Source organism: Stenotrophomonas sp. YJH_SMC_69, assembly GCF_059370495.1.
This window is the reverse complement of record NZ_JCAFTS010000002.1, coordinates 110,249-167,079: the sequence shown is the minus strand read 5'-3', so window position 1 is coordinate 167,079 and position 56,831 is coordinate 110,249. Positions and strand designations below refer to the sequence as shown.

General features: G+C 67.1%; 52 protein-coding genes and 2 tRNA genes (2 of these 54 running past the window's edge). 21 read left to right on the top strand and 33 right to left on the bottom strand.

Annotated elements, in window-relative coordinates:
- The 6 genes from rpoH to rhlB form a co-directional block, all read right to left on the bottom strand.
- Positions 1-298: the start of an RNA polymerase sigma factor RpoH gene (gene rpoH, locus AC5P8F_RS03865; RefSeq protein WP_005411269.1), read on the bottom strand. The gene continues 578 nt to the left of window position 1, outside the view; the window shows 298 of its 876 coding nt (coding positions 1-298); it begins with the start codon at positions 296-298; its stop codon lies beyond the left edge, outside the window.
- A 278-nt stretch (positions 299-576) separates the two neighbouring features.
- On the bottom strand, positions 577-1,290 hold the full coding sequence (ung, locus tag AC5P8F_RS03860; RefSeq protein ID WP_005419723.1) for a uracil-DNA glycosylase: 714 nt from the start codon (positions 1,288-1,290) through the stop codon (positions 577-579).
- Complete coding sequence (locus AC5P8F_RS03855) at positions 1,287-2,129, bottom strand: response regulator (protein ID WP_019660837.1); 843 nt, start codon at positions 2,127-2,129, stop codon at positions 1,287-1,289. Before AC5P8F_RS03855 ends, ung begins: the two co-directional genes overlap by 4 nt.
- A 7-nt stretch (positions 2,130-2,136) precedes the next feature.
- A complete protein-coding gene (gene ftsX / locus AC5P8F_RS03850) occupies positions 2,137-3,084 on the bottom strand; it encodes a permease-like cell division protein FtsX (RefSeq protein WP_032961674.1) in 948 nt (315 codons plus the stop codon).
- Positions 3,085-3,087: 3 nt separating this feature from the next.
- Positions 3,088-3,774 (bottom strand): cell division ATP-binding protein FtsE, encoded by a 687-nt coding sequence (gene ftsE, locus AC5P8F_RS03845; RefSeq protein WP_014648630.1) that lies wholly within the window; start codon positions 3,772-3,774, stop codon positions 3,088-3,090.
- A gap of 178 nt (positions 3,775-3,952) precedes the next feature.
- Positions 3,953-5,674, bottom strand: coding sequence for an ATP-dependent RNA helicase RhlB (gene rhlB / locus AC5P8F_RS03840; RefSeq protein WP_049439326.1), 1,722 nt, complete (start codon positions 5,672-5,674; stop codon positions 3,953-3,955).
- Between the two features lie 508 nt (positions 5,675-6,182).
- On the opposite strand from rhlB, the gene trxA reads away from it, so the two are divergent.
- Positions 6,183-6,512: a thioredoxin gene (gene trxA, locus AC5P8F_RS03835; RefSeq protein ID WP_005411275.1), complete on the top strand. Its 330-nt coding sequence runs from the start codon at positions 6,183-6,185 to the stop codon at positions 6,510-6,512.
- Between the two features lie 227 nt (positions 6,513-6,739).
- Positions 6,740-8,485, top strand: a complete 1,746-nt coding sequence (rho, locus tag AC5P8F_RS03830; RefSeq protein WP_046429862.1) for a transcription termination factor Rho — start codon at positions 6,740-6,742, stop codon at positions 8,483-8,485.
- Positions 8,486-8,572: 87 nt separating this feature from the next.
- Here rho and AC5P8F_RS03825 read toward each other — a convergent pair whose 3' ends face one another.
- Complete coding sequence (locus tag AC5P8F_RS03825) at positions 8,573-9,640, bottom strand: hypothetical protein (protein ID WP_495227613.1); 1,068 nt, start codon at positions 9,638-9,640, stop codon at positions 8,573-8,575.
- 296 nt (positions 9,641-9,936) lie between these two features.
- Here AC5P8F_RS03825 and AC5P8F_RS03820 point away from each other — a divergent pair, with 296 nt between their 5' ends.
- Entirely contained in the window at positions 9,937-11,511 is a 1,575-nt protein-coding gene (locus AC5P8F_RS03820) for a sensor domain-containing diguanylate cyclase (RefSeq protein WP_032961682.1), read from the top strand.
- A 39-nt stretch (positions 11,512-11,550) separates the two neighbouring features.
- Here the strand turns inward: AC5P8F_RS03820 and AC5P8F_RS03815 are convergent, their stop codons facing one another.
- On the bottom strand, positions 11,551-12,441 hold the full coding sequence (locus tag AC5P8F_RS03815; protein ID WP_111205608.1) for an energy transducer TonB: 891 nt from the start codon (positions 12,439-12,441) through the stop codon (positions 11,551-11,553).
- 80 nt (positions 12,442-12,521) lie between these two features.
- Entirely contained in the window at positions 12,522-14,252 is a 1,731-nt protein-coding gene (aceK, locus tag AC5P8F_RS03810; protein ID WP_049439331.1) for a bifunctional isocitrate dehydrogenase kinase/phosphatase, read from the bottom strand.
- Positions 14,253-14,407: 155 nt separating this feature from the next.
- On the opposite strand from aceK, the gene AC5P8F_RS03805 reads away from it, so the two are divergent.
- Positions 14,408-15,154, top strand: coding sequence for a KilA-N domain-containing protein (locus tag AC5P8F_RS03805; protein WP_014648638.1), 747 nt, complete (start codon positions 14,408-14,410; stop codon positions 15,152-15,154).
- A 74-nt stretch (positions 15,155-15,228) separates the two neighbouring features.
- Here AC5P8F_RS03805 and AC5P8F_RS03800 read toward each other — a convergent pair whose 3' ends face one another.
- From AC5P8F_RS03800 to AC5P8F_RS03760, 9 genes are all read right to left on the bottom strand, one after another.
- Positions 15,229-15,588 carry a hypothetical protein gene (locus AC5P8F_RS03800; protein ID WP_014648639.1) on the bottom strand — a complete coding sequence of 120 codons (360 nt, stop codon included), beginning with the start codon at positions 15,586-15,588 and terminating at the stop codon, positions 15,229-15,231.
- 53 nt (positions 15,589-15,641) lie between these two features.
- Positions 15,642-16,058, bottom strand: coding sequence for a roadblock/LC7 domain-containing protein (locus tag AC5P8F_RS03795; RefSeq protein ID WP_014648640.1), 417 nt, complete (start codon positions 16,056-16,058; stop codon positions 15,642-15,644).
- Positions 16,051-16,599, bottom strand: coding sequence for a GTP-binding protein (locus AC5P8F_RS03790; RefSeq protein ID WP_014648641.1), 549 nt, complete (start codon positions 16,597-16,599; stop codon positions 16,051-16,053). The genes AC5P8F_RS03795 and AC5P8F_RS03790 overlap by 8 nt, the downstream gene beginning before the upstream one ends.
- Entirely contained in the window at positions 16,592-17,557 is a 966-nt protein-coding gene (locus AC5P8F_RS03785) for a hypothetical protein (protein WP_329768481.1), read from the bottom strand. Before AC5P8F_RS03785 ends, AC5P8F_RS03790 begins: the two co-directional genes overlap by 8 nt.
- Before the next feature lie 323 nt (positions 17,558-17,880).
- Positions 17,881-20,103, bottom strand: a complete 2,223-nt coding sequence (locus AC5P8F_RS03780; protein WP_046432822.1) for an NADP-dependent isocitrate dehydrogenase — start codon at positions 20,101-20,103, stop codon at positions 17,881-17,883.
- 357 nt (positions 20,104-20,460) lie between these two features.
- Positions 20,461-20,973 (bottom strand): hypothetical protein, encoded by a 513-nt coding sequence (locus tag AC5P8F_RS03775; RefSeq protein WP_014648644.1) that lies wholly within the window; start codon positions 20,971-20,973, stop codon positions 20,461-20,463.
- A gap of 45 nt (positions 20,974-21,018) precedes the next feature.
- Positions 21,019-21,312, bottom strand: a complete 294-nt coding sequence (locus tag AC5P8F_RS03770) for a LysM peptidoglycan-binding domain-containing protein (RefSeq protein WP_005419771.1) — start codon at positions 21,310-21,312, stop codon at positions 21,019-21,021.
- A gap of 285 nt (positions 21,313-21,597) precedes the next feature.
- Positions 21,598-22,416, bottom strand: coding sequence for an NADPH-dependent 7-cyano-7-deazaguanine reductase QueF (queF, locus tag AC5P8F_RS03765; protein WP_049439336.1), 819 nt, complete (start codon positions 22,414-22,416; stop codon positions 21,598-21,600).
- A 549-nt stretch (positions 22,417-22,965) separates the two neighbouring features.
- Positions 22,966-24,285 carry a M20 family metallopeptidase gene (locus AC5P8F_RS03760; protein WP_197604946.1) on the bottom strand — a complete coding sequence of 440 codons (1,320 nt, stop codon included), beginning with the start codon at positions 24,283-24,285 and terminating at the stop codon, positions 22,966-22,968.
- Between the two features lie 186 nt (positions 24,286-24,471).
- Here AC5P8F_RS03760 and AC5P8F_RS03755 point away from each other — a divergent pair, with 186 nt between their 5' ends.
- The 9 genes from AC5P8F_RS03755 (at position 24,472) to AC5P8F_RS03715 (ending at position 38,759) form a co-directional block, all read left to right on the top strand.
- Positions 24,472-25,716, top strand: a complete 1,245-nt coding sequence (locus AC5P8F_RS03755; protein WP_014648647.1) for an efflux RND transporter periplasmic adaptor subunit — start codon at positions 24,472-24,474, stop codon at positions 25,714-25,716.
- A 74-nt stretch (positions 25,717-25,790) separates the two neighbouring features.
- A complete protein-coding gene (locus AC5P8F_RS03750) occupies positions 25,791-29,024 on the top strand; it encodes an efflux RND transporter permease subunit (protein WP_049440059.1) in 3,234 nt (1,077 codons plus the stop codon).
- A 31-nt stretch (positions 29,025-29,055) separates the two neighbouring features.
- Entirely contained in the window at positions 29,056-32,178 is a 3,123-nt protein-coding gene (locus AC5P8F_RS03745; RefSeq protein WP_049403847.1) for an efflux RND transporter permease subunit, read from the top strand.
- A gap of 185 nt (positions 32,179-32,363) precedes the next feature.
- The gene (yccS, locus tag AC5P8F_RS03740; RefSeq protein ID WP_495227612.1) at positions 32,364-34,541 is read left to right on the top strand and encodes a YccS family putative transporter; all 2,178 of its coding nucleotides are present in this window, start codon (positions 32,364-32,366) and stop codon (positions 34,539-34,541) included.
- 142 nt (positions 34,542-34,683) lie between these two features.
- On the top strand, positions 34,684-35,478 hold the full coding sequence (locus AC5P8F_RS03735; protein WP_014648651.1) for an SDR family NAD(P)-dependent oxidoreductase: 795 nt from the start codon (positions 34,684-34,686) through the stop codon (positions 35,476-35,478).
- A gap of 98 nt (positions 35,479-35,576) precedes the next feature.
- Positions 35,577-37,466, top strand: coding sequence for an MFS transporter (locus AC5P8F_RS03730; RefSeq protein WP_014648652.1), 1,890 nt, complete (start codon positions 35,577-35,579; stop codon positions 37,464-37,466).
- A 222-nt stretch (positions 37,467-37,688) separates the two neighbouring features.
- The gene (locus AC5P8F_RS03725) at positions 37,689-37,976 is read left to right on the top strand and encodes a CD225/dispanin family protein (RefSeq protein ID WP_005419784.1); all 288 of its coding nucleotides are present in this window, start codon (positions 37,689-37,691) and stop codon (positions 37,974-37,976) included.
- A 34-nt stretch (positions 37,977-38,010) separates the two neighbouring features.
- A complete protein-coding gene (locus AC5P8F_RS03720; protein WP_014648653.1) occupies positions 38,011-38,289 on the top strand; it encodes a CD225/dispanin family protein in 279 nt (92 codons plus the stop codon).
- A gap of 44 nt (positions 38,290-38,333) precedes the next feature.
- Positions 38,334-38,759, top strand: a complete 426-nt coding sequence (locus AC5P8F_RS03715; RefSeq protein WP_014038725.1) for a DUF2752 domain-containing protein — start codon at positions 38,334-38,336, stop codon at positions 38,757-38,759.
- A gap of 522 nt (positions 38,760-39,281) precedes the next feature.
- On the opposite strand, the gene ampE is transcribed toward AC5P8F_RS03715, so the two are convergent.
- The 5 genes from ampE to AC5P8F_RS03690 form a co-directional block, all read right to left on the bottom strand.
- Positions 39,282-40,169, bottom strand: coding sequence for a regulatory signaling modulator protein AmpE (gene ampE, locus AC5P8F_RS03710; RefSeq protein ID WP_046432856.1), 888 nt, complete (start codon positions 40,167-40,169; stop codon positions 39,282-39,284).
- A 134-nt stretch (positions 40,170-40,303) separates the two neighbouring features.
- Complete coding sequence (nudC, locus tag AC5P8F_RS03705) at positions 40,304-41,209, bottom strand: NAD(+) diphosphatase (protein WP_014648655.1); 906 nt, start codon at positions 41,207-41,209, stop codon at positions 40,304-40,306.
- Between the two features lie 153 nt (positions 41,210-41,362).
- A complete protein-coding gene (gene erpA, locus AC5P8F_RS03700; RefSeq protein ID WP_495227611.1) occupies positions 41,363-41,755 on the bottom strand; it encodes an iron-sulfur cluster insertion protein ErpA in 393 nt (130 codons plus the stop codon).
- Positions 41,756-41,786: 31 nt separating this feature from the next.
- Positions 41,787-42,251: a bactofilin family protein gene (locus AC5P8F_RS03695; protein WP_032956754.1), complete on the bottom strand. Its 465-nt coding sequence runs from the start codon at positions 42,249-42,251 to the stop codon at positions 41,787-41,789.
- A gap of 4 nt (positions 42,252-42,255) precedes the next feature.
- Positions 42,256-42,999 (bottom strand): DUF6776 family protein, encoded by a 744-nt coding sequence (locus AC5P8F_RS03690; RefSeq protein ID WP_329768136.1) that lies wholly within the window; start codon positions 42,997-42,999, stop codon positions 42,256-42,258.
- 179 nt (positions 43,000-43,178) lie between these two features.
- Between AC5P8F_RS03690 and AC5P8F_RS03685 the strand changes: the two genes are divergently transcribed.
- Genes AC5P8F_RS03685 through AC5P8F_RS03675 form a run of 3 tightly spaced genes read left to right on the top strand, consistent with a single transcriptional unit; the run spans position 43,179 to position 47,972 of the window.
- Positions 43,179-43,796 carry a DUF4126 domain-containing protein gene (locus tag AC5P8F_RS03685; protein ID WP_014648657.1) on the top strand — a complete coding sequence of 206 codons (618 nt, stop codon included), beginning with the start codon at positions 43,179-43,181 and terminating at the stop codon, positions 43,794-43,796.
- A gap of 44 nt (positions 43,797-43,840) precedes the next feature.
- Positions 43,841-45,730, top strand: coding sequence for an EAL domain-containing protein (locus tag AC5P8F_RS03680; RefSeq protein WP_288496602.1), 1,890 nt, complete (start codon positions 43,841-43,843; stop codon positions 45,728-45,730).
- Between the two features lies 1 nt (position 45,731).
- On the top strand, positions 45,732-47,972 hold the full coding sequence (locus AC5P8F_RS03675) for an ATP-binding protein (RefSeq protein ID WP_495227610.1): 2,241 nt from the start codon (positions 45,732-45,734) through the stop codon (positions 47,970-47,972).
- A 1-nt stretch (position 47,973) separates the two neighbouring features.
- Here the strand turns inward: AC5P8F_RS03675 and bfr are convergent, their stop codons facing one another.
- The 3 genes from bfr to AC5P8F_RS03660 form a co-directional block, all read right to left on the bottom strand.
- Positions 47,974-48,444 carry a bacterioferritin gene (gene bfr, locus AC5P8F_RS03670; protein WP_005419804.1) on the bottom strand — a complete coding sequence of 157 codons (471 nt, stop codon included), beginning with the start codon at positions 48,442-48,444 and terminating at the stop codon, positions 47,974-47,976.
- A gap of 150 nt (positions 48,445-48,594) precedes the next feature.
- Entirely contained in the window at positions 48,595-48,804 is a 210-nt protein-coding gene (locus AC5P8F_RS03665; protein ID WP_005411309.1) for a (2Fe-2S)-binding protein, read from the bottom strand.
- Positions 48,805-48,912: 108 nt separating this feature from the next.
- The gene (locus AC5P8F_RS03660; protein ID WP_014648660.1) at positions 48,913-49,533 is read right to left on the bottom strand and encodes an RNA pyrophosphohydrolase; all 621 of its coding nucleotides are present in this window, start codon (positions 49,531-49,533) and stop codon (positions 48,913-48,915) included.
- A 121-nt stretch (positions 49,534-49,654) separates the two neighbouring features.
- On the opposite strand from AC5P8F_RS03660, the gene AC5P8F_RS03655 reads away from it, so the two are divergent.
- Both AC5P8F_RS03655 and AC5P8F_RS03650 read left to right on the top strand, forming a co-directional pair.
- Positions 49,655-49,731 (top strand) — tRNA-Met (locus tag AC5P8F_RS03655).
- A 55-nt stretch (positions 49,732-49,786) separates the two neighbouring features.
- Positions 49,787-49,861 (top strand) — tRNA-Gln (locus tag AC5P8F_RS03650).
- A gap of 323 nt (positions 49,862-50,184) precedes the next feature.
- Here the strand turns inward: AC5P8F_RS03650 and rpsI are convergent.
- Both rpsI and rplM read right to left on the bottom strand, forming a co-directional pair.
- Positions 50,185-50,577 (bottom strand): 30S ribosomal protein S9, encoded by a 393-nt coding sequence (rpsI, locus tag AC5P8F_RS03645; RefSeq protein ID WP_005411311.1) that lies wholly within the window; start codon positions 50,575-50,577, stop codon positions 50,185-50,187.
- Positions 50,578-50,579: 2 nt separating this feature from the next.
- Positions 50,580-51,008, bottom strand: a complete 429-nt coding sequence (rplM, locus tag AC5P8F_RS03640; RefSeq protein ID WP_005414692.1) for a 50S ribosomal protein L13 — start codon at positions 51,006-51,008, stop codon at positions 50,580-50,582.
- Positions 51,009-51,205: 197 nt separating this feature from the next.
- On the opposite strand from rplM, the gene coq7 reads away from it, so the two are divergent.
- On the top strand, positions 51,206-51,850 hold the full coding sequence (gene coq7, locus AC5P8F_RS03635; RefSeq protein ID WP_014648661.1) for a 2-polyprenyl-3-methyl-6-methoxy-1,4-benzoquinone monooxygenase: 645 nt from the start codon (positions 51,206-51,208) through the stop codon (positions 51,848-51,850).
- Between the two features lie 81 nt (positions 51,851-51,931).
- Here coq7 and AC5P8F_RS03630 read toward each other — a convergent pair whose 3' ends face one another.
- Both AC5P8F_RS03630 and speD read right to left on the bottom strand, forming a co-directional pair.
- Positions 51,932-52,252, bottom strand: coding sequence for a DMT family transporter (locus AC5P8F_RS03630; RefSeq protein ID WP_005419816.1), 321 nt, complete (start codon positions 52,250-52,252; stop codon positions 51,932-51,934).
- A 167-nt stretch (positions 52,253-52,419) separates the two neighbouring features.
- A complete protein-coding gene (gene speD, locus AC5P8F_RS03625) occupies positions 52,420-53,214 on the bottom strand; it encodes an adenosylmethionine decarboxylase (RefSeq protein WP_014648662.1) in 795 nt (264 codons plus the stop codon).
- 149 nt (positions 53,215-53,363) lie between these two features.
- Between speD and crp the strand changes: the two genes are divergently transcribed.
- Both crp and AC5P8F_RS03615 read left to right on the top strand, forming a co-directional pair.
- Positions 53,364-54,053: a cAMP-activated global transcriptional regulator CRP gene (gene crp / locus AC5P8F_RS03620; protein WP_010482649.1), complete on the top strand. Its 690-nt coding sequence runs from the start codon at positions 53,364-53,366 to the stop codon at positions 54,051-54,053.
- 62 nt (positions 54,054-54,115) lie between these two features.
- A complete protein-coding gene (locus tag AC5P8F_RS03615; RefSeq protein WP_010482650.1) occupies positions 54,116-54,877 on the top strand; it encodes a sulfite exporter TauE/SafE family protein in 762 nt (253 codons plus the stop codon).
- Positions 54,878-54,989: 112 nt separating this feature from the next.
- Here the strand turns inward: AC5P8F_RS03615 and AC5P8F_RS03610 are convergent, their stop codons facing one another.
- From AC5P8F_RS03610 to trpD, 3 genes are all read right to left on the bottom strand, one after another.
- Complete coding sequence (locus AC5P8F_RS03610) at positions 54,990-55,706, bottom strand: haloacid dehalogenase-like hydrolase (RefSeq protein ID WP_005419826.1); 717 nt, start codon at positions 55,704-55,706, stop codon at positions 54,990-54,992.
- The gene (trpC, locus tag AC5P8F_RS03605; protein WP_032960709.1) at positions 55,703-56,497 is read right to left on the bottom strand and encodes an indole-3-glycerol phosphate synthase TrpC; all 795 of its coding nucleotides are present in this window, start codon (positions 56,495-56,497) and stop codon (positions 55,703-55,705) included. The genes AC5P8F_RS03610 and trpC overlap by 4 nt, the downstream gene beginning before the upstream one ends.
- Before the next feature lie 74 nt (positions 56,498-56,571).
- Positions 56,572-56,831: the final stretch of an anthranilate phosphoribosyltransferase gene (gene trpD / locus AC5P8F_RS03600; RefSeq protein WP_111205885.1), read on the bottom strand. Its footprint extends 772 nt past the window's final position; the window shows 260 of its 1,032 coding nt (coding positions 773-1,032); its start codon lies off the right edge, out of view; the stop codon is at positions 56,572-56,574.

Sequence of the window (56,831 nt, the reverse complement as noted above, 5' to 3'; positions counted from 1 at the left end):
AGCGCTTGACCGCCTTCATCAGGCCGATGTTGCCTTCCTGGATCAGGTCGCCCAGGGCAAGGCCGTAGCCGTTGTAGCCGCGGGCCACGTGCACCACGAAGCGCAGGTGCGAATGCACCAGCTCGCGGGCAGCGTCCAGATCGTTGCCGTCGCGGAAGCGACGGGCCAGGTCCTGTTCGTCATCGACCGACAGCACCGGGATCTGGTGCACGGCACCGATGTAGGCGTCCAGCGAACCGAGCGCACTGGGAATCGGGAGATTGTTTGCCACAAGGGCAGTAGAGGTGTTCTGGCTCATAGGCACCCATCTTAGCAGTCCGGGATTTGGACTGCTAAAGGAGGAAAAAGTTCCAGCATCCCATTGATGCAACACTGGTCCCAAACAGAGCCCTACCGTAGCGCGATTTGATGACAGTGGCGAGCATGCTTTTTGGGATTCACAATCCCTTGGAATTCAAGCAATTACCTGCCGTAAAGCGGCCGATTCCGGTCAAGCGGAGCTGAACGGGCCGTTCTGAAGGCCCATTCAGGCCCGGGAACGTTGCCCGCTGTTCAGGCCCAGCGGCCCGCCGGCCCTCAGAGTGCCGAGCGCGGCGGCAGCGACCAGTCGATCGGGGCCTGGCCGCGGCGCTGCAGGTACTCGTTGGCCATCGAGAAATGACGACAGCCGAGGAAGCCCCGATGGGCCGAAAGCGGCGACGGATGCGGCGACTTCAGCACGCGATGGCGGCGGGTGTCGATCACCTTGCCCTTCTGCTGCGCATAGGCGCCCCAGAGCATGAACACCAGCCCTTCGCGCTCGCGGTTGAGCACATCCACCACGTGGTCGGTGAAGCCTTCCCAGCCACGACCCTGGTGCGCACCGGCCTTGCCCTCTTCCACCGTCAGTACCGCATTGAGCAGCAGCACGCCACGCTGCGCCCACGGAATCAGGCAGCCGTGGTCCGGACGCGGGATACCGAGATCGCTCTCGATCTCCTTGTAGATGTTCAGCAGCGACGGCGGCACCGGCACGCCCGGCGGCACCGAGAAACTCAGGCCATGTGCCTGGCCGCGACCGTGGTACGGGTCCTGCCCGAGGATCACCACCTTCACCTGCTCGAACGGCGTGGCGTCGAACGCGGCGAAGATCTGCGGGCCGGGCGGGAACACCGCCGCGCCACTGGCCTTGCGCTGGCGCAGGAAGCTGGACAGCTCGCGCATCTGCGGCTGCAACAGATAATCGCCGACATGCTGCTTCCAGCTCGGTTCCAGCTGGATCGTCGGGGTGTCGGCTACTTCATCCATCATCGCAACAGAGGTCCATCGTTCAATCGGGCCAGCCTCAGCTGGAACAGCACCTTGGTGACCAGCAGCCGTTCTTCGATCGGCTTGAGCACCAGGTCGTTGGCACCGGACTGCAGCAGCCCGGTCTGGTTGTGCGGGTTGCCATCGCCGGTCATCACCAGCACCGGCAGGCGGCGCTTGCCGTAGCCGAAATCCACGCGCACGCGCTGCACCACGTCGCGACCGCTCAGTTCGCCCTTCAGGGTGACGTCGGTCAGCACCAGGTCGATGCGGTGGCGACTGCGGCCCAGCGACTCGGCGGTGAGCAGGGTGAACGCTTCTTCGGCGCTGACCACGTGCAGCACGTTCAACTGCTGGCGTTCCAGCATGCGCTTGGTGGCCTCGGCCACCACGCGGCTGTCCTCGATATAGAGGATGGTGGCACCGGGGATGGTCTGCGGCTGCACGTAGCCGCGGATGAAGGTCGCCAGTGCTTCATGGCCGAGCGATTTGTCGAAATAGTCGGTGACGTACTCGGTGAAGCGGCGCTGCTCCAGGTGCTGCTGGGCATCGCCGGAGACCACGATCACCGGCACATAGGCCTGGCCGGCCGCTTCGCGCACCATCCGCGCCAGCGCCAGGCCGTCGCCATCGCGCAGGGTCAGCGAGGTCGTCACCAGGTCCACCGGCCCCTGTGCCAGCGCCTGCTGTGCGTCCTCGATGCTGTCGCAGCCGATCACCTCCACGCCCGGCAGGTCACGCTGCAGGACGTCGGCGATCAGCTTGCGCACCAGCTTCGAGCCATCGACCACCATCACCCGCGTCGCGGGCCCTTCAAGGTGTTTCAGCGCTTGCGGTTGCATGCCGGTCTCAGGTGTCGGTCGGGCGGGTCTGGCGGAGGAAGTGGCCGGTGACCAGCCAGGCGCCCAGCCAACCCAGCAGCAGCGTGCCGAGCAGGACCAGGCCGCCGTGCAGCAGGTCCAGGCCGTGCAGTACGAACGGGCTGCCGTAGCTGCGCGAGAGTTCGGCCAGCGGCATGCGCAGGGCGGCACCCGCAGCGCCGATCAGGGCCAGCGCCACCGCGCCGGCGCCCAGGCCGTACCACGCGCCCAGGTACAGGAACGGGCGGCGGATGAAGCCATCGCTGGCGCCGAGAAGCTGCAGCACGCCGATCTCTTCGCGGCGGGCCTGGATGTCCAGGCGCACCGTGTTGCCGACCACCAGCGCGGCACCTGCGCCGAGCAGGACCGACAGCACCTGCACCAGCCGCGCACCGAAGGCAAGCCAGGCATCCAGGCGCTGGCGCCACAGCGCATCGTGCTGCACCAGATCGGCCTCGGGCAGGCTTTCCAGCGCGCGCGCCAGGCGTGCGTCGTCCTTGCCCTGGCCGGGAGTGATCACCAGCAGCGAAGGCAGCGGATTGTCGTTGAGTGCGTCGATCGCCTCACCCAGGCCGGCATCGCGCAGTTCCTGCAGGCCCTGCTCGGGCGTGCGCACGTTCACTTCGGCCACGTCGTCGCGGTCGCGCAGCTGGCCGGCCAGGCGCAGCGCGCCGGGTGCATCGACGTTGCCCTTCAGGAACACGTTGATGTCGCGCGACTGCTGCACGCTGCCGGCGAACTGCTTGAGGTTGTCCAGCGCGATCGACAGGCCCAGCGGCAGCGCCAGCGCCAGCGCCATGACCATCACCGTCAGCAGGGTCGCCCATGGCTTGCGGCAGGCGCGGCCCAGGCTGAACACCACGCTGTGCACGTGGTGCTGGAACCAGACGCCCACGCGCGAGGGGGCGGCGGCTTCGCTGTTTTCGTTCTTCGCCATCGGTTACTCCGCCAGGTCCTGCGGCGAGATGTCATCCACCAGCCGGCCATGGTCGAGGATCAGCACGCGCTTGCGCATGCGGCGCAGCAGCGGCAGGTCGTGGCTGACCACCAGCACGCTGGTGCCGCGCGAGGGCAGCTCGGCGAACAGGGCCATGATCTCCGCCGCCAGGGTCGGGTCGAGGTTGCCGGTCGGCTCATCGGCCACCAGCAGCTTGGGCTCGCCGACGATGGCGCGGGCGATGCCCACGCGCTGCTGCTCGCCGGCCGACAGCTGCGAGGGCAGCGCCTTCTCGCGATGGCCCAGGCCCATCCGCTCCAGCACCGAGCGCACGCGCTTGCTGATGTCGCCACGGCGGGTGCCGCGCAGGATCAGCGGCAGCGCCACGTTCTCGGCGATCGAGCGGTCCATCAGCAGCCGGTGGTCCTGGTAGACCGCGCCCACCGCGCGTCGGTGGCGGGGCACGTCGCCGCCGCGCACCTTCAGCAGGTTGCGCTCGTCGAACACCACCGCGCCGCGGCTGGGCCGCTCGTCGAGGTGGATCAACTTGAGCAGGGTGCTCTTGCCCGCACCGGAATGGCCGGTGACGAACAGCATCTCGCCCGGCGCGACCTCGAAGCTGACATCGATCAGCGCCTCGTGGCCACCGGCGTACTGTTTGCTGACATTGTCGAAGCGCAGGACACTCATGCCCCGATTATGCAGGAGCGGCGCGACCTCGTGGAGACGGTCGCGCGATAGGTAGTGCCGGCCGCTGGCCGGCAGCTGTGTGGGTTGCCTACCAGGGTGGGTGCCGACCGTTGGTCGGCACACCGGTCAAGGTCACCCGACCAACGGTCGGGGGCTACCTGCTGATCGGCAGCGCCGATCAGCTGCCCGACAGCATCCGGCGGATCTTGCGGCCGATGCGGGTCAGGAACGAATCGCCGCTGTCGGCCGCCGTGCGCACCGGCTTGGCCACCACCTGCACCGGGGTCACCGGGCTGGCGCCGTTGCCGGCGTTGGCCTGCACGCCCTCGCCACCCTCGACCGGACGGCCGTGGCGACGACGACGGCGCTTGCGCGGCTTGCGCTCGCCATCCACGGCACCTTCCGGCGCGCCCTCGGCGCGGGGCGGGCGCGGCGGACGCGGAGCCTGGGCGACAGCGGCTTCAGCACCTTCGGCCGGGGCAGCTGCAACCTGCTCGCCTTCCACGCGCGGCTTGCGCGGGCCACGCGAACGGCGCTCGCCGCTGCGCTCACCGTCGCGACGCTCGCCACGGCCACCGCCGGAGCGGCCCCCACTGCGACCACCACCACGGCGCTCTTCTTCAGCGGCGCGGGCTTCGCGCGCTTCACGGAAGATCTGGCCGACGCTCTCGTTCTCCTCACCTTCCTCGCCAGCAGCCGGGGCCGGGCGTTCCGGGCGCGGCAGCGGCGTCAACAGTTCCTTGGTGACCGGCTCGGACGGGATCTTCTGCTCGATGTAGGCCTCGATGTCCGGCAGGCCCATCGCGTAGCGTTCGCAGGCGAAGCTGATCGCATCACCCTCTTCGCCCAGGCGCGCGGTACGACCGATGCGGTGCACGTAGTCTTCGGCGTCGAACGGCAGGTCGTAGTTGTAGACGTACTTGATGCCGTCGATGTGCAGGCCACGCGCGGCCACGTCGGTGGCCACCAGGATTTCCAGCTGGCCCTTCTGGAAGCGGTTGAGCAGGCTCTCACGCTTCTTCTGCGGCACGTCGCCGGACAGCACGCCGACGCGGTAGCCGGCCTTTTCCAGCGAGCGGGCGACGCGCTCGACGAACACCTTGGTATTGACGAACACCATGGTGCGCGCGCCTTCACTGCGCGACAGCAGGCCCAGCAGCAGCGGGATCTTCTCGTCGTCGGCCGGGAAATAGATGCGCTGGCGCACGCGCGCAGCGGTGATGGTCTCGGCTTCGACCACCAGCTTCTGCGGCTCGTTCATGTGCTCGTAGGCCAGCTCCAGCACGCGATGGCTGAGGGTGGCACTGAACAGCAGGGTCTGGCGGATGGTGCGTTCCGGCATGCGGCGCAGCAGGAAGCGGATGTCCTTGATGAAGCCCAGATCGAACATGCGATCGGCTTCGTCCAGCACGCAGATCTCGCAGGCGTGCAGCGAAACCACCTTGTGCTGCTTGACGTAGTCGATCAGGCGACCCGGGGTGGCGATGATCACGTCCACGCCCTGCTGCAGCAGCTCACGCTGCTTGTCGTAATCCACGCCACCGTAGACCAGCGCGAAACGCAGGCCCAGGTCGGAACCGAACTTCACCGCATCCTTGTGGATCTGGATGGCCAGTTCGCGGGTCGGGGCAAGGATCAGCGCACGCGGATCCTCCGGCTTGCGGTCGGCCAGCGCCGGGCGGGTCAGCAGGCGGTTCACGACAGCGACCAGGAAGGCCAGGGTCTTGCCGGTGCCGGTCTGGGCCTGGCCGGCAACATCACCGCCGGGCAGCGCGACCGGCAGGGTCAGCGCCTGGATCGGGGTGCAGCGGGTGAATCCGGCTCCTTCAAGGCCGGCCTGCAGGGCCGGATGCAGCTCGAAGGAGGAGAAGGTCAAATCGGTCAGCGGTTTGTCGCTCATGAGTCCGTCTTGGTATGGCCGCCGGCCCGTGGGGCGGCTGGCACTTCATCGTCTAGGGGCACCGTCGCAAACTGCGGCCCCTGCGGCGGGTTGGCAGGCTGGGACCACCGGTCCGCGCGCCGCACAATGCCCCAGTTTACCGCACTCGGGCAGGCAAACCGGAATGCGGCGTCTCATGGCGTCCAGAGACGCCACCTTCACCCAGCCACACCGGACTTGAACGGCCTGCCCGGGTTCGCTGGTGTCGCCCACTGCCAGCCCCATGTACAGGAAGACAATGAAATCCGACACATACCGGCCATCGAAGCGATCACGATACGCTGGGTTCCAACCGGCGCCTGTCCCTGCCCTGCGATAGGGGTACACTGCCGGCCGTGAGCGTCCAGGCATCCCGCCGAACGCACCGCGGCAGTGCGCCGCGAGGCAACGACGAGGGTCGCGCCACCGGGCATGGCCCAGTTCACCCACCTCCGGCATGGCCGGGTGCAATCCAAGACGAGAAACCAAGATGAGCGACAAGGTTGTACATGTCGGCGACGCCGACTTCGATAGCGCAGTGCTGAATTCCAAGGAACCGGTGCTGGTCGATTTCTGGGCCGAGTGGTGTGGCCCCTGCAAGATGATCGCCCCGGCGCTGGACGAACTGGCCGATGCCTACCAGGGCCGCGCCAAGATCGCCAAGGTCAACGTCGACCACAACCGCGCACTGGCCGCCAAGTACCACGTGCGTTCGATTCCGTACCTGGTCGTGTTCAAGGACGGCGAGAAGGTCGGCGAGCAGATCGGTGCGGTGGGCAAGGCCCAGCTGGCCGGCCTGCTGGACAAGGCCCTGGCCTGATCCTGCTGTTCCCGGCAGCCGCCGCCCGCGGCTGCCGGCGGGCGCCCCGCGTCCATCATGAATGCTGTTCCCGGCGGCCCTTGCATGCCGCCGCAGGCCGATGATAGTGTCGGCATATCCGGCCGCGCTCGCGTGCCGCACCCTCTGGACGCAGTTTCTTCCAGACCCATTCCCAACGTTCGCCGCCCCAGCCGGGCGCTCGCACCTTCAAGCGAGGAATAACGCTCTTGTCCGATAACACTTCCGAAACCGGCAGCGCCGATGCGCCCGCCGAAAAGCGCGTGCGCAAGCCCCGCGTGAGCAAGGCCGCCGCCCCGGCAGCCGCCGAAACCAGCGCCGCTCCGGCGCAACCGACCCTGCCGCTGGCAGCCGCGCCCGAAGCGCCGGCACCGGCTGCAGCCGCCCCCGCGCCGAGCGCGCCTGCCACTGAAGCCCCCGCCTCCGGCGGCGGTGAGGGTGGCGAAGGCCGCGAATCCGGACAGCGCCAGCAGAACCACCAGGGCGGTGGGCAGCACCAGGGCCAGGGTCAGAACAACAACCCCTACAACCAGAACGGCCAGCAGGGCCAGGGCAATCGCCGCGACCGTTTCCGCAACCGTCGCGACCGCGACCGCAACCGCGGTGGCCGCGATGACGGCATGCCGCAGGACGGCGGCGAGCAGCAGCCCTTCGTGCCGCGCCCGCACGCCAACGTGCCCGAGGGCTTCCCGGTCTACTCGCTGAGCGACCTCAAGCGCATGCCGGCACAGAAGCTGCTGGAGATCGCCGAGCAGCTGCAGATCTCCGAAGGCGTGGCCCGTGCCCGCAAGCAGGACGTGATCTTCGCCCTGCTCAAGGTGCTGACCCGCCACGGCGACGGCGTTGCCGCCGATGGCGTGCTGGAAATCCTGCCGGACGGCTTCGGCTTCCTGCGCGCGGCCGAAGCCAGCTACCTGGCCGGCCCGGACGACACCTACATCTCGCCCAGCCAGATCCGCCGCTTCAACCTGCGCACCGGCGACCACATCTCCGGCCGCATCCGCTTCCCGAAGGACGGCGAGCGCTACTTCGCGCTGAACATCGTCGACACCATCAACGGTGAGCCGATCGAAGCGTCGAAGAACAAGGTGCTGTTCGAGAACCTGACCGCGCTGTTCCCGCGCCGCCGCTTCACCCTGGAGCGTGGCAACGGTTCGTCGGAAGACATCACCGGCCGCATCCTCGACCTGATGGCGCCGCAGGGCAAGGGCCAGCGCTCGCTCATCGTGTCCCAGCCGAAGGCCGGCAAGACGATGATGATGCAGCAGGTCGCCACTGCCATCACCACCAACCATCCGGACGTGCACCTGATCGTGCTGCTGATCGACGAACGCCCGGAAGAAGTGACCGAAATGCAGCGCACCGTGCGCGGCGAGGTCATCAGCTCGACCTTCGACGAGCCGGCCGCGCGCCACGTGCAGGTGGCCGAAATGGTCATCGAGCGCGCCAAGCGCCTGGTCGAGCACAAGAAGGACGTGGTGATCCTGCTCGACTCGATCACCCGTCTGGCTCGCGCCTACAACAACGTGGTGCCGAGCTCGGGCAAGGTGCTGACCGGTGGTGTGGACGCCAACGCCCTGCACCGCCCGAAGCGCTTCTTCGGTGCCGCGCGGAACGTGGAGGAAGGCGGCAGCCTGACCATCATCGCCACCGCGCTGGTCGACACCGGCTCGAAGATGGACGAGGTGATCTACGAAGAGTTCAAGGGCACCGGCAACAGCGAAGTGCACCTGAGCCGCCGTATCGCTGAAAAGCGCGTGTTCCCGGCCATCGACATCAACCGTTCCGGCACCCGCCGCGAGGACCTGCTGATCGAGCCGGAACTACTGCAGAAGATCTGGATCCTGCGCAAGCTGCTGCATCCGATGGATGAAATGGCCGCGATGGAGTTCCTGCTGGACAAGATGAAGAACACCAAGTCCAACGACGAGTTCTTCGGCTCGATGAAGCGCTGATCCACGGCATAGATGGAACCAGAAGAGGCCCCGCGATGCGGGGCCTCTTCATTGGAACCAGCGTCCCCGTCCGTGGGCACCATGGAGCTATCGGCAGATCTGCCGCGGGTCCAACTCCAGATCACGACAGATGCGATCATGCGCCAGGTGCGCCGCCCGATGCCTGAGGCCAACGGCAGCCAGCCAGCCGGGAATGGACGGCAAGAGCATCTCCCATACATCAGCCTGCAATCGCCCCCTCAATGCGATCAGCAGCTGGCGGGCCTCATCTTTGGCACCCGCGAGATACGCCGCAAATGCAAATGTCTCCATGCAGATCCCGTGATAGCTGTCGCCATGAAGGGATGCAATGTCCCGCAGACGACACTCCAGGGTTTCCGGCGTGGCCCCGGCCCATTTCAGTATTGCGCGGCGTAGCCACGCAGCGGTTGTCTCGTTTCCGAGATGGCGGGAGATTCCTCGCATTGAGCTGAAGCCGTCCGCCACGGTCAGGGCATCATCCAGCAGCGCTTGTGCAGCCACGATGTGCGAGCAGCTGCCAGCGGGCGCGTTCTCAACCACCCAATCGGCAAATCGAAAGTGATCATCCGGCTCGCCTCCCCAGCGCTGCCATGTCCCTCTCGCATACTGCACGATCGAAGGGCAATGGAACGGCTCGGCCGCCATCGCCGCATTGAGCCAGTCATCCCTGTTTCCGTCACCGGTGCCGACCACGACGTCACAGTGAATCAGGCCAGCCAACGCCATTGCATTGCCAGGCTCCTGGGCCACGATGTCCGAGAGCTTCCGATATGCCTGCATCATGATCCCGGGGTATCTGCGTCGCCGCAACATCGGGATCTCCGCTGCGTAGCTCTCACCGCGGACTGACCATGCCTTGTTGATTTCCGCATATGCAGAAACCAGTTGAGGGTGAGAGGACTGTGGCAACGCCTGCGTCCACGTCTTGATCCATCGACCAACCCGACGTTCCACCGACAAGCGCCAGACAAGGTGCTCATGGGTTTCAGCCGGCACCCCCGCCATCACGGCCTCGGCCGAAGCATGGTCACCGGCATTCAGGTGCATGCGAACCCGCGAAAGATGGGATTCGACAAAGTGGCCTCGATGGGTTGCGCAAGGAAGAACCCTCAAGCTCTGCAGCAGAAATCGCATGAACGTGCATCCTCCAAACGCACCATGCTTTCAGTTCCCGGGGGCAGGTACCATGCGAATAGTTGTAGATTTCCTTGACCAGCCAGACTGACCCTGCGCCCACGCGTCCTGGCACCGAGCTCGCTGCGGCAGGTTTTTTTTTGCCTGCAGGGCGACCCACTTCACTTTGCCGCCGCCGACTTTTGGCGATAATCCGCCCGATACCCTGCCCGGCCCCGCGGGCGTGGCCACCGATTCCGCTGTCGCCCCTTCCGGAGAACCGGTCGGGTCCAGCCTCCTGCCGGATCCGTCGACGCATGCGAACGCTGTCTCCCCGCCTCAACCTGGGCAAGCTGATCCTCGCCCTGGCCCTGCTCAGCGCCATCATCGCCCTGGCCAATACCCTGCTGGCCAGCTACCGCGTGCAGCGCGACCAGCTGGTCGGCAATACCCTGGAAGCCAACCGCGTCTATGCCACCAAGCTGGCCGAGACCACCCAGAACTTCCTGCTGGCCGCACAGCAGGAGCTGGCCTACGCCGCCACCCGGCTCGGCCAGAGTGACCTCGATCCGGCACAGGCGCAGGACGAGGCCAGCCGCCTGCAGCTGCAGACCAACAGCTTCAATTCCTCGCTGGTGGTGGACGCCGACGGCCTGGTGATCGCCACCTCGCCGCAGACCCTGCAGCTGCAGGGCGAGATCCTGCACAGCGTCGGCAACAATGCCGCATTGGCCGCACGCCAGCCGATGATCAGCGACCCGTACCAGTCGACCACAGGCAAGCTGCTGGTCTCGCTGTCGCACCCGATCTTCGACCGCCAGGGCCACTATCGCGGCTACGTCAGCGGCACCCTGTACCTGCGCCAGCGCAGCGCGCTGCATACGCTGCTGGGCAAGCACTACTACCGCGACGGCTCCTACCTGTACGTGGTCGACCGCCATGGCCGCCTGCTGTACCACGCCGACGGCAAGCGGGTCGGCGACTACGTGGTCGGCAACCCGGCGGTGAAGGCGGTGGTGCGCGGTGAGCGCGGCGCGCAGCAGGTCCGTAACAACCTGGGCGTGTCGATGCTGGCCGGTTACGCGCCGGTACCGGCCACTGGTTGGGGCATCATCGCCCAGCGGCCAACCGAGGCCACATTGCAGCCGTTGTCACGGTTGATGACCGCGGTGATCTGGAACGCGATCCCGCTCGGCCTGCTGTCACTGCTGATCACCTGGTGGTTCGCCCGGCGCATCTCGATGCCGCTGTGGCAGCTGGCGCGCAACGTGCAGGGTGGCGAGGACACCGGCAGCGCGATCAACCACGTCAGCGGCATCCGCGCGTGGTACTTCGAGGTTGCCCAGCTCAAGCAGGCGGTCCTGCACAGCTTCAACGCCCTGCAGGACCGCATTGGCACACTCAACCGCGCCAACCGTACCGATCCGCTGACCGGCCTGCTCAATCGCCGCGGCCTGCAGCAGGCGCTGGATGCGCTGCAGGTGCAGGGCATTCCGTTCGCGATCCTGGCGCTGGACATCGATCGCTTCAAATCGATCAACGACAGCCACGGCCATGACGTCGGTGACGCCGCCATCGTCCATATCGCCGACCAGATGCGCCGCTACTCGCGCGACAGCGACATCCTCTGCCGTGCCGGTGGCGAGGAATTCCTGCTGCTGCTGCCGGGCATCAGTACCGACTCGGCGCGCCAGGCCGGCGAGCGGCTGCGCCAGCACATCGCCGATCATCCGTTCGAGCCGGTCGGCACCATCACCGTGTCGCTGGGCGTGGCCCACTTCCCCAGCTTCCATGTCGATGCCGAGCAGGCGCTGCGGCTGGCCGACAAGGCCCTGTACATGGCCAAGGAACAGGGCCGCAACCGCGTGGTGGTCTACCCGTACGCGGACTGAAAAGCGGCCGGCCTGGCCGACCGCTCCATCGCACCGGGCTCAGCGCTGCGCCAGCGGCGTCAGCAGGCGCAGGCCGCGCTGGGTGCCATCGACCATGTACACGCCGCCGGCCGGCAGCAGATCACTTCCCGCCTGTCCGGCGCCATCCGGCGTGCGCCAGGGTGCGGCCTGGCGCGGGCCGGGGATGAAGGCACGCCAGCGGCCGTAGCGTTCCGGCTGGCCGTTGTCGCTGTTGTTCAGGGCGAAAGTGACCGGCACGCGCACGGTCCATGAATCCCGCGTGCTGTCCTCGCCGGTGGTCGGCGGCGAGAAGGTCCACTTGCGGGCCGCACTGATACTGGCCTTGGCGAAGATGTCGCGCATCCTGGCCATGGTCCGTTCCGGTGCGACCACGGTCATGTTCACCTGCTCGGCAATGACATCGGCCACGGTGCCGTCGCGTGCGACCTTGACCAGCAGCAGTACGTCACCCTGCCCGCCATTGCGGAAGGCCTCTTCGGGGTAGCGCGGCGGCGGCATGCGCTTCTGGGTGATCGAATCGGTAGCCTTCGGATCATATTCACTGAAGTCGACGCTGGTCATGCTGATCTGGTAGTTGCCGTCTTCCTGCTCCTTGCCACGCAGGCGTACGCGCAGCGGCGCGTGGACGGCCACCGGCGTGCCATCGCGCAGCGTCGGTTCGAACTGCCAGCCGCGTATGGCGCCTTCCACGAACGACACGATGCCGGGTGCGAGCATGGCACGCTGGTCCAGGACCAGCGTGCTGACCGAACCATCGGCCGCCACGTCGATACTGCCTGACAGCACCATGCTCATCTCGGCAGTGGCGCGCACGGCGCGCGCGTTCTGGGCCACGGCATCGGCCGGCAGCAGGGGAGCACCGGCGGCGAACGCCAGGGCCAGCGCAAGGAACAGGGGGGAACGCATCATTGCCGGATCCATGGTGATGAGGTGAACCCCGAGCGTACCGCAGTCCGAGCGGGACCGGCAGGCAGTACACGCCACGCCGTTCAGGCCAGGCGATGGACCGCCGCATAGGGCGGGGTATCCGGATAATCACCGCTGGCGAAGCGCGCCTGCAGGCCCTGCCACCACGCGGGATCAAACAGGTGCCGGTAATGTTCGCGCACCGCCGCCAGCTCGCCCGCCGGCAGGCCCATGAACGGGCCGAAGCGCTCTGGAAACACGTCGCGTGGCCCGACGTGGAACCAGGGTTCGTCGGCCATGGCTTCCTCCGGCGTGCGCGGCTGCGGCCAGGCGCGGAAGACGCAGTCGCTGACCAGGCACAGCTCGTCATAGTCGTAGAAGACTGCCCGGCCATGCCGCGATACGCCGAAGTTCTTCGGCAGCATGTCGCCGGGGAAGATGTTGTTGCGCGCCATGTCGGTGATCGCCTGCGCGTAGTCGAGTACCGCCGCACGCACCGCATCGCCGCCCTGCTCGCGCAGGTACAGGTTCAATGGACGGAAGCGACGCTGCACGTAGCACAGTGCGACTTCCACCTGATCGCCATCGACGCGCACGCTCTGCGCGCACTGCGCAAGCAGCTCCTGCAGCAAGGCCGGTGCGAAGCGGTCGCGCGGGAAACGCAGATGGCGGTACGGCTGCGCATCAAGCAGGCGACCGACACGGTCGAGGTTGAACACCAGCGCATACTTCTCTTCCACCTGCTGCCGCGACATCGACTTCGGCCACGCGAAGCGGTCGCGGATCAGCTTGAACACCAGCGGATAGCTGGGCAGGGTGAACACCGCCATGACCATGCCCGGCGTGCCTTCGGCATGCACCAGCCGCTCCTGCGGATGTTCGTTGAAGTGGCGGAAGAAGGTACGGTAGCGCTCGGTCTTGCCCTGCTTGGCGCGGCCCAGCACCGTATAGATCTCATCAATGGGCTTGCCCGGCAACAGGCTGCGCAGGAACACCACCGCATCGCCCACCGTGGCAAGGTCGGCCTGGAAATAGCTGCGCGACACGCCGAACAGATGGGCGACATCGCGACGCCGGGTCAGCACCGCATCTGCACGCAGGCCCTGCCCATCGTTGACCAGGGCGATCACGCACGGTGAGAAGCGGTGTTCGCCGAACACGCGACCCACCAGGTAGGCGCGGCGCTCCCGGTAGAACACGGTGTCGAGCAGCTCGATGCTGCGCACCGGCGTATCACCCCAGTGGGCCAGATCATCCTGCAGGCGCACAGCGATGGCCGCCGCGCAGCGCAGCTGGTGCGCATACGGAATGTCGAAGCGGTAATCGGCCAGCACGCGCTGGAGAGCCTCCACCGGCCGCGTCGGCGAGACCGCATAGGTATGCCGTGCGACCGGGTGGGTGATCGCATCGGACGGCTCGACATCGAAGGCGATGAACTCCAGCGCCGGGTCCACGCCACGGGTGGAGAACAAGCGCCGCGACAGCGTGTTGTAGAAGGTCTTGTACAGCTCGGCGTCGATCAGCCCCCTCAGCAGTGCGCTATAGCGCGCATGCACCTGCAGCCACAGCGCGCGTTCCCCGATCGCTTCGCCGGCGAGGCGCCGCAGCGCATCCATCTGTTCGGCGATGCACAGGTCGTACAACGCGATGCGCTCGACTGCATCCCGGCGCGCGCCCACCCAGTCGCGCTGCTCGAAACGCTGCCGCGCACGGGCGGTGATCGCCGCAAAGCGGGCGTGATACTGCTCGAAGCCGGCGTGAATGGCGCCGGCGATGCGCGACGCCAAGTCGGCAACGGTGTCAGGCTCGGACATGCAGGGCTCACCCGGGAGGACCTGCCTCACCATACGCTGGCGTGGGGTGGCTTGTGTAGGGCCACTGCATGCCGCGACAAACGCAACGATTCCTACAGACCTGATGCCTCCCTGCTGCCTACCCTTTCAGGCCCAACAACGGCACGAGGTGACGCATGCAGCAAATGACCTTTATTCCGCGCGTGGAGGAAGGCAACGTCATCCCGCAGCGCGCCCGCGACGGCTACATCAGCGCGACCGCCCTGTGCCAGTCCGTCGGCAAGCGCTGGTCCGACTACCGGGCACTGAAATCGACGGAGGAGTTCCTGCAGGAGCTCATGGCGCAGACGAAGCTGTCCGAGAATGAGCTGATCCACGTGGTATCCGGTGGGAACCCGGCCATGCAGGGCACCTGGATCCACCCCTACCTCGCCATCCACCTCGGCCAGTGGCTGTCGCGCAGGTTCGCAGTGAAGGTCTCGCAGTGGGTGGTGGAATGGCAGCAGGGTCGCGCCAATGCGTTGCTGCCCGTGCACATCGACCGCTACATGCAGAACCGTGCCAAGGTGCCGTACACCCATTTCTCGATGCTCAACGAGCTGACGTTGAACCTGATCGCACCGCTGGAGCAGGCGGGCTATACGCTCCCGCAGGCGCTGGTGCCGGACATCTCCGAAGGCCGACTGTTCTGCAAATGGCTGAGGGATCATCGCGGCGTCGACACCGATGCGCTGCCCACGTATGACCACGCCTACCCGGACGGCCGCACGGTGCAGGCCAAGCTGTATCCCAACGAGTTCTACGAGGACTTCCGCCGCCACTTCAACGAAGTGTGGCTGCCAGATCATGCGCCCAGGTACTTCGCCGCACGCGACAGCAAGGCTCTCTCGTTCGTCTCTGCACTGCTGCTTCCAGCAGCCTGAAGGCAGCGCCGAACGTGCTCGGCTGCTTCGGCTGGAAGCAGCCGAGCATGGTCCGGCGCTACGGAGGCGGCCGCTCAGATCGCCAGTTCGGCCTCCACGTCCTGCACCTTGCGCCGGGCCAATGCCAGGTTGGACTTGGTACGGTCCAGCACGATGTAGAAGAACAGGCCCTTCTTCTTCGCCACCGGGCGCATGATGTGGTACGCCTTGCCCAGCGAGATCAGGATGTCCTCGATGCTGTCGTTGAGGTTCAGCGATGCGGCGGTCTTCATCTTCGCGCGGATCACTTCGGTATTGCCGGCGGCGGCCACTTCCATGTCCATGCCAGCACCGGCTTCGCCCAGCAGCATGCCGCTTTCGTAATCGACCAGCGCCACTGCCTGCGCGCCGTCGATGCCCATCAGTGCGTTCAACGAATCATTCAATCCAGCCACGTCGCACCCCTTGTCGATGTTGGTCCGAGCCCCTTGTTCCCCTGCGGCCGGGCTCACGATCCGCCGAGTTCGGCCAGGATCGCCTGGCCACATTCCCTGCTCTGCCACAGCACCTGGCCGATCACGCTGCGCTGGTCGCAGGCCGCCATCAGCAGCAACGGTGCGCGCCCTTCGGCCTGGATCGCCAGCATCAGCACCTTTCCGCCCGCCGCTTCCAGCATCAGTGTCTGCAGATCGCCCAGCACCAGTTCGCGCCCGACCGCCGCAGCCAGCGCCAGCATCGCGCTGGTCATCGCCGCCAGCCGTTCGCCGCGCCCTTCGGCGCCGGCGCTGACCAGGGCAAAGCCATCGACGCTGGCCAGCACGACCGTGCGCACGCCTTCGACCCGCTGCTGCAGGTCCTGCAGCAGGGGCTGCAGGCGCTCACGCTGACCGGCGTCGGGCAGTACCGCCAGCTGCCCGTCAGCCATGTGCAGCCACCAGTGCGTGCGCTTCCATTTCGCTCATCAGTACATCCATCAGCAGCAGTCCCTGTCCTCGGTCACGGGCATCCACGGCCAGCAGCGGCAGCGGCTGGTCGTCAAGGCAGGCACGGATGGCCCAGTCATCCAGTGCGGCCTGCGGTGCCTGGTCCAGGTGGGTGACCGCCACGACCAGTGCCAAGGATGATGCGAACGGCTGCAGCACCTGCAGATAGCCTTCCAGCTCGCTGGCCAGGCCGGCGCGGCGCGCATCCAGCAGCAGCACCGCGCCACGCGCGCCCTGCAGCAGGATCGGCCACAGGAAATCGAAACGCTGCTGGCCGGGTGTGCCGTAGAGACGCAGGCGTTCGCCGTTGGGCAGGTCGATGTCTGCATAGTCCAGCGCCACGGTGGTGGAGGCCTTGTCGGCGCCGAGGCGATCACTGTTGGCCACATCCGTGTCGACCACCGCGCCAGCCGCGATGCTGCGTACCAGCGTCGACTTGCCGCTGCCCATGCCGCCCAGCACGACCACCTTGTGCTCACGCATTGCGCTCGCTCCCGCGCAGGTGCCGCCACAGGCGGGCGAGCAGTCCGTTGTCGGTGCGGGTGCCACCTGCCGCCATCATCAGCGTCGCCGGGGCGGCCTGCAGCTGCGCGTAGCCACACAGATAGGCGGCATGGATGAAATCGCGAACGGCCGCCGCCGGCAGTTCGAGCAGCATCGTGCATTCCTCAACCGTACACGCACGCTTGAGCAGCAGCGAGCACAGGCGGAAGCCATCGTGGTCATGGCCCAGTACGCGGAAGTCCGGCCAGCGCAGCAGCTTCACCGAGGCGCCGCGCAGGCGCTCGTCCAGCGCCTGCCAATGGCGGCTGCGTTGCGCCCATTGCCACAGCAGTGGCCGCAGCGGCTGGCGTGGCCGCTCGCCGGCCAGGGCCTGCAGGCGCGCCGGTGTCAGCGCGTCCAGCTGCAGGCGCTCAAAGGCATCGGCCAGCCGCTCCACCAGCGCCGCAGCCGGCTCCTGCAACAGCACGGCCTGATCGTGCTCCAGATCCATCAGCAGCAGAGGCTCGCCCGCATCACCCAGCAGTGCCTGGCCCTGTCGCAGCGGCAGCCGCTCGCGCAGCAGGCGGGTGATGGCGTGCGCGCCATCTGCCAGGCGGATCGGCGCAGGTGTCTGCATGGCCAGGGGCTCCGGTGCCAACTGCATGCGACGCAACGCGCGACCGATGGCACCGTCATCAAGCACGTCCTGATGCCCGTCGCCATCACGCAGCTGGCCGCCGATGTCCTCGATCCAGCACTGCAGGCGCGGACGTTGCTGCCGCATGCGCTGGGCGGCGTTGCGCAGCGCCGGGGTATCGCGGATGACCAGCAGATCACAATCGTCCAGATCCTGGCTGCGGCGGACCTGGCCATCCGGCAGCGCCGAGGCCAGGCGCAGCCGTTGCAGCAGGGCCTGCTCGCCCTGGATATCGGCTCCCACTACCAGCACGCGTGCCATCCGTGTTCCCCGTGCGGCCACCTCCCCGGTGGCCTCGCGTCGCCAAGGCTAGGGCATCGCCAGCGGCGGCCGTCGTGATCGATTGCTCAGATTCAAGGCGACTGCGAAACGGCGCCGATCCATTCTGCGACCGCCATCGCGGGCAAGTTTCATGCCCCGTTGACGGCATTCCGACGACCGACGACCGACGGATGTCACGGTTCTGGACACGGGTCGAATGGGGCCAGATCCCTTTTGCTTGCAAAAGGGATCTGACCCCAGCGCCATAAAAAGAAACCCGCGCCGAAGCGCGGGTTCCGGTGTCACGGCCGAACGGCAGTGGATCAGCCGCGCAGCTGTTCCAGCGCGGCGTTGAAGGTCGCGCTCGGGCGCATCGCCTTGCTGGCCTTGGCCACGTCCGGGCGGTAGTAGCCGCCGATGTCCACGGCCTTGCCCTGCACTGCGATCAGCTCTTCGACGATCTTCTGCTCGTTGTCGGTCAGCGTCTTGGCCAGCGGGGCGAAGCGCGCCTTCAGGGCGGCGTCCTCGTCCTGCGCGGCCAGGGCCTGGGCCCAGTACAGCGCGATGTAGAAGTGGCTGCCACGGTTGTCGATGCCACCCAGCTTGCGCGATGGCGACTTGTCGTTGTCCAGGAACTGGCCGTTGGCTTCGTCCAGCGCCTTGGCCAGCACACGGGCAGCGGCGTTGTCGTAGCGGTTGCCCAGGTGTTCCAGCGACGCGGCCAAGGCCAGGAACTCACCCAGCGAATCCCAACGCAGGTAGTCCTCTTCAACGAACTGCTGCACGTGCTTCGGGGCCGAACCACCGGCACCGGTCTCGAACAGGCCGCCACCGGCCATCAGCGGCACGATCGACAGCATCTTGGCGCTGGTGCCCAGTTCCATGATCGGGAACAGGTCGGTCAGGTAGTCACGCAGCACGTTGCCGGTCACCGAGATGGTGTCCTCGCCCTTGCGGATGCGGTCCAGCGAGAACGCGGTGGCTTCCACCGGCGGCAGGATGCGGATGTCCAGGCCGGTGGTGTCGTGGTCCTTCAGGTACTGCTCGACCTTGGCGATGACCTGCGCGTCGTGGGCGCGGGCGGCGTCCAGCCAGAACACGGCCGGGGTGCTGCTCAGGCGGGCGCGCTCGACGGCCAGCTTGACCCAGTCCTGGATCGGCGCGTCCTTGGTCTGGCACATGCGCCAGATGTCACCGGCTTCCACGGCGTGCTCGAACACCACGGCGCCGGCATCATCGGTGACCTTGACCACGCCATCGGCGGCGATCTGGAAGGTCTTGTCGTGCGAGCCGTACTCCTCGGCCTTCTGCGCCATCAGGCCGACGTTCGGCACCGAACCCATGGTGGCCGGGTCGAAGGCACCGTGCGCCTTGCAGTCGTCGATGACGGCCTGGTACACGCCGGCGTAGCAGCGGTCCGGAATGACCGCCTTGGTGTCCTGTAGCTTGCCTTCGGCATTCCACATCTTGCCCGAGTCGCGGATCATCGCCGGCATCGAGGCGTCGACGATCACGTCGCTCGGCACGTGCAGGTTGGTGATGCCCTTGTCCGAATTGACCATGGCCACGCCCGGGCGCTGCGCGTACTCGGCGGCCAGGTCGGCCTCGATCGCGGCGCGGGTGGCTTCAGGCAGCGACGGCAGGCGCGCAGCCAGGTCACCAATGCCGTTGTTGGCATCGAAACCGGCCTGCTTCAGCACGTCGGCGTGCTTGGTCAGTACGTCCTTGTAGAACTCGTTCACCGCCACGCCGAACATGATCGGGTCGGAGACCTTCATCATGGTCGCCTTCAGGTGCAGCGAGAACAGCACGCCCTGGGCCTTGGCATCGGCAATCTGCTCGCCGATGAACGCGGCCAGTGCCTTGCGGCTCATGACGGCGGCATCGACGATCTCGCCCGCCTTCACTGCGGTCTTTTCCTTCAGCACCACGGCGCTGCCGTCCTTGCCGTGGAAGGTGATCTTCAGCGAACCGGCGTTGGCCAGGGTGGCCGACTTCTCGCTGCCGTAGAAGTCACCGGCGGCCATGTGCGCGACGTGCGACTTCGAATCCGACGCCCAGGCGCCCATGCGGTGCGGATGCTTGCGCGCGTAGTTCTTCACCGACAGCGGTGCACGGCGGTCGGAGTTGCCTTCGCGCAGCACCGGGTTCACCGCACTGCCCTTGACCTTGTCGTAGCGCGCCTTGTAGTCGCGCTGCTGGTCGTCGGCCGGGGTTTCCGGGTAATCCGGCAGCGGATAGCCCTGGTCCTGCAGTTCCTTGATGGCCGCCTTCAGCTGCGGCACCGAGGCGGAGATGTTCGGCAGCTTGATGATGTTGGCGTCCGGGGTGGTCGCCAGCTGGCCCAGCTCGGCCAGGTCGTCGCTGACCTTCTGCGCGTCGCTGAGCAGTTCAGGGAACAGCGACAGGATGCGGCCGGACAGCGAGATGTCACGGGTTTCCACCACGATGCCTGCGGTGGCGGTGTAGGCGCCGACGATCGGCAGCAGCGACTGGGTGGCCAGGAACGGTGCTTCGTCGGTCAGCGTGTAGAGGATCTTGGACATGGGGGACTTGGACTCTGTAGCAGTGCTCAGGGGAAGGCCGGCGCCAGCGCCGGGCCACGTGCAACCGTGTCGCGCGCGGGGCCGGGCCCCACGCTTTCCCCCGTCGCCGTCAGGGTGGGCGCGCGGCGGGGAAACCCCTGCATTGTCGCGTTTTCAGCCGCGCGGGGCAAAGCTGTGCCATACGCGGCGGTACTGCACGGCGGCAACGCTGTGATCCATCCGCGCCAGGATGAAGCCCCCCACAGCATCAGCAGATCCACGCCATGCGTGGATGAAGCCAGCCATCGCCCAACAAAAAAGGACGCAGCCTCGCGGCTGCGTCCATCGTGAGCCCTGCCGGGAGAGAGTCGGCAGGACTTACTTGACCTCGAACTCCTGCGGCGTTCCGGCCGCCTTGCCATCGACGGTGACCTCGGCGCGGTACTTGCCGGCCGGCCAGCCCTTTGCATTCTTGAACGTGACGTTGGTGGTTTCCGCACCACTGGTGTTCAGGGTGGCGTTCTGTTCGCCGGCTACCTGGCCGTCCTGATAGGTCAGCTTGGCGCCAACGGTGACGTTGTTGGCAGCGCCGTCGGTCTTGACCGAGACGATGATGTCATCCTTCGGTGCGAACAAAGCCGTCGTCGCAACCGACTTGTCGGCGGCGGCGGTCTTGCCGACGGTGACCGACGAGACGTTGACCGCAGCGGCTTCGGCCATCGGCGGCGGTGCGCCGGTCATCGGCGCGGGAGCTGCGGGTTCGGCCGGGGCGGTCGCTGCCGGAGCGGCGTTGCTGTCGGTCGACTCTTCCTTCTTCTTGCAACCGACCAGAGCAACGCTGCCCAGCAGGGCGGCGATCAGGGCGGTCTGTAGCGGGGTGGTCTTGATCATTCGGGGTTCCTCCCAGGGATTGTCGGACGGCGTTCGATGGCCGGCTTACTTCGGCGGCAGTTTCAGGGTCTGGCCCGGGAAGATCTTGTCCGGGTCATCAAGCACATCGCGGTTGGCTTCGAAGATCTTTTTCCAGGCATTGGCGTCGCCCAGATGCTGCTTGGCGATCTTCGACAGCGAGTCACCCTTCTGCACGGTATAGGTGCCGCCGCTGACAACGTCTGCGGTGCTGTCCACCGAAGCGCTGACGCCGGAGAAGTCCGCCTTCGGCACCTGCTCGGCGGTACTGTCGACACTGCCACTGACGCCGGAGAAATCGGCTTTCTTCTCGGTACTCATCCACAACTCCCGTCTGCATGACTACGTGATTCGCACGGTGCCATGGAGGTTGTTAAATGGGGATGGTGCAGATGTGAAGCCGCCCCCCGGGGCGGCTGAACAATCGGGGGAATGGACGCCCGGTAGTGCCGGCCGCTGGCCGGCTGTGCCAGGGGGATCCGGCCTTGGCCGATTGCCGGCCAGCGGCCGGCTCTACCCGTAACCACCTGCGAATCATGGTAGTGCCGGCCGCTGGCCGGCGCTCGCCGGGCATGGCCCGGCGCAACGGGCAACCGCCTATGGCGGTTACTGCCGCAGTTCGCGGTAGGTCGCGGCCGGGGCGGCGATGCCCGGGCTGGCACGCCAGGGGTTGATATCCAGGCCGCCACGACGGGTGTAGCGGGCCTCCACTTCCAGCCACTGCGGCTGGCAGCGCGCAGACACCTCGCTGAAGATCCGTTCAACACACTGCTCGTGGAACTCGGCGTGCTCGCGGTAGCTGACCAGGTAACGCAGCAGGCCGGCGCGGTCGATCTTCGGCCCGCGGTAGCGCAGGCTGACCGTGGCCCAGTCCGGCTGGCCGGTAACCGGGCAGTTGGACTTCAGCAGCGCCGAGACCAGGGTTTCCTCCACCACCTCGCCGGCATCAGCGGCGAGGAAGTCTGCCTGCGGCGGGCCGTAGCAGTCGATCTCCAGGTCCAGCCCATCGATGGATTCGCCGAGCGGCGTCTCACGCAGGCCCGGCAGGCCGAATTCGACCTCCACCGGCGCACCGGCGCAGGCCGACAGATCCGCCACGATGCGCGCGCGCAGTGCCTCGGCGCTGTCGATACGGGTGCTGTTGAGGGAGTTCAGGTACAGCTTGAACGACTTCGATTCGATCAACCGCGGCGAGGTGCACGGCACCTGCACGGTGGCGACGGCGACCTGCGGCTTGCCACGCGCGTCGAGCCAGCTCAGCTCGAAGGCATGCCAGCGGTCGTGGCCAACGAACGGCAGCGCGGCGTCATCGAGGCCGATCTCGGCGCGGGCGCCGCTGCGGGGGATGGGAAACAGCAGGCCGGGATCGTACTGCGACGGGTAACTGACCTCGCGACCGAGGCTGGAATCCTGTGGGGTGTTCATGGGCGCCATTGTATCGCGCGGACGGCGGGCCTTCGGCCGGGCTGGCCAACGGCGGAGCCCCTCCGTGGTGGGGTTGGTGGGTCGTCGAAAGCCTGGGTTCCGGGGTGTGGGCCAGGCGGGCGGGATGGGCGGGGACGCCGTGAACCCATCCCTGGGGGCTTAGCCGCGCCATCCATGGCGCGGATACCCCGCCCATCCCACCCGCCCGGCCCTCCGACACATTTCTGTCGCCGATCCACCACGGGAAAGATCAGGAAAATCAAAATCAGAATCCGATCCTTCAGACGTTCATGACGTCCGCCGTGCCGACCAACGGTCGGCACCCACCAACAGCAGCGGGCACCAACAGCCGCGGGAAACTGTCGAAGGCGGGGTGGGTCCGGTTGAGGGGGTGTCCGCGGCATGGATGCCGCGGCCAAGCCCCCAGGGACGGGTTTACGGCGTCCCCCTCAACCGGACCCACCCCGCCATCCCACGGAATGCCCGCTGTTGACGTTGACGTTGCCGTTGATCCAAGCGGGTGCAGGGCTGCAAGCCCTGCGGAAACCCTCACTCCGCCGGGGTGCCGGCACCGTGCAGGTAATCCAGGCTCACCTGCAGCAGCGCGCGGAACCCGACATCCAGCGCCTTCTCATCCAGCAGGAACTTCGGCGAATGGTTGGCCGGCGCCGTTGCCGGGTCGATGCCCGCGCTGGTGGAGCCGACGAAGAAGAACATGCCCGGCACTTCCTTCGCGTACAGCGAGAAATCTTCCGCACCCATCTGCAGCGGTGGCTCGTATACGTTGTCCTTGCCCACCACCGCCTGCAGGCTCGGCAGCATCTTCGCGGTCAGTGCCGGGTTGTTCACCGTGGCCGGGTTGCCATCGGCTTCGTAGATCTCGGTCACCGCCTTGGCACCATGCGCGGCGGCGGTGTGCTCGGCCACGCTGCGCAGGTCGGCGAAGATCTGCTGGCGCATGCCTTCGTCGAAGGTGCGGATGGTGCCGACCATCTCCACTTCATCGGGAATGATGTTGTAGCGGATGCCGCCGTTGATCGCGCCGAAGGTCAGCACTGCCGGCTGCTTGGACAGGTTGGCGCGGCGGCTGACGATGGTCTGCGCGGTGCCCACCAGGTCGGCGGTGGCGACGATCGGATCAACCCCGTTCCACGGCGCCGAACCATGCGTCTGGCGGCCGATCACCTTGATCCCGAACCGGTCCGAGGCCGCCATCAACGGGCCACCGCGCACCGCGATCTGACCCACCTGCACGCTGGAGAACACATGCAGGCCGAACACCGCTTCCGGCTTGAAATCGGCGAACAGGCCTTCCTTCAGCATGAGTGCCGCACCACCCTCTTCCGGCGGCGGTGCGCCCTCCTCGGCCGGCTGGAAGATCAGCATCACCTGGCCCGGCAGGTCCTTCTTCATCGACACCAGTGCTTCGGCCACGCCGAGCAGGGTCGCGGTGTGCGCGTCATGGCCACAGGCATGCATCACGCCCACGGTCTGCCCGCGGTACTGGTCAGTGGCCTTGGAGGCGAACGGCAGGCCGGTCTGCTCGGTCACCGGCAGCGCGTCCATGTCGGCGCGCAGGGCGATCTTCGGCCCCGGCTTGCCGCCCTCGATGATCGCAACCACGCCGTGGTGGGCGATGCCGGTCTTCGGCTTCAGGCCCATCGCACGCAGGCGCTTGGCGACCTCGGCCGAGGTGCGCGCCTCGCGGTTGGACAACTCCGGATGCTGGTGGAAATCGCGGCGCCATTCGACCACCTTGGCCTGCAGCCGCTGCGCGGCGGCGGTCACTTCCGGGCGCTGCCCGTCCTGGGCGTGGGCAAGGGCCGGCAGGGCCAGCAGCAGGGCGGACAGCAGCAGCGAACGGCGCATCGCAATCTCCACAGCAGAAGGGTTCCAGCTGAATGTAGGGCAACACCGCCGCCACGGGAACCTCCGGCGCTCGATCCGGTCTTAGCGCCCGTCCCATCCGTCATGCAGGAAACGTGATGTGGCACAGGTATGCTTTGCGCATTGCCCCGGCGTCCCGCCTGGTCCAGCCCTCTCGGAGTCCTCGTAATGTCACGTGTTTGGAAGATCGTGCTGCTGGTCGTGGCAGTGCTGGTGCTGGCCGTGGTCGGCCTGCGCGTCATGGGCGGGGGCAAGGACAAGGCCGGTGGTGCAGCTGCGGGGGCGCGCCAGGGCGGCGAGGATCCGAATGCCGGTCCAGTACCGGTGACCGTGGTGGAGGCCACGCGCCAGGACGTGCCGGTGTATGCCAGCGCGCTGGGCACGGTGACTGCGATGAACACCGTTACCGTCAGCCCGCAGGTCGGCGGCCAGCTGATGAGCCTGAATTTCCGCGAAGGCCAGGAAGTGAAGCAGGGTGACGTGCTGGCGGTGATCGATCCGCGCACGGCCCAGGCCAGCTATGACCAGGCCGCCGCAGCCAAGCGCCAGAACGAAGCCCTGCTGGCCACTGCGCGCTCCAACTTCCAGCGCTCGAACGCGCCTGAGTATCGCCAGTACGTCGCCAAGACCGATCTGGATACACAGCGAAACCAAGTGGCACAGTACGAAAGCGCCGTGGCCGCCAACGAGGCCAGCATGCGTTCGGCGCAGGTGCAGCTGCAGTACACCAAGGTCACCGCACCGATCTCCGGCATCGCCGGCATCCGCGCGGTCGACGCGGGCAACGTGGTCAACGCCGGCACCGCGCTGGTCACGCTGACCCAGATCCATCCGATCCACGTGCTGTTCAACCTGCCCGAGCGCCAGCTCGGCGACGTGCGCCAGGCGCAGGCCGCCGGCACGGTGCCGGTGGCCGCGCTGGACCGTGCCGATTCGCATGTGTTGTCCGGCGACGGCAAGCTCGACGTGGTCGACAACCTGATCAGTGCCGACAGCGGCACGTTCAAGGCGCGTGCGATTTTCGACAACACCGACAACGGCCTGTGGCCGGGCCAGTTCGTCAACGTGCGCATGCAGCTGCGCACGATCGCCGGTGGTGTGGTCATCCCCACCCAGGCGGTGCTGCGTGGCCCGGATGGCGAGTACGTCTACATCGTGCAGGGCGACAACACGGTAAAGATGCAGACGGTGCGCAGCGGCGTGGAAGTGGGCGACAGCCAGGTGCAGATCGCCGAAGGCCTGAAGGGCGGCGAGCGGGTGGTCAGTGAAGGCCAGTTCCGCCTGAAGCCGGGCAGCAAGGTCACCGCGCTGAAGCCGGGCGAGACCCCGGCCGCACCGACCGAGGCCGAACTGAAGGCGGCCGAGCAGAAGAACGCAGGCGGCGGTGGCCGTCGCGGTGGTGGCCCGCGCTGAGCGCAGGCCACTGATCTCCCTCGCGCCGGCATACCCGCCGGCGCCGACATTGAAGTGCCAGCAAGGATCAGTCCGTGGGCTTTTCGACGATCTTCATCCGCCGCCCGATCGCCACCTCGCTGTTGATGGCGGGCCTGTTGCTGCTGGGCATCCTCGGTTACCGCAAGCTGCCGGTGTCGGCGCTGCCGGAAATCGATGCGCCCAGCCTGGTGGTCACCACCCAGTACCCCGGTGCCAACGCCACCACCATGGCTTCGCTGGTCACTACCCCGCTGGAGCGCCAGTTCGGGCAGATTTCCGGGTTGGAGCTGATGACCTCCGACTCGTCGGCCGGGTTGTCGACGATCATCCTGCAGTTCTCGATGGACCGCGACATCGACATCGCCGCGCAGGACGTGCAGGCGGCGATCCGCCAGGCCACCCTGCCCTCGTCGCTTCCCTACCAGCCGGTCTACAACCGGGTGAATCCGGCCGACGCGGCCATCGTCACCCTGAAGCTGACCTCCGACACGCGCCCGCTGCGCGACGTCAACAATTACGCCGACTCGATCCTGGCCCAGCGCCTGTCGCAGGTGCAGGGCGTGGGACTGGTGTCGATCGCCGGCAACGTGCGCCCTGCCGTGCGCATCCAGGTCAATCCGGCGCAGCTGTCGAACATGGGCCTGACCCTGGAGCAGCTGCGCAGCGCACTGACCCAGGCCAACGTCAATGCGCCCAAGGGCTCGTTGAACGGCAAGACGCAGTCCTACAGCATCGGCACCAACGACCAGCTGGCCAGCGCCGCCGAGTACCGCGACACGATCATCAGCTACAAGAACGGCCGCCCGGTGCGGCTGTCGGACGTGGCCGAGGTGATCGATGGCGTGGAGAACGACCAGCTGGCCGCCTGGGCCGATGGAAAGCCGGCGGTGCTGCTGGAAGTCCGGCGCCAGCCTGGTGCCAACATCGTGCAGACCGTCGAGCGCATCCGCGCAATCCTGCCGCAGCTGCAGGGCGTGCTGCCGGCCGACGTGCACCTGGAGATCTTCAACGACCGTACCGAGACCATCCGCGCCTCGGTGCATGAAGTGCAGTTCACCCTGATCCTCACCATCGGCCTGGTGGTGGCGGTGATCTTCGTGTTCCTGCGCCGGTTGTGGGCCACGATCATCCCGTCGGTGGCAGTGCCGTTGTCGCTGGCCGGCACCTTCGCGGTGATGGCGTTCGCCGGCATGTCGCTGGACAACCTCTCGCTGATGGCGCTGGTGGTGGCCACCGGCTTCGTGGTCGACGATGCGATCGTGATGATCGAGAACATCGTGCGCTACATCGAGCAGGGCAAGAGTGGCAAGGAAGCGGCCGAGATCGGCGCGCGCCAGATCGGCTTCACCGTGCTGTCGCTGACCGTCTCGCTGGTGGCGGTGTTCCTGCCGCTGCTGCTGATGCCCGGCGTCACCGGACGCCTGTTCCACGAGTTCGCGTGGGTGCTGAGCATCGCGGTGGTGCTGTCGATGCTGATCTCGCTGACGCTCACCCCGATGATGTGTGCCTACCTGCTCAAGCCCGACGCCCTGCCCGAGGGCGAAGACGCGCATGAGCGCGCGGCAGCGGCCGGCAAGCAGAACCTGTGGACGCGCACCGTCGGCCTGTACGAGCACAGCCTGGACTGGGTGCTGGGCCACCAGCGCCTGACCCTGGCCGTGGCCGGTGGTGCACTGGTGCTGACCGTGCTGCTGTATGTGCTGATTCCCAAGGGCCTGCTGCCCGAACAGGACACCGGCCTGATCACCGGCGTGGTGCAGGCCGACCAGAACATCGCCTTCCCGCAGATGGAACAGCGCACCCGGCAGGTCGCCGAAGCACTGCGGCACGATCCGGATGTGACCGGCGTGTCGGCGTTCATTGGTGCCGGCAGCATGAACCCCACGCTCAACCAGGGCCAGCTGTCGATCGTGCTGAAGGAGCGCAGCCAGCGCGATGGCCTGGAGCAGATCCTGCCGCGCCTGCAGAAGGCGGTGGCCGGCATTCCCGGCGTGGCGCTGTACCTGAAGCCGGTGCAGGACGTGACCTTGGATACCCGCGTGGCCGCTACCGAGTACCAGTACTCGCTGTCGGACGTCGATTCGGCAACGGTGGCGACCCAGGCCACGCGCCTGACCGAAGCGCTGCGCAAGCGCCCGGAACTGGCTGACGTCGACAACAACCTGTCCAACCAGGGCCGCGCCCTGGAGCTGAACATCGACCGCGACAAGGCCAGTGTCCTGGGCGTGCCGATGCAGACCATCGACGACACGCTCTACGATGCGTTCGGCCAGCGCCAGATCTCCACCATCTTCACCGAGCTCAACCAGTATCGCGTGGTGCTGGAAGTGGCGCCGGAGTTCCGCACCAGCACCGCGTTGATGGAGCAGCTGGCGGTGGCCTCCAATGGCGCCGGCGCGCTGACCGGCACCAATGCCACCAGCTTCGGCCAGGTCACCTCGTCGAACTCGTCGACCGCCACCGGCATCGGCGCGCAGAACACCGGCATCACCGTCGGCGCAGGCAACATCATCCCGCTGTCGGCGCTGGCCGAAGGCAAGGTGAGCAGCGCGCCACTGGTGGTCAGCCACCAGCAGCAGCTGCCGGCGGTGACGGTCTCGTTCAACGTGGCGCCGGGCTATTCGCTGTCCGAAGCGGTGCGTGCAATCCAGGAGACCAAGGACAGCCTGGACATGCCCACCCACCTGCATGCCGAGTTCATCGGCAAGGCCGCCGAGTTCACTGGCAGCCAGACGGACGTGGTGTGGCTGCTGCTGGCCTCGCTGGTGGTGATCTACATCGTGCTGGGCGTGCTCTACGAGAGCTACATCCACCCGATCACGATCATCTCCACGCTGCCGCCGGCCGGTGTCGGCGCGCTGCTGGCGCTGATGCTGTGCGGCCTGAGCCTGTCGGTGGATGGCATCGTCGGCATCGTGCTGCTGATCGGCATCGTCAAGAAGAACGGCATCATGATGGTGGACTTCGCGATCGAGGCCCGCCGCGCCGGTGCCAACGCGCACGAAGCGATCCGCCGTGCCTGCCTGCTGCGCTTCCGCCCGATCATGATGACCACCGCCGCGGCCATGCTGGGCGCGCTGCCGCTGGCCCTGGGCACCGGGATCGGCTCGGAGCTGCGCCGCCCGCTCGGCATCGCCATCGTCGGCGGCCTGCTGCTGTCGCAGCTGGTGACCCTGTACACCACGCCGGTGATCTACCTGTACATGGAGCGTTTCTCCGAGTGGCTTGCCCGCCGCCGCGAGCAGCGTGCGTTGCGCGACGGTTCGCTGCAGGAGCCGCAGGCATGATCCACGCCCCGCTGCTGCAAGGGGCCGCACGATGAACCTGTCCGGCCCCTTCATCCGCCGCCCGATCGGCACCGCGCTGCTGGCCATCGGCCTGTTCATGGTCGGGCTGATCTGCTACCTGCGCCTGGGCGTGTCGGCATTGCCGAACATCGAGATCCCGGTGATCTTCGTGCATGCCAGCCAGTCCGGCGCCGATGCGGCGACCATGGCTTCCACGGTCACCGCGCCGCTGGAACGCCACCTCGGCCAGCTGCCGGGCATCGACCGCATGCGCTCGTCGAGCTCGGAAGGCAGCTCGCTGGTGTTCATGATCTTCCAGAGCGGCCACAACATCGATTCGGCCGCGCTGGACGTGCAGACGGCGATCAACTCGGCCCAGGCCGACCTGCCCTCGGGCATGGGGTCGCCGATGTACCAGAAGGCGAACCCGAACGATGACCCGGTGATCGCCATCGCGTTGACCTCGCAGACGCAGTCGGCCGATGAGCTGTACAACGTCGCCGATTCGCTGCTGGCGCAGCGCATCCGCCAGATCAGTGGCGTCGCCTCGGTCGACATCGCCGGCGCGTCGACGCCAGCGGTGCGGGTGGACGTCAACCTGCGCCTGATGAACGCGCTGGGCCTGACCGCCGATGACCTGCGCAATGCGGTGCGCGCGGCCAACGTGACCTCGCCCACCGGCTTCCTCAGCGACGGCAACACCACCACCGCGATCATCGCCAACGATTCGGTGGCGCGTGCGGCCGACTTCGCCGATCTGGTGGTCAAGACCCAGGGCGATGGCCGGGTGATCCGCCTGAAGGACATCGCCAACGTCTACGACGGCCAGCAGGATGCCTACCAGGCCGCGTGGTTCGACCACAAGCCGGCGGTGGTGATGTACGTGTTCACCCGTGCCGGCGCCAACATCGTGGAGACCGTGGACCGGGTCAAGGCGCAGATCCCGACCCTGCGCGACTACCTGCAGCCCGGCACCACGATGACGCCGTACTTCGACCGTACGCCGACCATCCGCTCGTCGCTGCATGAAGTGCAGATCACGTTGCTGATCAGCCTGGCGATGGTGGTGCTGACCATGGCGCTGTTCCTGCGCCGGCTGGCACCGACGCTGATCGCCGCAGTGACCGTACCGCTGTCGCTGGCCGGTGCCGCGTTGGTGATGTACGTGATGGGCTTCACCCTGAACAACCTGAGCCTGCTGGCGCTGGTGATCGCGATCGGCTTCGTCGTGGACGATGCGATCGTGGTGATCGAGAACATCATGCGCCACCTCGATGAGGGCATGCCGCGCATGCAGGCGGCGCTGACCGGTGCGCGCGAGATCGGCTTCACCATTGTCTCGATCACCGCCTCGCTGGTCGCGGTGTTCATCCCGCTGCTGTTCGCCAGCGGCATGATGGGCGCGTTCTTCCGCGAGTTCACCGTCACCCTGGTGGCGGCCATCGTGGTCTCGATGATCGTTTCGCTGACGTTGACCCCGGCGCTGTGCAGCCGCTTCCTCAGCGCCCATGACCACAGCGCGCCGCCGTCGCGCTTCGGACGCTGGCTGGATGCCGGCCACGAGCGCATGCTGCGCATCTACACCGTGTTCCTGGACTTCTCGCTGCGCCACGCGCTGCTGCTGTCGCTGACGCCGCTGATCCTGATCGGCGTCACCATCTTCCTGTTCGGGGCGGTGAAGAAGGGCGCGTTCCCGCCGCAGGACACCGGCCTGATCTGGGGCCGCGCCAATTCCAGCGCCACCGTCTCCTTCGAGGACATGGTCGCCCGCCAGCGTCGCATCACCGACATGCTGATGGCCGACCCGGCAGTGAAAACCGTGGGTGTGCGCCTCGGCAGCGGCCGTCAGGGCTCCAGTGCACAGTTCAACATCGAGCTGAAGTCACGCAGCGACGGTCGCCGCGAAACCACCGCACATGCGTTGGCGCGACTCAGTGCCAAGGCCGATCGCTACCCCGACCTGCAGTTGCGCCTGCGCGCGATCCAGGACCTGCCCAGCAACGATGGCGGCGGTTCCAGCCAGGGCGCGCAGTACCGCATTTCCCTGCAGGGCAACGACCTGGCTGCTTTGCAGGAATGGCTGCCCAAGCTGCAGGCGGAACTGAAGAAGAACCCGAAGCTGCGTGACGTCGGCACCGACGTGGACAATGCCGGACTGCGCCAGAACATCCAGATCGACCGCGCCAAGGCCGCGCGCCTGGGCATCACTGTCGGCGCCATCGACGGCGCGCTGTACGGTGCGTTCGGCCAGCGCCAGATCTCCACCATCTATTCGGACATCAACCAGTACAGCGTGGTGGTCAACGCCCTGCCCTCGCAGACCGCCACCCCGGCGGCGCTGGATGAGGTGTACGTGCGTGCGCGCAACGGCGACATGGTGCCGATCACCGCGGTGGCCACGCAGATGCCCGGCCTGGCCCCCTCGCAGATCACCCACGAGAACCAGTACACGACGATGGACCTCAGCTACAACCTGGCTCCGAACGTGAGCATGGGTGAGGCCAAGGCGATCATCGATGCCACCGTCGCCGGCATGCGCATGCCTGGCGACATCCGCCTGGCCGACGATGCGGGCTTCGGCTTCAATTCAGATCCCAGCGACATGCTGATCCTGGTGTTTGCCGCGATCCTGACCGTCTACCTGGTGCTGGGCATGCTCTACGAGAGCCTGATCCACCCGGTCACCATCCTGTCCACGCTGCCGGCGGCGGGCGTCGGTGCGCTGCTGGCGTTGTTCGGCACCAACACCGAACTGTCGGTGATCTCGATGATCGCGCTGGTTCTGCTGATCGGCATCGTCAAGAAGAACGCGATCATGATGATCGACTTCGCCCTGGTGGCGCAGCGCGAGCATGGGCTGGCGCCGCGCGATGCCGCACGCGAGGCCAGCATCGTGCGCTTCCGCCCGATCATGATGACCACGATGGTCGCGATCCTGGCCGCCGTGCCGCTGGCGATCGGCCTGGGTGAAGGGTCCGAGCTGCGCCGCCCGCTGGGCATCGCGATGATCGGCGGCCTGCTGTTCTCGCAGAGCCTGACCCTTCTCAGCACGCCGGCGCTGTACGTGATCTTCTCGTGCCTGGCCGAGCGTTGGCGCGCACGCCGCGCACGCAGGCGCGAAGCCAAGCTGCTCAAGCGCGCGCAGCGGGCCTAGAAGGGCCCATCCACGCGCGGCGTGGATCTATGGGTAGAGCCGGCCGCTGGCCGGCTTTCTCCGTACCGCAAATCTGCCGGCCAGCGGCCGGCACTACCACTACCGTGGGTGCGGACCGTTGGTCCGCACTCCATATTTCACCCCACACCCGCAATAATGGTCGGAGACCCTTCCGCCGAGCCTGCATGTCCGCCCGACAATCCCGCCTCAGCCGCCTGTGGGCCCACGAGAAGGCCAGTTACGGCCTGCGGGTGTTCATCGCCCTGACCGCGGCGCTGGCGGTGTGCTGGCAGCTGGATGCACTGACCGCCCTGCCCGGCGTGTTCCTCGGCATCATCGCCAGTGCCATCGCCGAAACCGATGACAACTGGTGGGGCCGGACCAAGGCGGTGGCGCTGTCGCTGCTGTGCTTCTGCATTGCCGCAGCATCGGTGATCTGGCTGTTCCCGTGGCCGTGGATCTTCATCGGCGCGCTGGCGCTGTCCACCTTCGGCCTGACCCTGCTCGGCGCGCTCGGCGAGCGCTATGCGTCCATTGCCCAGGCCACGGTGACGCTGGCGATCTACACCATGATCGGCCTGGAACAGCACGGTGCCAGCGACCTGCACAGTGCGCTGGAAGCGGTCAGCCACCTGCTGGCCGGTACGGTCTGGTACGGCCTGCTGTCGATCCTGTGGACCGCGCTGTTCGCCAACCGGCCGGTCCGCGAGCGGGTGGCGCGACTGTACGTTGAGCTGGGCCGCTACCTGCAGCTGAAGGCCGCGCTGTTCGAGCCGGTGCGCGAAGCCGACCTGCAACGTCGCCAGCTCGACCTGGCCGAACAGAACCGCCGCGTGGTCGGCGCGCTGAACGAGGCCAAGACCGCGATCCTGGCCCGCTTCGGCCGCTCCGGCCGACCCGGCGTGAACTCCGGCCTTTACCTGCGCCTGTACTACATGGCGCAGGATTTCCACGAGCGCGCCAGTTCCTCGCATTACCCGTACGGCGCGCTGGTGGACGCGTTCTTCCACAGCGACGTGCTGTACCGCTGCCAGCGCCTGCTTGACCTGCAGGGACAGGCCTGTGCCCGCCTGGGCGAGGCAATCCGGCTGCGCCGTCCGTTCGTGTACGGCGAAGGCAACCAGCAGGCCGGGCGCGACCTGGCCGATGCGCTGGCCTACCTGCGCGACCAGCATAGGCCGCAATGGCAGCGCCTGCTGGGCTCGCTGGACCTGCTGGTGCACAACCTGCGCAGCATCGAACGGCGCCTGCTGGATGCCGAGCGCTCCGAAGCCAGCCTGGACAACGTCGATACCCGCCTGCGCGACAGCAACCCACACACCCTGCGCGAGATGGGCGTGCGCATCCGCCAGCAGCTTACGCCCGGCTCGGTGCTGTTCCGGCATGGGCTGCGCATGGCGCTGGCGCTGATTGCCGGCTTTGCAGCGATCCGCCTGTTCAATGCGCAGAACGGTTCGTGGGTACTGCTGACCATCGTGTTCGTGTGCCGGCCCAACTTCGGCGCCACCCGCCAACGCCTGGCCCAGCGCATCGTCGGCACCCTGGCCGGACTGGTGCTGACCTGGGCGCTGCTGCAGCTGTTCCCGCAGCTGCACGTGCAGCTGCTGATCGCCTTGCTCTCTGCACTTCTGTTCTTCTTCACCCGCACCGACCGCTACCTGGTGGCGTCGGCGGCGATCACGGTGATGGCACTGACCTGCTTCAACCTGATCGGCGACGGCTTCGTGCTGATCGTGCCGCGCATGGTCGATACGGTGCTGGGTTGCGCGATCGCAGCGGCGGCCGCGTTCCTGGTCCTGCCCGACTGGCAGGGCCGGCAGCTGCATCTCGTCCTGGCACGCGTGCTGGACACTGCGGCTCGCTACCTGGATTCGGTGCTGGGCCAGTACCGCAGCGGCATGCGCGACGACCTGGCCTACCGCATCGCGCGGCGCGACATGCACAATGCCGATGCCGCGCTGTCCACCGCACTGTCGAACATGCTGCGTGAGCCCGGCCATGTGCGCCGCAATCTGGATGCCGGCTTCCGCTTCCTGGCGCTGTCCAACACACTGCTGGGACACCTGTCGGCGCTGGGCGCGCATCGCGACCAGGTGGACAGCTATGCGGGCGACCCGCTGGCATTGGCGGCCGGCGAGCGCGTGCGCAAGGCACTGCAGCAACTGGCCTCGGCGCTGACCGCACGGCAACCGGTCGCCGACGATGACAACGACGCCGACCGCGCGGTGGCCGCCGAGCTGGAGCAGATCGACGAGGCGATGCCGCCGAAACTGCAGCTGATCCGCACGCAGATGGCGCTGGTACTGCGGATGCTGCCGAAGGTGCGGGCAGCGGCCAATGAAGCGGTGACCAGCCTGACCTGACTCCTCATCGCTGATCGGAGATCCCACCCACGCGTGGCATGGGTCAATTGCGCCGTGTGCAACGGCGCGTTGCGCCTGGCGCTGCGGTTCGATCACGCGGCCGCGCGGATACTGGGCAATCCCCCCGCTCCGGACTATCGCCATGAAAATCGAGCTCAGTGGCCGCACCGCGCTGGTCACCGCCTCCACCGCCGGCATCGGCCGGGCCATCGCCCAAGGACTGGCCAGCGCTGGTGCGCGAGTCATTCTCAATGGCCGCAGCACCGACAGCGTCGAGCGCGCCCGCCGACACCTGCTCGCCACCGTGCCGGGAGCCGACGTGCTCGGCGTCGCCGCCGATCTCTCTGATGCAGCCGGTGTCGAAACACTGTTGGCCGGCCTGCCCAAGGTCGACATCCTGGTCAACAACGCCGGCATCTTCGGCCCACAGGACTTCTTCGAGACCGATGACGCGACCTGGGAGCGCTACTGGCAGACCAACGTGATGTCCGGCGTGCGCCTGTCGCGTGCGCTGCTACCGGCAATGGTCGATGCCGGCTGGGGCCGCGTGCTGTTCATTTCCTCCGAATCAGCGCGCAACATTCCCGCCGACATGATCCATTACGGGGTCAGCAAGACCGCGCAGCTGTCGTTGTCGCGCGGCCTGGCCAAGCGCGTGGCCGGCAGTGGCGTCACCGTCAACGCGGTGCTGCCCGGCCCGACCCTCTCCGATGGTTTTGCGGCGATGTTCGAGGATGAACGCCAGCGCAGCGGCAAGCCGCTGGAGCAGATCGGCCGTGAGTTCGTGATGGCGCACCGGCCGTCCTCGGTGATCCAGCGCACCGCCACGGTCGAGGAAGTGGCCAACATGGTGGTGTACCTGGCCTCGCCGCAGGCATCGGCAACCTCGGGTGCGGCGCTGCGCGTGGATGGCGGCGTGGTCGACGATATCGTCTGAGAGTGCTGGCAGGTGTGCGGACCAACGGTCCGCACCCACAGGTCCGCACCCACAGCAGAGGGGAAGGAATGCTAGGCTGCGCCGGTCAAGGAGGTTCCATGTCCGGTCACAACCAGTTCGCCCTGCTGCGCCAGCGCCGTTTCCTGCCGTTCTTCGTGGTCCAGGCGCTCGGTGCGTTCAACGACAACGTGTACCGGCAGGCGATCATCAGCATGTTGCTGTTCATGGCTGTGCCGGAGGAAGAACTGGGGTTGTACGCCACCCTGGCACCGGCCATCTTCATCCTGCCATATTTCCTGTTCTCGGCGCTGGCCGGGCAGATCGCCGACAAACTGGAAAAATCGCGACTGATCGTGATCACCACCACCATGGAGATCGTGATCATGTCGCTGGCGGCCACCGGCTTCCTCACCCAGAGCCTGCCGGTGCTGCTGGTCGCGCTGTTCTGCACCGGCATGCAGTCCACCCTGTTCGGCCCGGTGAAGTACTCAGTGCTGCCGTCGGTGCTCAGGCCAGAAGAGCTGACCGGCGGCAACGGCCTGGTCGAGATGGGCACCTCGATGTCGATCCTCTCCGGCATGATCGTCGGCGGCCTGGTGTTCACCGTGGCTGGCAGTCACGGCACGGTGGTGGCCGCGTGCGCGATCATCGCCCTGGCGATCTGCGGCAACATCGCCGCCCGCCTGATTCCCAAGGTCGATGCCGGCGACCCGAATCTGAAGATCAACTGGAACCCGTTGCCGGAATCGCTGGCGGTGCTGCGCATGGCGCGCCAGCAGAAAGCCGTACGCAACTCGATCCTGGGCGTGTCCTGGTTCTGGTTCGTCGGCACCGTGCTGACCTCGCAGTTGCCGGCCTATGCGGTGACCAACCTGGGCGGCCAGCCGACCCTGTACATCTTCGCGCTGGCCCTGTTCTCGGTGGGCACCGGCGTCGGCTCGCTGCTGTGCGAGAAGCTGTCAGCACGTACGGTGGAAATCGGCCTGGTACCGCTGGGCGCGTTCGGCATGACCGCGTTCCTGCTCGACCTGTACTTCGCCCGCAGCGGCGAAGCGACAGTGCACGGGCTGACCATCGGGCCGTTCCTGCAGCAGCCCGGCAGCATCCGCATCGTCATCGACCTGATCGGCATCGGCCTGTTCACCGGCATCTTCGTGGTGCCGCTGTTCGCACTGATCCAGAGCCGCACGCCGAAGGCGCAGATGTCGCGCGTGTTCGCCGCACTGAACATCCAGAACTCGGGCTTCATCGTCGCTGCGGCGCTGCTGTCGCTGGCCGCCCACAAGCTGCTGCACTGGACCATTCCGCAGCAGTTCCTGGCGCTGGCCATCGCCAACGCGCTGGTGGCGATCTACATCTTCACCATCGTCCCCGAATTCCTGATGCGCTTCCTCAGCTGGCTGATGGTGCGCACCCTGTACCGGCTGCGCCCGCACGGCATCGAGGCCAACGTGCCGGACGAAGGCGCCGCACTGCTGGTCTGCAACCACGTCAGCTACATGGACGCGCTGATCCTGTCGGCGACCATCCCGCGCCCGGTGCGCTTCGTCATGTACTACAGGATCTTCAACATCCCGGTGATGCGCTGGATCTTCCGGACCGCCAAGGCGATCCCGATTGCCGGGGCGCGCGAAGACCCGGCGCTGATGCAGCGTGCGTTCGATGAGATCGACGCGGCGCTGGCCGAAGGCGAACTGGTCTGCATCTTCCCCGAGGGCGCGCTGACCCGCGACGGGCAGATGGCGCCGTTCAAGTCCGGCGTCGAGAAGATCCTCGAGCGGCGGCCGGTGCCGGTGGTGCCGATGGCGCTGCGCGGCATGTGGTCGAGCATGTGGAGCCGCCGCGACAGCCGCCTTGGCCGCATGCGGGTGCCGCGTCGTTTCCGCGCCACGGTCGAGGTGGTGGCGGCACCGGCCGTGGATGGCCGCACCACCAGCGCCCCGGTGCTGGAGGCCCAGGTGCGGGCCCTGCGTGGTGATCACGCCTGATCGACCGCACGGACACGGGTAGACCGTCCCAGCGACAAGCCCCCCATCCTCGCCCTCCGATGCATCGCAGAGGTCCGTCAGATGCGTCAGATCAAGGGCCATACCGGCCAGTATCTGACTGTAACCGCATACATGCAGCGCGGGTTGAGGTAGATTACGCACCCACAGGGGGGAGGTTCGGCCGTTTCATCATGGCCGGCCACCAAGGAATGGAGTCTTGCTTTGAATCAACCGCCACCGCTCAGCCGTCCGGTCTACATCCCCAACCATCTGGTCTGGGCGATCCTGACGACGCTGTTCTGCTGCCTGCCGTTGGGCGTGGTGTCGATCGTCTATGCCTCCCAGGTCGATGGCCGCCGCGCCGCCGGCGACCTGCCGGGGGCCTACAGTGCGTCGCGCAAGGCGGGCTGGTGGGCGGTGGCTTCGGCCGTGGCCCTGCCGGTCCTGTTGCTGTTGTGGTTCGGGCTGTTCGGCGGCTTGGCCGTACTGGGCGCTCTTTCCGACCAATGATTCACCACCACCACCCATCAAGGAGCTTGAACCCATGAACACCGCCACTCCGCAGGTCCCGAACAATCTGGTCTGGGCCATCCTGAGCACCCTGTTCTGCTGCCTGCCGGCCGGCATCGTGTCGATCGTCTACGCCGCGCAGGTCAACGGCAAGCTGGCCGCTGGCGACATCGCCGGTGCCCAGGACTCCGCCGCCAAGGCCAAGAAGTGGGCGATCTGGTCGGCCATCGCCGCCGTCGTGGTCGGCGTGCTGTACGGCATCCTGATCGTCGCTGTCGGCGGCATGGGTGCAATGAACAACAGCGGCTACTGATCCGCGTGGACGGATCCGGCGCCTGCGCCGGATCCGTTGCTGCAATGTCCGCACTTCCCGCCCGCTCCCGATTCGCCCGCTGGGCACCGCTGCTGGCCGCCACCGGCCTGGCCGCCGGTGCCGCGGTGGTGCTGCGCAACGTCAATCCGTATGTCGCCGGCAATCCTTTGCCGAGCTGCCCGCTGTACGCGCTGACCGGCCTGTACTGCCCGGGCTGTGGCAGCACCCGCTGCCTGTATTCACTGGTCCATTTCGACCTGCCCGGCGCGATGGCGATGAACCCGCTGCTGGTCATCAGCCTGCCGTTCCTGCTGCTGATGCTGCTGAACGTCGCCGGCATCCGTCCGCGCGTGCTCGACCCGCTGATGCGGGTACTGGCCAATCCCACGTTCTGGCTCTGGGTGCTGCCGGGGTATGCGCTGCTGCGCAACCTGCCGTGGGCACCGTTCACCGCACTGGCACCGATCTAGGTTTTCCAGCCAACGGCGCAGCCCCTCGCGGTGGGCGACGTTTGAAGGCAGAAGCCCTGGGGTTGGCCGGACGGGATGGGTTTGCGGGGGACGCCGTGAATCCGTCCATGGAGTCTTGGCCGCGGCATCCATGCCGCGGACACCCCCGCAAACCCATCCCGCCCGACCACGGACAGTTTCCGTGTGCGTCCACCACGGAAAAGAAGGAGAAGATCAAAAGCAGAAGCGGATCGCTTCGCTCTGTATCCACGCATGGCGTGGATCGACCGTGTCGACCAAGGTCGACACCCACCGGCAGTCGCGGTTGACCCACCGTCACCGGGAAACTGTCGGGGGTGGGGCGGTGTGGGGCAGCAGGACCGTTGGCGCCATGGATGGCGCCATCGAGCCCCCAGGGACGGGTTTACGGCGTGTCCTGCAGCCCCACACCGCCCCGCCCAACCCTCAGCAATCCAGAGCCGCTTTGGCTCTGGCATTGGCTTTGGCCTCTGCAGGTGCAGGGCTGCAAGCCCTGCAAAGCAACTACGTCACCCAGCCTGCAATCACCAGCAGGGCGAGGACCGCCAGCCACAGCAGCAGCATCCGCCACACCAGGCTCATCGCATCACGCAGGTCCGGCAACCGCTGCCACACCGGCAGCAACCCTGCCTCGGCGTAATCGTGCGCATCCTCACGCAGCTCGGCGTTGACGCTGGCCCGCGCCACCGCGCCAAGGAACCCGATGTTGCCGGCCAGGCGTTCGCCATGGGCCTGGCGCCAGGCCTTCCACGCCGTATCGAAATTGCCCACCAGCGCCATCGAGAAGGCCATCAGCTGCGCCACCGGCCACTCGATCCAGCCCAGCAGGCGCTGCGCCAGCGCCAGCGGCTCCACCGGCACGCGTGCGCGCATCGGGCTCTCCGCCATCAGCGCCAGCAGCCGGTAACCGAGCGCGCCAGCCGGGCCCAGCAACAGGAACCAGAACAGCACCGCGAACCAGCGCCGCAGTGCGTTGAGCACCGTCGCCTCGACCAGTGACGGAATGTCCTCGCGCAGGCTGCCGCCGGCCGACTGCAGGTTGCGCACTGCAGCCTGCCGCGTCGCCGCATCATCGGCATCGATAATGGCCTCGATATCGCGGTCCAGGTCACGCGGGCCCCAGCACCAGGCCAGCACCGCCACGCCCAGCAGCAGCGACGGCAGGCCGAACAGCACCCCGCGCAACAGCCACGCCAGCAGCACCATCAGCAACAGCGGCGGCAGCAGTGCCAAGGCAACGCCGGCCGGTCCCTGCCAGGCCTTGCCACCACGCGCATCCAGCCAGCCCAGCCAACGCCGGAAACCGTCGAAACGGCGCAGCGAGGCAGCAGCGGCCGGAGCAACATGGCCCAGGGCCAGTGCCACCAGCACGGCGGCCAGAGTGGTGAACATGGCAGGTCTCCCTACAAAACAGAACGCTCGGCGCCGCTACCTTACCTGTCGCAGCGGCGCCCTCCGCGATGACCCGCACTGTAACCCGGGCCGTGTTCAGGTGGCGGCAATGCAATCGCCCCAGCCGGCCCGGCTCAGCCCTTCTGCTGCCGGTACCAATGCTCGATCAGGCCGCGCGAAATCGAGATCGGCGGCGACAGGCGGATACCCTGGCCATCGTCCTCCACGTCGCGCGCCAGTGCCGCGCCGACCTCGTCGGCACTGAACCAGCGCGCGTCTTCCAGCTCACCGTCCACGGTCGGCAGGTCATCCTGCGCCTGTGCGCGGAAGCCAACCATCAGCGCACCCGGGAATGGCCAGGGCTGCGAACCGAGGTACTGGCAGGCCGTCACCCGCACCTTGCTCTCTTCATGGACTTCGCGCACCACGGTCTGCTCGAAGGTCTCGCCGGGTTCGACGAAGCCGGCCAGCACCGAGTAGCGACGCGGGGCCCAGTTCGACTGCCGGCCCAGCAGCAGCCGGCCCTGGTTTTCCACGGCGACGATCACCGCCGGGTCGACACGCGGGTAGTGTTCGGTGGAACACTGCCCGCAGCGGCCGACGAAGCCACCACGGGCAAACGCCACGGCGCCGCCGCACACGCCGCAGAAGCGGGTGCGCGAGTGCCAGTACGACATGCCGCGGGCATAGCTGAAGGCGGTCGCATCGGCCATCGACCACAGCAGCGCGGCCTGGCGCAGATCAAGCCGGCGTGGTGCGCTGATGGTGACGTTGGTGGCTTCAACCGAGAACCACGCCTGCTCTCCGCGCAGGCCGAGGAAGATCGCGGCACCCGGGCCGCCGCCGATGTCGGCGCCGGTCAGCGCCAGTGGCTGATCGTCATCGCCGGTGAAGGCGCTGCCGTCCTGATCGAGCACGAGGATGCGCGCGCCCGGCCACAGGCGCGCCAGTGCATCGGCATCTTCGCGCAGGGCATCGGCGCGCTCCAGCGGTTCACCCACGAAGGCGAAACCGGAAAGCGGCGAAGGAGTATTGGGCATCCTGCAAGCGTGCCGCCAATCGATGCGGGTGGCAAGGTCGGCGCTGTGCGCAATCTGCCGTTGTGGATGCAGGAAGGATCATCCACGCATGGCGTGGATCTACCCGCTCTGGCAGGTGCCAACCCTCGTTGGCACATTCCGGCCACAGGCCTTTTACATGCTGAAGCTGCTGCCGCAGCCGCAGGTGGTCTTTGCGTTCGGGTTGCGGATCACGAACTGGGCACCGGTCAGGCTCTCGGTGTAGTCCACCTCGGCGCCAATCAGGTACTGCAGGCTCAGCGGGTCGACCAGCAGGGTCACCCCGCTGGTCTGTACCGCCAGGTCATCCTCGGCACGGTTCTCGTCGAACTCGAACCCGTACTGGAAGCCCGAACAGCCGCCGCCCTCGATGTAAACACGCAGGGCCAGGTCGGGGTTGCCCTCTTCCTGGATCAGGGATTTGACCTTGGCGGCCGCCGACTCGGTGAAGTTCAGCGGGCGCTCCAGCGATTGGTAATCGGGCGCGGCAACCGAGGTGGCGCCGGGCAGGGAGACTAGCGTGCTCATGGTGCCAGCATGGGGGTGCCGGGGATGGCTTTCAAGCCATCGCCTCGGCCAGCTTGCGGCGTGCGGCGGTGTCGCCCTTGCCGCCATTGGCCTCATCGCCTTCCGGCGCCGGCAGGGCCGCCATCGGGGCACTGGCATGGATCAGGCGGCCGTTCAGCTGGGCGCCCGCATTCATCTCCACCACCTGGTAATGGACGTTGCCATTGACCCGTGCGCTGGGGGTCAGCTCGACCTTCTCGGTGGCGTGTACATCGCCGTCCAGACGGCCGCTGATGACCACCACCTGGGCCCGGATCTCACCCTCGATCACGCCATGCTCGGCGACCGTCAGGGTCGCGCCGCTGGCGCCTTCGGTGGCGATCACCTTGCCGTGGATGCGACCTTCCACATACAGGCCACCACTGAATTCCACATCACCGCGGATCACCACCTGGTTGCCGATCAGGGCATCCACCACCAGCTGGCCTTCACGGTTGGATTTGCTGCTTCCGAACATCTGCCTACTCCCCTTTGCTGGCCGGCGCACCGGCCTGTTTCCAGTCGAATACCTGGGTGGTACCCCCCGTACCACTCCCCAATGTCACCCGCACGCGTTGCGGGGTGAAGTCAGCCGGCAGCATCACGCTGCCGGTGAGCTGCTGGAAGTACCGGAACGAGTAATCCTGTCCCGGCACCTTGCTGCGCTGGTGCAGATCATCCCAGCTGATCGTGGCCAGCTTGCCGTTCTTCACGCCTTCCACGGTGAAGCGCATCTGCCCCTGGCTGATGGCGCCGCGGTTGAGGTTCTGGGTCAGCACGGCGGTGTACTGCCAGGTGCCGGCCGCTTCCGGGCTGAACTCGATCGAATGGGTGTTCAGGCCCTTGCGCTGGCTGGTCGAACCCACCAGGCGCTCATAGAAGGCAACGTCGGCGCGCAGGCCGGCGATTTCCTCATCGCGCTCGGCCAGCGAGGACTGCACCTCGGTATTGGCGGCGCGGCTGATGCGGTCGGAGGCTTCCAGCGTGGCCTGCTTCTGGCGCAGCTCGGTCAGCTGCGCCTGCAGCGTCTCGGCGCGCTTCTCGGCAGCCTGCAGGCGCTGGCCCTGGGCATCGCGTGGCGTGGCCATCCAGCAGCCACCCAGCATCGCCAGCACCAGGCTGAGCAGCCAGATGCCGCCGATCACCAGCAGGCGGCGACGGTCGGCCGGCGGTTGCGGCGCGCCGGGCAGGCGTACCTGCACGCGCATGGGAGGACGGTTGGTCATGGGTGGTTTCCGGGGTATCGCGAGGGCGACACCGGTACGGCCCCTGTGGCAAACGACGGGCTAGTGTATGACAGGACGGGTGGGTTTCCTGCGCCGTGGCCGGCCACGGTCTGTGGCGTTCAGGCATGCCATCGTCGATAGTGTGGTCCCCTGCACAGTTCCGTCGCCGGAGCATCGCCATGACCGAAGCCCACCTGTTCGTGATCGGCATCCTGCTGGCCTGGCTGGCCGGCATCCGCGTCTACCTCACCGTGTTCGGCGTCGGCCTTGCCGGCCTGCTCGGCTGGGTCGACCTGCCGCCCGCTCTGCAGGCCACCGAATCCTGGTGGGTGCTGGGCACGTCGGCGGCGCTGGCCATCGCCGAGTTCTTCGCCGACAAGATTCCCGGCGTGGACTCGGTCTGGGACCTGGTGCAGACGCTCGCACGCGTGCCGGCCGGCGCGTTCCTCGCAGCGGCTACCCTGTCGCCGGACGGTCAGCTCGGCGCCGGCGCACTCGCCGCCGGTGCCGGCGTCGCCCTCGCCAGCCACGGCCTGAAGGCCGGTACCCGCGCGCTGCTCAATACCTCGCCGGAACCGGCCAGCAACTGGGTCGCCTCCGCCGCCGAGGACACCGTGGTAGTCGGTGGCCTGGCGCTGGCCCTGGCACACCCGTGGATCGCGCTGGTGGTGGTGCTGGCCTGCAGCCTGGCCGGCGCGCTGCTGGTGTGGCTGGTCTGGCGCGCGCTGTGGAAGGGCGTGCGCTGGCTGGCGCGCGGTGCATCGGCAGCACCGCCGGGGCACAGCAGTACCGGTTGAGCACCCGGCTTGTCGCATAATGGACGCGAACACCAGGAGCACCGATGGCCGCAAACGAATCCCCCGCGGGCGCCCGCCCGGGACGCGCTGAAATCCCTCCGGCCGATCATTGGCAGCGCTGGGCACCCGAGGCGGCAGGCCCCGCTGTGGCCGCACCGACGGCTGCGACCCCGCCGCCCATCGCGACCGATGCCCCGGCGCCGGTCAACAGCGCACCGCCGCCGCTGCCCGGCCCGATCGCACTGGCCGAAGCCGGCAACAACGATCTGGCCCCGCCGCCCTCGGACTCGCCCTACCGCGTGCTGATCGTTGAAGACGATCGCGCCCAGGCGCTGTTCGCGCAGAGCGTGCTGCACGGCGCCGGCATGCAGGCGATCGTGCACAGCGATGCCGATGCCGCGCTGCAGGCGATCAAGGAGCACCGCCCCGACCTGATCCTGATGGATCTGCACCTGCCCGGGCTGGACGGCATGCGCCTGACCGCGCTGATCCGCCAGCAGCCCGGCCTGCAGCTGCTGCCGATCGTGTTCCTCAGCGGCGATCCGGATCCAGAGCGCCAGTTCGAAGTGCTCGACAGCGGCGCCGACGACTACCTGAGCAAGCCGATCCGGCCGCGCCACCTGATCGCAGCGGTGGCCAACCGCATCCGCCGCGCGCGTGCCCAGGCCGCGACCCTGCCGGGCGCCACCGGCGCACCGGCCACCAGCAATCCGGAAACCGGCCTGCCGACGCGCCACCATGTGCTGCAGCAGCTCAACACCGCACTCGCCCACCGCGACCGGGGCGGCGTGTTCTTCATCGAAGTGGCCAGTGCGCTGGGCCTGCGCGAACGCTATGGCTATGCCGCGTTTGAACGGCTGATGGTGCAGGCCGGGCAGCGCCTGGCCGAAGCCGGCCATCCGCACCTGCTGGCGCGGCTGAACGACAACAGCTTCCTGCTGCTGGCCCGCAACGCCGACGAGGACGCCCTCGAAGGCATCGCCGCGAGCCTGCGCGAGCAGCTGTCGGCCCGCGCCTTCGTGATCCGCGACGACGAATCCGTGCATCTGCGCGGCGTGGTCGGTTATGCGCCGCTGTCGCCGGGCTTCGAGGATGCCAGCAGTGCGCTGGAAGCGGTTGAGCGCACCACCCTGCAGGCGCGCCTGCTCAGCGCCGGCGTGGCGGGCCATGTGCATCGCCAGGCGGTCACCGAACAGGAACACCTGGCGCTGCTGGAGGGCCAGCTGGAACTGGCCTACCAGCCGATCGTCGCCGTGGCAGGCGGCAACACCGCGCAATACCAGTTGCTGCTGCGCCTGCGCCAGGCCGATGGCACGGTGCTGGCGGCCGGCCAGGTGATCCCCGCCGCGGAAGCCGCCGGGCGCATCGCCGACCTCGACCAGCAGGTGATGGACCACGCACTGGGCCTGCTGGATCTGTACCGGCACGCAACGCAGCCGCTGAGCCTGTTCGTCTCGCAGTCGCTGCGCACCCTGCAGCGCGATGCCTTCGCCGACTGGCTGCTGGAATCACTGCAGCAGCGTGACCTGCCTGGCAGTGCGCTGGTGATCGACGTGCGCCTGCCCGACGCACTGATCCACACCGTGCCGCTGCAGCAGTTCTGCCAGCGCATGGCCAGCGCAGGGGTGCGCTTCTGCCTGAGCCAGTTCGAACCCAGCGGCGAGGCCGATGCACTGCTGACCCAGCTGCCGCTGTCGTTCGTGCGCATGGCTGCGCGCTTCTCCAGCAGCCATTCCAATCCGGCCACGCGCGAGGCGCTGCGCAAGACGATCGAACAGGCCCATGCCGCCGGACTGCAGATCATCGGCCAGCAGATCGAGGATCCGCAGGCTGCAGCGGCGATGTGGGTAGGCGGCGTCGACTACATCCAGGGCAACATGGTGCAGTCGGCCGGCAGCGACCTGAACTTCGACTTCCACAACGCGGTGCTCTGACGTGCCGCTGTGGGGCGTGCTGCTGGTTGCCCTTGCTGCGGCCGCCATCGCGCTGCTGCTGTTGGGCCTGCGCCTGCGCGCGCGCAACCATGCGCTGGCCCAGCTGCAGCGCACGCACAGTGCGCTGGCCGCCGAACGCGACCAGCTTCGCCATACCACCGAACGCCAGGGCCAGCTGGAGCAACAGCTGCTGCAGGCCAAGCAGGCCGCCGAGGCGGCCGTGCTGGCCAAGGGCGAGTTCCTGGCCACGATGAGCCACGAGATCCGCACCCCGCTCAACGGCATCCTGCCGATGCTGGAGCTGATCGCACGCGGGCCGCTGGGCGAAGACCAGCGGCAGATGCTGGCCACCGCCTCGGCCAGTTCGCAACAGCTGCTGCGCATCGTCGACGACATCCTCGACTACTCCCGGCTGGAAGCGCAGGCGCTGGAACTGGAGATCACCAGCTTCAACCTGCGCGACCTGCTCGATGGCGTGGTACAGCTGATGCAGCGGGCCGCCGACGCCAAGGGCCTGGCCCTGGGCCTGCAACTGGATCCATCGGTGCGCCTGCCGGTGCGCGGCGACCCGGTGCGCCTGCGCCAGGTGCTGAGCAACCTGCTGGCCAACGCCATCAAGTTCACCGCCCGCGGCCAGGTGCAGCTGCGCGTGCTGCGTCTGGGTGAAAGTGCCGCGCAGCACCAGCTGCGCTTCGAGATCATCGATACCGGCATCGGCATCGACGACGCGCTGCAGGCACGCCTGTTCCAGTCCTTCAGCCAGGCCGACGCATCCACCACCCGCATCTATGGCGGCACCGGCCTGGGCCTGGCCATCTGCAAGCGCATCATCGACCTGATGCACGGGCACATCGGCGTGCACTCCACGCCGGGCCAGGGCGCAACCTTCTGGTTCGAGATCCCGCTGCTGAAGGTCGCTGGCGACCTGCCGGCGATGGCGCGCGCACCGGCACCGCTGCTGCTGTTCAGTGCCGATGCAACGCTGCAGGCACGTATCGAGCGCATCGCCGCCCACCATGGGCTGCAGGTGCAGGTGCTGGCACAGCTGGATGCCGTGGTCGAGCGCCTGCGCGCTCCCGCGCGGCCCGGACAACCGGCACCGGCATGGCTGCTGGTCGATGCCCGCGCACGCCGCAACGGTGAGGCCACGCTGCAGCTGGCGCTGAGTGAACGTGGTGACGACGATGCGCTGCAGGTGCTGTGGCTGCAGGAGGGCGCACTTCCACAACGCCAGCGCCAGCGCCAGCTGCCCCCGCACTTCGACGATGCGGCCCTGCATGCACTGCTGGCTGCACCGGTCGCCCCCGCCCGCCCCGCTGCGCTGCTGGCCAGCGCGGACAACGAGCACCCGGCTGCCACGCTGCCGCCGTTGCATCTGCGTGTGCTGCTGGTGGAGGACAATACGGTCAACCGGATGGTCGCCGAACAACTGCTGCGCGTGTTCCAGTGCGAAGTGCGCAACGCCGCCGATGGCGAGCAGGCGCTGGCCGCCCTCCGCGAAGGCGGCGTGGACATCGTGTTGATGGATTGCCAGATGCCGGTGCTGGACGGCTACGCCGCCACGCGCCGCTGGCGCGCCGAAGAAGTGGAGACCGGGCGCGCGCGCCTGCCGATCATCGCCATGACCGCCAACGCCATGGCCGGTGACCGCGAGCGCTGCCTGCAGGCGGGCATGGACGATTACCTGTCCAAGCCGATCGCGCGCGCCACGCTGCATGCGCTGCTGCTGCGTTGGGGTGGCGGCAAAGCTGCATCAACTGGACAACTTTCTGTGGAGCCGTCTGTAGAGCCGAGCCATGCTCGGCTGACGGCCAGTGGCACTCCCACACCATCAGCCGAGCATGGCTCGGCTCTACAGGAGACGACAAGCCAAGCCGCGCCGAAACCGGTGATCGACCGCGACGTGCTGGATGAACTGCACACCGTGATCGGCGACGCTGCCACCCAGATCGTCATGGTCTTTCTTGAAGATGCGCCGGTGATGGTGCAGCAGTTGCAGCTGGCCGCGCAGAACGGCGATGAGCTGCGCTTGCAGGCCACAGCGCACAGCCTGAAGTCATCGAGTGCAAACGTCGGCGCATTGTCGCTGTCGGCGATCGCGCAGCGGATCGAGCACGAAGCCCGTAGTGGCAGCCTGCAGCGCCCCGCGGTGGCGGTGGCGCTGCTGGTTGCGGAATTCGCCCGGGCGCGTGTTGCACTGACGGGCTACCTGGCACAGCACCGCGCCGGCCAGGGCGGCTGACTCACTCTTCCAGCTTGCTCAGCAGGTACTTCGGCTCGCCGATACGCTCGATCAGGTCCAGCTGGGTTTCCAGCCAGTCGATGTGCTCCTCTTCCGAATCGAGGATCTTCACGAACAGCTGGCGGCTGACGTAGTCGCCAACCGAATCGGAATAGGCCACGGCCTCGCGCAGGGTGACCACGCCATCGCGTTCCAGCGACAGGTCGCACTGCAGGATCTCGGTCGGGTTCTCGCCGATGCGCAGCTTGCCCAACGCCTGGAAATTCGGCAGGCCTTCAAGGAACAGGATGCGGTCGGCGAGCATGTCGGCATGCTTCATCTCGTCGATCGATTCCTTGTACTCGTGTTCGGCCAGTTCCTTGATGCCCCAGTTCTTCAGCATCTTGGCGTGCAGGAAGTACTGGTTGATCGCGGTCAGCTCGTTGTAGAGGACCTTGTTGAGGAATTCGATGACCTTGGTGTCGCCCTTCATGGGGGTGCTCCTGCACGCTGAAAACGCAGGCACTTTAACGCCTCGCGTGCGCTCGTGAAGGAACGCGAATCGTGCGCATTGGCCTGCGCGGCCGAAGGTGAAGGATGCGAAAGCGCGGCGTCAACGCGCCGCGAAAAGGCGATCAGGCGATCAGGCGACCTGCGCCAGGCCCAATACCGGCAGCGGCAGATCGTGGGTCGCACGTGCCTTGGCCAGCAGGTCGCCGGCCATGTCCAGGCAGGAACCGCAGGTGGCACCACAACCGGTACGCATGGTCAGTTCGGCCACCGTGCTGACGCCATGGCTGGCGGCTTCGCGGATCTGGTGGTCGGTGACTCCGTTGCAGATGCAGACGTACACAGGCGGGAACCGGGCTGACAGGCCACAAGCGGCCTGGTGGCTATTCCAATGGAAACGAGAATGGTTGTCAATCAGAGACCTGAACCATTCTCGATACCGTTCAGCCGGTCAGCTGGCCGGGCCGTCGCCCGTGACCTTCTTCGGCCAGTACCCTCGGGTCCGCGGGCGCTTGCGCGGGCGATCGTGCCCGGCGGTGTGGCCCGGCATCCAGGCCTCGGCGGCGCTCTTGGGCATGGCGGTGACGCCCTGCCCGGCCACGCCACGCGCCAGTGGCGCTAGGTGTCGCAGGGCACGCGCATAGACGCCGCGTTTGAACATCACCACGTGCTCTACCGGGTACCAGAAGTCGACCCAGCGCCAGTGGTCGAACTCGGGCGAGTCGGTGTGGTCCAGCGTCACGTGGGATTCGTCGCCGGTCAGGCGCAGCAGGAACCAGACCTGTTTCTGGCCGATGCAGACCTGCCGCTCGTTGCGGCGGATGGCCCGCGCCGGCAGCTTGTAGCGCAGCCAGCCGGGCGTGGCCCCGAGCACTTCCACATGCTCAGGCAGCAGGCCGGTCTCTTCCTGCAGTTCACGATACATGGCCTCGACAGGCGTCTCGTCGGTGTTCATGCCACCCTGCGGGAACTGCCAGCCATCCCGGCGCACGCGTCGTGCCCAGAACACCTGGCCGTCCTGCCGCATCAGCACGATGCCGACGTTCGGTCGATAGCCGTCCGGATCGATCACGATGCGGACTCCTAAGAAAATCTACTGGTCGGGACTATCCCATGCCCTCTGTCGGCCCACAAGCACGACACAAAAGTGTTGACAGGGTCGATACACATCCGCAGAATAGCGGGCTCACCAAGGCTATGTAGCTCAGCCGGTTAGAGCACAGCACTCATAATGCTGGGGTCGGTGGTTCGAGTCCACCCATAGCCACCACACTGAAAATCAAGTTGTTTTTCAGTGTGAAAAGTGAGAAAATAGTTGCGCGTTTTGCCCCGTCGCCAAGCGGTAAGGCACCTGACTCTGACTCAGGCATTCGGTGGTTCGAATCCATCCGGGGCAGCCAAATTAAAAGCAAAAGGCCAGATCGAAAGATCTGGCCTTTTGCTTTTAATTTGGTCGCGCATTCCACCTTATCCCCGCGCCTGTCGGCGCGCCCCCTTGAACAACAAGGGGGCTCTTCTCCAGAGAGAGGCCCGGGGTCGGATCCTTTTCCAAAGGAAAAGGCTCTGACCCCACCCCTTCCGAGATGCGAAACCCCGGGTAGTGCCGGCCGCTGGCCGGCAACCAGGAAATCCACGACCCCAGAACGACAAAAGCCCGGCCGAAGCCGGGCTTTTGCTTTTCCAACCAGCGGGCTCCCGCAGGAGCCCAACCAGGCGCGGTAAATCAGCGCTTGGAGAACTGGGTAGCGCGGCGGGCCTTGTGCAGACCGACCTTCTTACGCTCGACTTCACGGGCGTCACGGGTCATGAAGCCGGCCTTGCGCAGCTCGGACTTCAGGGTTTCGTCGTACTCGACCAGCGCACGGGCGATGCCCAGGCGGATCGCACCGGCCTGGCCGGTGGTGCCGCCGCCAGCGGCGGTGACCAGGATGTCGAAGCTTTCGGTGTTCTTGGTCAGCTCGAGCGGCTGGCGCACGATCATGCGCGCGGTCTCACGACCGAAGAACTCGTCCAGCGGACGACCATTGACGGTGATGTTGCCCGAACCCTTGCGCAGGAACACGCGAGCGGTGGAGGACTTGCGGCGGCCAGTGCCGTAGTTTTGAGTGATAGCCATGATTAGATATCCAGAACCTGCGGCTGCTGTGCGGCGTGCGGATGCTCAGTGCCGGCGTAGACCTTGAGCTTGCGGTACATCTGGCGACCCAGCGGGCCCTTCGGCAGCATGCCCTTCACGGCGATCTCGATCACGCGCTCCGGGTGGCGCTCCAGCGCCTGGGCCAGGGATTCGGTCTTCAGGTTGCCGATGTAGCCGGTGAAACGGTGATACATCTTGTCCTGCAGCTTCTTGCCGGTGACGGCAATCTTTTCTGCATTGATGACGACCAGGTAGTCGCCGGTATCAACGTGGGGGGTGTAGACCGGCTTGTGCTTGCCGCGCAGACGGCGGGCCAGCTCGGTGGCGAGACGGCCCAGGGTCTTGCCCTCGGCGTCGACGAGGTACCAGTCGCGCTGGACGGTCTCGTTCTTGGCAGTGAAAGTGCTCATGAAGAACTCTAGGTTAGGTCGGGCTCATTGCGGCGAAGGACTCGCCGGAACTCTGCCACGCGTTGTGAAAGGTGAAGCGCAAGAGGCGGGATTGTACGCAGGTCACGCCCTCGGTGCAAGCTGGCCCCTGCCCCGGGTTGGCAGGGGAGCGGGGGCGGGCGAGAATCGGCGGGTCTCCCGCCCCACCGCGTGCCGCCATGACCGTGCTCCGCCAGACCACCCCGCTGGACCACCTGCTGACCGAGGCGCAGCGCGCCCTGGACACGGTGTTCGGCAACCCTCCGGCGGCCCGCCCCTACCCGGCCGCAGGCACCGGCGAGCCGGGCATGGACCGCGCCGAGCGCCGCCACGCCGCGGGGCTGATGCGGATCAACCATGTCGGCGAGGTCTGCGCACAGGGCCTGTACTTCGGCCAGGCGGCCGTGGCCCGCGACCCGGCCACCCGTGAACACCTGCTGGAAGCGGCCCAGGAAGAGACCGATCACCTGGCCTGGTGCGCGACCCGGCTGGATGAACTGGACAGCCGCCCGAGCCTGTTCAATCCGCTGTGGTACGCCGGCAGCTACACCATCGGCACCCTGGCGGGTCTGCGCGGCGACGGCTGGAACCTGGGCTTCGTGGTTGAAACCGAGCGCCAGGTGGAAGCCCATCTGGACGAGCACCTGGTCGACCTGCCGGCCGGCGATCTGCGCAGCCGCGCGGTCATCCAGGTGATGAAGGAGGACGAGGCCCGCCATGCGGAGCACGCCGAACAGGCCGGCGCACGCCGCCTGCCGTTCCCGATCCCGGGCGCGATGGCGCTGGCTTCCAGGGTGATGAAGACCATCGCCTACCGCATTTGAAGGGTCGCCCGCACCAACGGTGCGGGCCTACCAGGAGGTGCGGGGGCGACGGTGGGGCCCGACCGTTGGTCGGGCCATCAATCAGTTGGGCGAGACCAGCTTCAGGCCGATCACACCGGCTACGATCAGGCCCACGCAGGCCAGGCGGGCCGGCGACGCACTGTCGTTGAACAGATAGATGCCCAGCACCGCCACGCCCATGGCGCCGATGCCGGTCCAGATCGCGTAGGCGGTGCCGACCGGGATGCTCTTCATCGCCTGGCTCATCAGGTACAGGCTGATCAGGGCGGACACCACCGTGGCAACGGTGGGCAGGGGTTTGCTGAAGCCTTCGGAGTACTTCATTCCGAGGGCGAAACCGATCTCGAACAGGCCGGCCAGCAGCAGATAGATCCAGGGCATGGGTGGGGGCTCCTTACCTTTTTGGGAAAAACGAAACGGCCCGGTGTTTTCACACCGGGCCGTGGGTCGGTACATCACCGTGGAACCGTAACGCGTGCGAGGCACTGGTTCCACGGGGCGGGTCGTCCCGCCTGGGCGGCGATGCCTGCGGGCATCGCACATGGGGCTTACTCGGACAGGTTCCGGCCGTGGAACAGCTCTTCGATCTCGCGCTTGAGCAGCGCTTCGATCTTCATGCGTTCCTTGAACGACAGGTTCTTGGCCTTTTCCTCGAACAGGTACTGGTCCAGGTCGAAGTCCTTCAGGTGCATCTTCGTGTGGAAGATGTTTTCCTGGTAGACGTTGACGTCGAACATCTCGTAACGCGACTTGATGTTCTTGGCCAGGAAGTTCTGGATCGAGTTGATCTTGTGATCGATGTAATGCTTCTTGCCCTTCACATCGCGGGTGAAGCCACGGACACGGTAGTCCATGATCACGATGTCCGATTCCAGGCTCTCGATCAGGTAGTTCAGGGCCTTCAGCGGCGAAATGACGCCACAGGTCGCCACGTCGATGTCCGCGCGGAACGTCGCAATGCCTTCCTGCGGATGGGTTTCCGGGTAGGTATGGACAGTGATGTGGCTCTTGTCCATGTGCGCGACCACGGCGTCGGGAATCAGTTCCTTGCCGGCCTGCTTCTTGTCGATCACCGGCTCTTCGGAGATCAGGATGGTCACCGAGGCACCCTGCGGGTCGTAGTCCTGGCGGGCCACGTTCAGGATGTTGGCGCCGATGATCTCGGCGACATCGGTCAAGATTTGAGTCAGCCTGTCGGCGTTGTACTCTTCATCGATGTATTCAATGTAACGCTGACGCTCCTCTTCGGTGCGCGCGTAACACACGTCATAGATGTTGAAGCTCAGCGCCTTGGTGAGGTTGTTGAAACCCTGCAGCCTCAGGCGAGGCAACGGCTTGACCACGGCGGTCGATTCCTGTGTAAGAAGGGAAAGGGGGAATTATGGGGCAAACTGCCCCCGGGGGGAACGTGAAGACGCAAGAGTTCTGGCACACTGTTTGCCCTTAACAATTGCGCTGGTTAAGCTCCGCTATCGACCCCGTGAATCCGTTCATGCGCAGAGGGAGCGCCCCTATCGTGTCAACCGTGCGCCTAGCTAGCAGTCCACTGGCCCTGGATATCGCCACAATCGATCGTTTCCTGGCGCACAGCCACAGGCGGCGATATCCCACCCGTACCGACGTCTTCCGACCCGGTGACCCGGCGGGAACCCTGTATTACGTCATCAGCGGCTCGGTTTCGATCATGGCCGAGGAAGATGACGATCGCGAGCTTGTGCTGGGCTACTTCGGTGCCGGCGAGTTCGTCGGCGAGATGGGCCTGTTCGTCGAATCGGACCGCCGCGAGGTGATCCTGCGGACCCGTACCGCCTGCGAGCTGGCTGAAATCAGCTACGAGCGCCTGCATCAGCTGTTCCTCGGCCCGCTGTCGGCCGACGCCCCGCGCCTGCTGTACGCGCTGGGCCAGCAGATCTCCAAGCGCCTGCTCGACACCAGCCGCAAGGCCAGCCGCCTGGCATTCCTGGACGTTACCGACCGGATCGTGCGCACCCTGCACGACCTGGCGCAGGAACCGGAGGCGATGAGCCATCCGCAGGGCAGCCAGCTGCGCGTCTCCCGCCAGGAGCTGGCACGCCTGGTCGGCTGCTCGCGGGAAATGGCCGGCCGCGTGCTGAAGAAGCTGCAGACCGACGGCCTGCTGCATGCCCGTGGCAAGACCGTGGTGCTGTACGGCACCCGTTGACCGTTGAGCACCCGGTGGGTGCGGACCTTGGTCCGCACTCCTTCGCGCGCTAGGCTCGGGGCATGGAACTGAGCAGCGAATTCTGGTGGTTCATCCTCATCGGCCTGGGCGCACAGCTGGTCGACGGCGCGCTGGGCATGGCGTTCGGCCTGGTGTCTTCGTCGGTGATGCTGAGCATGGGCCTGCCCCCGGCGCAGGTCAGCGCCAGCATCCACACCGCTGAAGTGTTCACCACTGGCGCCTCGGGTGTGTCGCACCTCGCAGCCGGAAATGTCGATAAGCGCCTGTTCCTGCGCCTGGCCCTGCCTGGCGCGGTGGGCGGTGCCGTGGGCGCGTACGTGCTCACGCAGATCCCGGGCGAGATCATCCGGCCACTGATCTACCTGTACCTGCTGGTGCTGGCGATCATCATCCTGGCCCGCGCGGCCGGACGCTGGATGCCCAAGGGCGAGATCCGCCGGGTACCGGTGCTGGGCTTCTTCGCGGGCCTGCTCGACGCCAGCGGTGGCGGCGGCTGGGGGCCGATCGCCACGTCCACCCTGCTCGCCCGGGGTGGCCAGGCGCGCACCACGATCGGCACGGTCAATGCGGCGGAGTTCGTGGTCACGCTGACGGTGTCGGCGACCTTCCTGCTGTCGATGGGGGTGCAGCACCTGCAGATCGTCGCCGGCCTGCTGATCGGCGGCATGATGGCCGCGCCGGTAGCCGCCATCCTGGTCAAGCGGGTGAAGGAGCGCTGGGTGCTGGTGGCCGTCGGCGTGCTGGTGCTGGGGATCAGCCTGTTCCAGATTGGCCACGCGGTGTACGGGCACCTGTACCGCTGAGCGTTTGCCGGCCAGCGGCCGGCACTACCGGGACAGAGAAGCGCCGGCACAACCGCGACGGAGAAGGGTAGTGCCGGCCGCTGGCCGGCAGATCCATCACCGTGCGGCGGGATCAGGCCTTGTCGCCGCCCCGGTCCACGCAACCCCAGTTGAGGATGCGGGTGCCCGCCGGCAGCACGCGGCGGAAGAACGCCACCCGGCCCGGCTTCGGGTTCACCACTACCGGCGCCTTGGCCGCCAGCAGCAGCGGCAGGTCGGCGGTGCTGTCGGAATAGGCGATATCGATGTCGCCGTAGCCGCGCTCGCGCAGCATGCGCATCTTCTCTTCATTGTGGCAGTGGCGGGTCGGGCCGACGCCGCCCAGCCGTGGGCCGACCTCGGTGCCGATCACCGGTACGTCCTGGTGGGCCACGAAAGCCAGGATCGCGCGCGCCAGCTCCGGCGGCGCACCTGTGGCAACCACCACGCGGTCGCCCTTGGCGCGGTGCGCGGCGAACACCTCCAGCGCCTGCGGCAGCAGCTTGGCGCGCATCTGCGCCTGGTTGCGCAGCACATAGGCGTCGATCACCTTGTTGAAGTCACGCGCACGGTGCAGGCCGAAGCTGCCGATCCACACATAGACCGAGATGCCCGCGCGACGGGTCGGCAGCATCGCCACCATCGGCCCGGCGATCGGCGTGACCAGCAGCGCCGCCAGCATGCGCAGCGGGTTGCGCTTGATCAGCGAGGCGAACAGGTGGGTGCCCGAATCGCCGTCGTACAGGGTGTGGTCGAAGTCGAAGACCACCAGCGGCGCATCCTCGCGCGGCGTTGGATAGTGCGTTGTCATGCCGCGAAGAATAGCTGACGCAGGCCCTCGCCCGGCTCTTCCACGCGCATGAAGGCTTCGCCGACGAGGAAGGCATGGATGCCGGCGTCACGCATCAGCGCCACGTCCTGCGGGCCAAGGATGCCGCTCTCGGTGACCAGCAGGCGGTCACGCGGCACCGCGTTCTGCATGTCCAGCGTGGTCTGCAGCGACACTTCGAACGTGCGCAGGTTGCGGTTGTTGATGCCGATCATCGGCGCCGGCACCTGCAGCGCACGCTCCAGCTCGTCGATGTCGTGCACTTCCACCAGCACGTCCATGCCCAGCGACAGCGCCAGTTCGGACAGCGTGGCCAGCTGGGTGTCGTCCAGCGCGGCGACGATCAGCAGGATGCAGTCGGCGCCCAGCACGCGTGCCTCGTACACCTGGTAGGCGTCGATGACGAAGTCCTTGCGCAGCACCGGCAGCGTGCACGCCTCGCGCGCCTGCTGCAGGTAGGCGTCGGCGCCCTGGAAGAAGTCCACGTCGGTCAGCACCGACAGGCAGCTGGCGCCGCCGAACTCGTAGCTGACGGCGATGTCGGCCGGGCGGAAGTCCGGGCGGATGACGCCCTTGGACGGGCTGGCCTTCTTCACCTCGGCGATCACCGCTGGATCGCCGTTGGCCACCGCCGCCTGCAAGGCGCGCACAAAGCCACGTACCGGCGGGGCGCCGGCCACGGCGGCCTGCAGCGCCTCGAGCGGGCGCTGGGCGCGGCGCTGGGCCACTTCTTCGGCCTTGCGGGCCAGGATCGTCTGCAGGATGTCGCTCATCGTCTTCGGTTCGGTGCGGGGGCGGTGAGGACGGCCATTATCGGCCATCGACGGGGTCAGGCTGAACCGCGCGCTCAGGCAACCAGCGCACGGGTGGTCTCAACATACTGCTGCAGGCGCTGGCGGGCACTGCCGTTGGCGATGGCGGCACGGGCGCGGGCCAGGCCGTCGCCGATGTCGCTGGCCACGCCGGCAACGTACAGGGCGGCGCCGGCATTCAACGCAACGATGTCCAGCGCCGGGCCGGGCTCATTGTCCAGTACCGCGCGCAGCATCTGGATGGACTGCTCCGGGCTGTCCACGCGCAGGTTGCGGCTGGCCGACATGGCGATGC

Bases quoted from the DNA above. Each gene is read 5' to 3' on its own strand.
- ampE (WP_046432856.1), bottom strand. From the start codon at position 40,169: ATGTTCACCACTCTGGCCGCCGTGCTGGTGGCACTGGCCCTGGGCCAT.
- AC5P8F_RS03690 (WP_329768136.1), bottom strand. From the start codon at position 42,999: ATGACCAACCGTCCTCCCATGCGCGTGCAGGTACGCCTGCCCGGCGCG.
- AC5P8F_RS03755 (WP_014648647.1), top strand. From the start codon at position 24,472: ATGTCACGTGTTTGGAAGATCGTGCTGCTGGTCGTGGCAGTGCTGGTG.
- rplM (WP_005414692.1), bottom strand. From the start codon at position 51,008: ATGAGCACTTTCACTGCCAAGAACGAGACCGTCCAGCGCGACTGGTAC.
- aceK (WP_049439331.1), bottom strand. From the start codon at position 14,252: ATGTCCGAGCCTGACACCGTTGCCGACTTGGCGTCGCGCATCGCCGGC.
- AC5P8F_RS03780 (WP_046432822.1), bottom strand. From the start codon at position 20,103: ATGTCCAAGATCCTCTACACGCTGACCGACGAAGCACCGTTCCTGGCC.
- erpA (WP_495227611.1), bottom strand. From the start codon at position 41,755: ATGAGCACGCTAGTCTCCCTGCCCGGCGCCACCTCGGTTGCCGCGCCC.
- ung (WP_005419723.1), bottom strand. From the start codon at position 1,290: ATGATGGATGAAGTAGCCGACACCCCGACGATCCAGCTGGAACCGAGC.
- AC5P8F_RS03615 (WP_010482650.1), top strand. From the start codon at position 54,116: ATGGAACTGAGCAGCGAATTCTGGTGGTTCATCCTCATCGGCCTGGGC.
- queF (WP_049439336.1), bottom strand. From the start codon at position 22,416: ATGAACACCCCACAGGATTCCAGCCTCGGTCGCGAGGTCAGTTACCCG.
- AC5P8F_RS03790 (WP_014648641.1), bottom strand. From the start codon at position 16,599: ATGCGTGAGCACAAGGTGGTCGTGCTGGGCGGCATGGGCAGCGGCAAG.
- rpsI (WP_005411311.1), bottom strand. From the start codon at position 50,577: ATGGCTATCACTCAAAACTACGGCACTGGCCGCCGCAAGTCCTCCACC.
- AC5P8F_RS03610 (WP_005419826.1), bottom strand. From the start codon at position 55,706: ATGACAACGCACTATCCAACGCCGCGCGAGGATGCGCCGCTGGTGGTC.
- AC5P8F_RS03735 (WP_014648651.1), top strand. From the start codon at position 34,684: ATGAAAATCGAGCTCAGTGGCCGCACCGCGCTGGTCACCGCCTCCACC.
- AC5P8F_RS03730 (WP_014648652.1), top strand. From the start codon at position 35,577: ATGTCCGGTCACAACCAGTTCGCCCTGCTGCGCCAGCGCCGTTTCCTG.
- trxA (WP_005411275.1), top strand. From the start codon at position 6,183: ATGAGCGACAAGGTTGTACATGTCGGCGACGCCGACTTCGATAGCGCA.
- AC5P8F_RS03805 (WP_014648638.1), top strand. From the start codon at position 14,408: ATGCAGCAAATGACCTTTATTCCGCGCGTGGAGGAAGGCAACGTCATC.
- AC5P8F_RS03820 (WP_032961682.1), top strand. From the start codon at position 9,937: ATGCGAACGCTGTCTCCCCGCCTCAACCTGGGCAAGCTGATCCTCGCC.
- nudC (WP_014648655.1), bottom strand. From the start codon at position 41,209: ATGCCCAATACTCCTTCGCCGCTTTCCGGTTTCGCCTTCGTGGGTGAA.
- AC5P8F_RS03775 (WP_014648644.1), bottom strand. From the start codon at position 20,973: ATGATCAAGACCACCCCGCTACAGACCGCCCTGATCGCCGCCCTGCTG.
- AC5P8F_RS03855 (WP_019660837.1), bottom strand. From the start codon at position 2,129: ATGCAACCGCAAGCGCTGAAACACCTTGAAGGGCCCGCGACGCGGGTG.
- trpC (WP_032960709.1), bottom strand. From the start codon at position 56,497: ATGAGCGACATCCTGCAGACGATCCTGGCCCGCAAGGCCGAAGAAGTG.
- bfr (WP_005419804.1), bottom strand. From the start codon at position 48,444: ATGAAGGGCGACACCAAGGTCATCGAATTCCTCAACAAGGTCCTCTAC.
- coq7 (WP_014648661.1), top strand. From the start codon at position 51,206: ATGACCGTGCTCCGCCAGACCACCCCGCTGGACCACCTGCTGACCGAG.
- ftsX (WP_032961674.1), bottom strand. From the start codon at position 3,084: ATGGCGAAGAACGAAAACAGCGAAGCCGCCGCCCCCTCGCGCGTGGGC.
- AC5P8F_RS03815 (WP_111205608.1), bottom strand. From the start codon at position 12,441: ATGATGCGTTCCCCCCTGTTCCTTGCGCTGGCCCTGGCGTTCGCCGCC.
- AC5P8F_RS03685 (WP_014648657.1), top strand. From the start codon at position 43,179: ATGACCGAAGCCCACCTGTTCGTGATCGGCATCCTGCTGGCCTGGCTG.
- AC5P8F_RS03630 (WP_005419816.1), bottom strand. From the start codon at position 52,252: ATGCCCTGGATCTATCTGCTGCTGGCCGGCCTGTTCGAGATCGGTTTC.
- AC5P8F_RS03715 (WP_014038725.1), top strand. From the start codon at position 38,334: ATGTCCGCACTTCCCGCCCGCTCCCGATTCGCCCGCTGGGCACCGCTG.
- AC5P8F_RS03760 (WP_197604946.1), bottom strand. From the start codon at position 24,285: ATGCGCCGTTCGCTGCTGCTGTCCGCCCTGCTGCTGGCCCTGCCGGCC.
- AC5P8F_RS03785 (WP_329768481.1), bottom strand. From the start codon at position 17,557: ATGGCACGCGTGCTGGTAGTGGGAGCCGATATCCAGGGCGAGCAGGCC.
- yccS (WP_495227612.1), top strand. From the start codon at position 32,364: ATGTCCGCCCGACAATCCCGCCTCAGCCGCCTGTGGGCCCACGAGAAG.
- AC5P8F_RS03680 (WP_288496602.1), top strand. From the start codon at position 43,841: ATGGCCGCAAACGAATCCCCCGCGGGCGCCCGCCCGGGACGCGCTGAA.
- rhlB (WP_049439326.1), bottom strand. From the start codon at position 5,674: ATGAGCGACAAACCGCTGACCGATTTGACCTTCTCCTCCTTCGAGCTG.
- AC5P8F_RS03825 (WP_495227613.1), bottom strand. From the start codon at position 9,640: ATGCGATTTCTGCTGCAGAGCTTGAGGGTTCTTCCTTGCGCAACCCAT.
- AC5P8F_RS03695 (WP_032956754.1), bottom strand. From the start codon at position 42,251: ATGTTCGGAAGCAGCAAATCCAACCGTGAAGGCCAGCTGGTGGTGGAT.
- AC5P8F_RS03770 (WP_005419771.1), bottom strand. From the start codon at position 21,312: ATGAGTACCGAGAAGAAAGCCGATTTCTCCGGCGTCAGTGGCAGTGTC.
- crp (WP_010482649.1), top strand. From the start codon at position 53,364: ATGCGCAGAGGGAGCGCCCCTATCGTGTCAACCGTGCGCCTAGCTAGC.
- AC5P8F_RS03720 (WP_014648653.1), top strand. From the start codon at position 38,011: ATGAACACCGCCACTCCGCAGGTCCCGAACAATCTGGTCTGGGCCATC.
- AC5P8F_RS03745 (WP_049403847.1), top strand. From the start codon at position 29,056: ATGAACCTGTCCGGCCCCTTCATCCGCCGCCCGATCGGCACCGCGCTG.
- AC5P8F_RS03795 (WP_014648640.1), bottom strand. From the start codon at position 16,058: ATGGCTGACGGGCAGCTGGCGGTACTGCCCGACGCCGGTCAGCGTGAG.
- ftsE (WP_014648630.1), bottom strand. From the start codon at position 3,774: ATGAGTGTCCTGCGCTTCGACAATGTCAGCAAACAGTACGCCGGTGGC.